50 protein-coding genes and 1 pseudogene (1 of these 51 running past the window's edge) are annotated in these 57,671 nt (G+C 48.7%); 32 read left to right on the top strand and 19 right to left on the bottom strand.

Annotation, left to right across the window (positions count from 1 at the left end; genetic code table 11):
* From KK083_RS01135 to KK083_RS01145, 3 genes are all read left to right on the top strand, one after another.
* Positions 1-232, top strand: partial view of an O-methyltransferase gene (locus tag KK083_RS01135; protein WP_254159562.1) — the 3' portion only. Its footprint begins 302 nt before the window's first position; 232 of the gene's 534 nt are visible here — the last part of the coding sequence; the start codon falls outside the window, past its left edge; its stop codon occupies positions 230-232.
* A gap of 47 nt (positions 233-279) precedes the next feature.
* Entirely contained in the window at positions 280-1,086 is an 807-nt protein-coding gene (locus tag KK083_RS01140) for a class I SAM-dependent methyltransferase (RefSeq protein ID WP_254159571.1), read from the top strand.
* Between the two features lie 206 nt (positions 1,087-1,292).
* A complete protein-coding gene (locus KK083_RS01145; protein WP_254159573.1) occupies positions 1,293-2,186 on the top strand; it encodes a ParB N-terminal domain-containing protein in 894 nt (297 codons plus the stop codon).
* 33 nt (positions 2,187-2,219) lie between these two features.
* Here KK083_RS01145 and mltG read toward each other — a convergent pair whose 3' ends face one another.
* Both mltG and KK083_RS01155 read right to left on the bottom strand, forming a co-directional pair.
* Entirely contained in the window at positions 2,220-3,266 is a 1,047-nt protein-coding gene (gene mltG, locus KK083_RS01150; RefSeq protein WP_254159594.1) for an endolytic transglycosylase MltG, read from the bottom strand.
* A gap of 89 nt (positions 3,267-3,355) precedes the next feature.
* Positions 3,356-4,327 (bottom strand): class I SAM-dependent methyltransferase, encoded by a 972-nt coding sequence (locus KK083_RS01155; RefSeq protein ID WP_254159603.1) that lies wholly within the window; start codon positions 4,325-4,327, stop codon positions 3,356-3,358.
* Between the two features lie 171 nt (positions 4,328-4,498).
* Between KK083_RS01155 and KK083_RS01160 the strand changes: the two genes are divergently transcribed.
* Positions 4,499-5,236: a galactosyltransferase-related protein gene (locus KK083_RS01160; RefSeq protein WP_254159605.1), complete on the top strand. Its 738-nt coding sequence runs from the start codon at positions 4,499-4,501 to the stop codon at positions 5,234-5,236.
* Positions 5,237-5,247: 11 nt separating this feature from the next.
* Here the strand turns inward: KK083_RS01160 and KK083_RS01165 are convergent, their stop codons facing one another.
* Together KK083_RS01165 and KK083_RS01170 are read right to left on the bottom strand one after the other, a co-directional pair.
* Positions 5,248-5,937, bottom strand: coding sequence for a PIG-L deacetylase family protein (locus tag KK083_RS01165; protein WP_254159606.1), 690 nt, complete (start codon positions 5,935-5,937; stop codon positions 5,248-5,250).
* Positions 5,930-7,615, bottom strand: a complete 1,686-nt coding sequence (locus KK083_RS01170; RefSeq protein ID WP_254159608.1) for a carbamoyltransferase C-terminal domain-containing protein — start codon at positions 7,613-7,615, stop codon at positions 5,930-5,932. The genes KK083_RS01165 and KK083_RS01170 overlap by 8 nt, the downstream gene beginning before the upstream one ends.
* Before the next feature lie 434 nt (positions 7,616-8,049).
* On the opposite strand from KK083_RS01170, the gene KK083_RS01175 reads away from it, so the two are divergent.
* Genes KK083_RS01175 through panD form a run of 14 tightly spaced genes read left to right on the top strand, consistent with a single transcriptional unit; the run spans position 8,050 to position 21,611 of the window.
* Positions 8,050-9,414 (top strand): pyridoxal-phosphate dependent enzyme, encoded by a 1,365-nt coding sequence (locus KK083_RS01175; protein ID WP_254159617.1) that lies wholly within the window; start codon positions 8,050-8,052, stop codon positions 9,412-9,414.
* 4 nt (positions 9,415-9,418) lie between these two features.
* Positions 9,419-10,312: a dimethylarginine dimethylaminohydrolase family protein gene (locus KK083_RS01180; protein ID WP_254159624.1), complete on the top strand. Its 894-nt coding sequence runs from the start codon at positions 9,419-9,421 to the stop codon at positions 10,310-10,312.
* A complete protein-coding gene (locus KK083_RS01185) occupies positions 10,309-11,649 on the top strand; it encodes a nucleotide disphospho-sugar-binding domain-containing protein (RefSeq protein ID WP_254159626.1) in 1,341 nt (446 codons plus the stop codon). Before KK083_RS01180 ends, KK083_RS01185 begins: the two co-directional genes overlap by 4 nt.
* Positions 11,646-13,115, top strand: coding sequence for an asparagine synthase-related protein (locus KK083_RS01190; RefSeq protein ID WP_254159628.1), 1,470 nt, complete (start codon positions 11,646-11,648; stop codon positions 13,113-13,115). Before KK083_RS01185 ends, KK083_RS01190 begins: the two co-directional genes overlap by 4 nt.
* Positions 13,105-14,187 carry an ATP-grasp domain-containing protein gene (locus KK083_RS01195; protein WP_254159637.1) on the top strand — a complete coding sequence of 361 codons (1,083 nt, stop codon included), beginning with the start codon at positions 13,105-13,107 and terminating at the stop codon, positions 14,185-14,187. Before KK083_RS01190 ends, KK083_RS01195 begins: the two co-directional genes overlap by 11 nt.
* 30 nt (positions 14,188-14,217) lie before the next feature.
* On the top strand, positions 14,218-15,156 hold the full coding sequence (locus KK083_RS01200) for a fatty acid desaturase (protein ID WP_254159645.1): 939 nt from the start codon (positions 14,218-14,220) through the stop codon (positions 15,154-15,156).
* Positions 15,156-15,881 (top strand): methyltransferase, encoded by a 726-nt coding sequence (locus KK083_RS01205; RefSeq protein WP_254159654.1) that lies wholly within the window; start codon positions 15,156-15,158, stop codon positions 15,879-15,881. The genes KK083_RS01200 and KK083_RS01205 overlap by 1 nt, the downstream gene beginning before the upstream one ends.
* A gap of 1 nt (position 15,882) precedes the next feature.
* A complete protein-coding gene (locus KK083_RS01210) occupies positions 15,883-16,914 on the top strand; it encodes a hypothetical protein (protein WP_254159662.1) in 1,032 nt (343 codons plus the stop codon).
* 23 nt (positions 16,915-16,937) lie between these two features.
* Positions 16,938-17,756 (top strand): transketolase, encoded by an 819-nt coding sequence (locus KK083_RS01215; protein ID WP_254159664.1) that lies wholly within the window; start codon positions 16,938-16,940, stop codon positions 17,754-17,756.
* An 11-nt stretch (positions 17,757-17,767) separates the two neighbouring features.
* Positions 17,768-18,667 (top strand): transketolase family protein, encoded by a 900-nt coding sequence (locus KK083_RS01220; RefSeq protein ID WP_254159667.1) that lies wholly within the window; start codon positions 17,768-17,770, stop codon positions 18,665-18,667.
* Between the two features lie 7 nt (positions 18,668-18,674).
* Positions 18,675-19,493, top strand: coding sequence for a galactosyltransferase-related protein (locus tag KK083_RS01225; RefSeq protein WP_254159675.1), 819 nt, complete (start codon positions 18,675-18,677; stop codon positions 19,491-19,493).
* 21 nt (positions 19,494-19,514) lie between these two features.
* Entirely contained in the window at positions 19,515-20,399 is an 885-nt protein-coding gene (locus tag KK083_RS01230; protein WP_254159677.1) for a DUF6734 family protein, read from the top strand.
* Positions 20,400-20,412: 13 nt separating this feature from the next.
* Positions 20,413-21,204: a TylF/MycF/NovP-related O-methyltransferase gene (locus KK083_RS01235; protein ID WP_254159680.1), complete on the top strand. Its 792-nt coding sequence runs from the start codon at positions 20,413-20,415 to the stop codon at positions 21,202-21,204.
* 50 nt (positions 21,205-21,254) lie between these two features.
* Positions 21,255-21,611, top strand: coding sequence for an aspartate 1-decarboxylase (gene panD / locus KK083_RS01240; protein WP_254159690.1), 357 nt, complete (start codon positions 21,255-21,257; stop codon positions 21,609-21,611).
* A 36-nt stretch (positions 21,612-21,647) separates the two neighbouring features.
* Here panD and KK083_RS01245 read toward each other — a convergent pair whose 3' ends face one another.
* Positions 21,648-23,402: an ATP-binding cassette domain-containing protein gene (locus KK083_RS01245; RefSeq protein WP_254159692.1), complete on the bottom strand. Its 1,755-nt coding sequence runs from the start codon at positions 23,400-23,402 to the stop codon at positions 21,648-21,650.
* Positions 23,403-24,222: 820 nt separating this feature from the next.
* Here KK083_RS01245 and KK083_RS01250 point away from each other — a divergent pair.
* Both KK083_RS01250 and KK083_RS01255 read left to right on the top strand, forming a co-directional pair.
* On the top strand, positions 24,223-26,793 hold the full coding sequence (locus tag KK083_RS01250) for a glycosyltransferase family 2 protein (protein ID WP_254159701.1): 2,571 nt from the start codon (positions 24,223-24,225) through the stop codon (positions 26,791-26,793).
* 92 nt (positions 26,794-26,885) lie between these two features.
* Positions 26,886-27,293: a hypothetical protein gene (locus KK083_RS01255; RefSeq protein ID WP_254159703.1), complete on the top strand. Its 408-nt coding sequence runs from the start codon at positions 26,886-26,888 to the stop codon at positions 27,291-27,293.
* A gap of 106 nt (positions 27,294-27,399) precedes the next feature.
* On the opposite strand, the gene KK083_RS01260 is transcribed toward KK083_RS01255, so the two are convergent.
* Genes KK083_RS01260 through KK083_RS01280 form a run of 5 tightly spaced genes read right to left on the bottom strand, consistent with a single transcriptional unit; the run spans position 27,400 to position 32,282 of the window.
* Positions 27,400-28,470 (bottom strand): glycosyltransferase family 61 protein, encoded by a 1,071-nt coding sequence (locus KK083_RS01260; RefSeq protein ID WP_254159705.1) that lies wholly within the window; start codon positions 28,468-28,470, stop codon positions 27,400-27,402.
* Positions 28,471-28,482: 12 nt separating this feature from the next.
* Positions 28,483-29,298 (bottom strand): sulfotransferase, encoded by an 816-nt coding sequence (locus KK083_RS01265; protein WP_254159716.1) that lies wholly within the window; start codon positions 29,296-29,298, stop codon positions 28,483-28,485.
* A 33-nt stretch (positions 29,299-29,331) separates the two neighbouring features.
* Positions 29,332-30,087: a sulfotransferase family protein gene (locus tag KK083_RS01270; RefSeq protein WP_254159718.1), complete on the bottom strand. Its 756-nt coding sequence runs from the start codon at positions 30,085-30,087 to the stop codon at positions 29,332-29,334.
* 50 nt (positions 30,088-30,137) lie between these two features.
* On the bottom strand, positions 30,138-31,277 hold the full coding sequence (locus KK083_RS01275) for a DegT/DnrJ/EryC1/StrS family aminotransferase (protein ID WP_254159731.1): 1,140 nt from the start codon (positions 31,275-31,277) through the stop codon (positions 30,138-30,140).
* A gap of 9 nt (positions 31,278-31,286) precedes the next feature.
* Positions 31,287-32,282, bottom strand: a complete 996-nt coding sequence (locus KK083_RS01280; protein ID WP_254159749.1) for an NAD-dependent epimerase/dehydratase family protein — start codon at positions 32,280-32,282, stop codon at positions 31,287-31,289.
* Positions 32,283-32,832: 550 nt separating this feature from the next.
* Between KK083_RS01280 and KK083_RS01285 the strand changes: the two genes are divergently transcribed.
* Together KK083_RS01285 and KK083_RS01290 are read left to right on the top strand one after the other, a co-directional pair.
* A complete protein-coding gene (locus tag KK083_RS01285) occupies positions 32,833-33,864 on the top strand; it encodes an SPASM domain-containing protein (protein WP_254159758.1) in 1,032 nt (343 codons plus the stop codon).
* A 58-nt stretch (positions 33,865-33,922) separates the two neighbouring features.
* On the top strand, positions 33,923-34,741 hold the full coding sequence (locus KK083_RS01290) for a DUF6492 family protein (protein ID WP_254159762.1): 819 nt from the start codon (positions 33,923-33,925) through the stop codon (positions 34,739-34,741).
* Between the two features lie 9 nt (positions 34,742-34,750).
* On the opposite strand, the gene KK083_RS01295 is transcribed toward KK083_RS01290, so the two are convergent.
* On the bottom strand, positions 34,751-35,815 hold the full coding sequence (locus KK083_RS01295; protein WP_254159764.1) for a hydroxymethylglutaryl-CoA lyase-like TIM-barrel protein: 1,065 nt from the start codon (positions 35,813-35,815) through the stop codon (positions 34,751-34,753).
* A 612-nt stretch (positions 35,816-36,427) separates the two neighbouring features.
* On the opposite strand from KK083_RS01295, the gene KK083_RS01300 reads away from it, so the two are divergent.
* The 9 genes and pseudogenes from KK083_RS01300 to KK083_RS32610 all read left to right on the top strand — a co-directional run.
* Positions 36,428-37,396 (top strand): TauD/TfdA family dioxygenase, encoded by a 969-nt coding sequence (locus tag KK083_RS01300; RefSeq protein WP_254159767.1) that lies wholly within the window; start codon positions 36,428-36,430, stop codon positions 37,394-37,396.
* A 73-nt stretch (positions 37,397-37,469) separates the two neighbouring features.
* Positions 37,470-38,288, top strand: a complete 819-nt coding sequence (locus tag KK083_RS01305) for a sulfotransferase family 2 domain-containing protein (protein WP_254159776.1) — start codon at positions 37,470-37,472, stop codon at positions 38,286-38,288.
* Positions 38,289-38,341: 53 nt separating this feature from the next.
* Positions 38,342-40,108 carry a carbamoyltransferase C-terminal domain-containing protein gene (locus KK083_RS01310; protein WP_254159778.1) on the top strand — a complete coding sequence of 589 codons (1,767 nt, stop codon included), beginning with the start codon at positions 38,342-38,344 and terminating at the stop codon, positions 40,106-40,108.
* A 177-nt stretch (positions 40,109-40,285) separates the two neighbouring features.
* Positions 40,286-41,314 (top strand): glycosyltransferase, encoded by a 1,029-nt coding sequence (locus KK083_RS01315; protein ID WP_254159794.1) that lies wholly within the window; start codon positions 40,286-40,288, stop codon positions 41,312-41,314.
* A gap of 58 nt (positions 41,315-41,372) precedes the next feature.
* Positions 41,373-42,272 (top strand): hypothetical protein, encoded by a 900-nt coding sequence (locus tag KK083_RS01320; protein WP_254159803.1) that lies wholly within the window; start codon positions 41,373-41,375, stop codon positions 42,270-42,272.
* Positions 42,269-42,964, top strand: coding sequence for an FkbM family methyltransferase (locus KK083_RS01325; RefSeq protein ID WP_254159817.1), 696 nt, complete (start codon positions 42,269-42,271; stop codon positions 42,962-42,964). The genes KK083_RS01320 and KK083_RS01325 overlap by 4 nt, the downstream gene beginning before the upstream one ends.
* A gap of 496 nt (positions 42,965-43,460) precedes the next feature.
* On the top strand, positions 43,461-43,628 hold the full coding sequence (locus tag KK083_RS01330; RefSeq protein ID WP_438834715.1) for a helix-turn-helix domain-containing protein: 168 nt from the start codon (positions 43,461-43,463) through the stop codon (positions 43,626-43,628).
* 10 nt (positions 43,629-43,638) lie between these two features.
* Positions 43,639-44,070, top strand: a complete 432-nt coding sequence (locus tag KK083_RS01335) for an LbetaH domain-containing protein (protein WP_317195201.1) — start codon at positions 43,639-43,641, stop codon at positions 44,068-44,070.
* A gap of 10 nt (positions 44,071-44,080) precedes the next feature.
* A pseudogene (locus tag KK083_RS32610) lies at positions 44,081-44,209 on the top strand (acyltransferase); the annotation flags it as partial.
* 128 nt (positions 44,210-44,337) lie between these two features.
* On the opposite strand, the gene KK083_RS01340 reads toward KK083_RS32610, so the two are convergent.
* The 8 genes from KK083_RS01340 to KK083_RS01375 all read right to left on the bottom strand — a co-directional run bounded on the left by KK083_RS01340 (position 44,338) and on the right by KK083_RS01375 (position 56,629).
* Positions 44,338-44,958 (bottom strand): histidine phosphatase family protein, encoded by a 621-nt coding sequence (locus tag KK083_RS01340; protein WP_254159826.1) that lies wholly within the window; start codon positions 44,956-44,958, stop codon positions 44,338-44,340.
* Complete coding sequence (locus tag KK083_RS01345) at positions 44,951-46,411, bottom strand: FGGY-family carbohydrate kinase (protein ID WP_254159835.1); 1,461 nt, start codon at positions 46,409-46,411, stop codon at positions 44,951-44,953. The genes KK083_RS01340 and KK083_RS01345 overlap by 8 nt, the downstream gene beginning before the upstream one ends.
* On the bottom strand, positions 46,408-47,859 hold the full coding sequence (locus KK083_RS01350; protein ID WP_254160012.1) for an FGGY-family carbohydrate kinase: 1,452 nt from the start codon (positions 47,857-47,859) through the stop codon (positions 46,408-46,410). Before KK083_RS01350 ends, KK083_RS01345 begins: the two co-directional genes overlap by 4 nt.
* A gap of 21 nt (positions 47,860-47,880) precedes the next feature.
* Positions 47,881-48,867 (bottom strand): 2-hydroxyacid dehydrogenase, encoded by a 987-nt coding sequence (locus KK083_RS01355; protein ID WP_254159845.1) that lies wholly within the window; start codon positions 48,865-48,867, stop codon positions 47,881-47,883.
* A gap of 121 nt (positions 48,868-48,988) precedes the next feature.
* Complete coding sequence (locus KK083_RS01360; protein WP_254159853.1) at positions 48,989-50,281, bottom strand: MFS transporter; 1,293 nt, start codon at positions 50,279-50,281, stop codon at positions 48,989-48,991.
* A gap of 20 nt (positions 50,282-50,301) precedes the next feature.
* Positions 50,302-51,645: an alkaline phosphatase family protein gene (locus tag KK083_RS01365; protein ID WP_254159861.1), complete on the bottom strand. Its 1,344-nt coding sequence runs from the start codon at positions 51,643-51,645 to the stop codon at positions 50,302-50,304.
* Between the two features lie 4 nt (positions 51,646-51,649).
* Positions 51,650-53,380, bottom strand: a complete 1,731-nt coding sequence (locus KK083_RS01370) for a RagB/SusD family nutrient uptake outer membrane protein (protein ID WP_254159873.1) — start codon at positions 53,378-53,380, stop codon at positions 51,650-51,652.
* Positions 53,381-53,389: 9 nt separating this feature from the next.
* Positions 53,390-56,629, bottom strand: a complete 3,240-nt coding sequence (locus KK083_RS01375; protein ID WP_254159874.1) for a SusC/RagA family TonB-linked outer membrane protein — start codon at positions 56,627-56,629, stop codon at positions 53,390-53,392.
* A gap of 245 nt (positions 56,630-56,874) precedes the next feature.
* Here KK083_RS01375 and KK083_RS01380 point away from each other — a divergent pair, with 245 nt between their 5' ends.
* Complete coding sequence (locus KK083_RS01380) at positions 56,875-57,636, top strand: DeoR/GlpR family DNA-binding transcription regulator (protein WP_254159886.1); 762 nt, start codon at positions 56,875-56,877, stop codon at positions 57,634-57,636.
* Positions 57,637-57,671: the final 35 nt, after the last annotated feature.

Raw genomic sequence — 57,671 nt, forward strand, 5'->3', positions numbered from 1 at the left:
GGTCAGGGATAAAAAATTCGATCTTGTCTTTTACGATTATGGGAACATGGAAACGAGGATCTACAATTTCCTGCCAGCCCTCAACACGTGCCGCAGGTTCTTTTATGTGGATGATGTGCACGTTCCTTTTTACAGGGAGTATGTGCACGCCAGGTGCAAGGAGTATAACATACAGTTTCTGCCGGGAACACGTGACCAGTATGGCCGGTATGGTGCTTTGATACGGATCTAGCTTGAGATTCGGGACTTATTTAAAAAACATTTTAAACAAGCAATGGAATGGTGAGAACCAGATACAGAACCTGGGAAGAAAAACCGATGCAGTTCGAAGAGACCGCTGATGTCTACAGCAAGTACTGTTCAGATTATCCGCTGGCCCTGATCGAAACGCTGATCGCTCAAACCGGGGTTAAGCCAGGCGATCACATCCTGGAGGTAGGCGCGGGAAGTGGCAAGGCTACCGGTATGTTTGCCGATAGGGGATTTCACCTTACCTGCGTCGAGCCGGGACAGCAGCTTGTCGCGATCGCCCGGAAGACATTGCACGACAAAGCCGGAATCGATTTTATCGTCTCTTCGTTCGAGGACTGGCCTTTGCAGGAAGCGTGTTTCGACCTTGCCTTCTCCGCCCAGGCATTCCACTGGGTGAAAAAAACAGTGAAATACGAAAAGTGTGCGCGCGCACTGAAGAACAACGGGTGCCTCGCACTCTTTTGGAACATCTATGTTAATGACGAGACGGCTCCCGTAAGCGAACTGTCAGCGGTTTGCAAGGCGTACGGAGTGCTGAGCTTTCTCACAGCCCCTGAAATGGAACATGAGATCCAATACAATGTGCGTGAAATTGAAGACAGCAAACTTTTTCACTCACCCATGGTCTACACGTTTTCACGCGTGGTGAGGAGCACTGCCAGCGATCTTATTAATTTTTTAAGCACGGGAGCGGGGTACCAGGACCTTACGCCGGAGTCCAGAAAAGAACTGGATGGAAAGATAACGGCCATTTTTGATAACCACTGCGGTGTCATCGATCGGCCGATCATTAGCGCACTATACCTGTCTGAGAAGATCACATCGGATCACTAGCATGCGAATTCCGGTGTGCAACAACTTGCCTTGATTCACACTCGACCTCTGTGTGATAGTCTATCCTCACGGTTACCCGTACGCTGATTTTTTTATGCTAACAAAATTGGCTCACTATTTTTTAAGTTGGAAAAACTTCATACATTACCCCTATAGTACGTGTATGTCTTGTTCTTAACACTTTTGCAACTAAATTTGTGCGATAATTGCAGATCATAGTGATGGCTACTACGGAAAAGAAACTGGTTATTTCAAAGGAATTGCAGGATTACATCATTCCATTAAATACCGAAGAATTTAAACAGCTTGAAAACAACATCATCAAGGAAGGGTGCCGTGATCCCCTGGTCGTTTGGCCAAAGGATAATGGCTCACTCGTCCTGGTGGATGGCCACAATCGATACAAGATCTGCCAGAAGCATGACATCCCATTCAACATAAAAAAAATTCCTTTTGCCAATGTTGATGAGGTGAAGTTATGGATGGTGAATAACCAGATGGGCAGAAGAAATTTGACGCCCGATCAGCTGAGCTATTATCGCGGCCTGAAATACATCGCACTGCGTAAACCTTTGGGAGGTTATACCAACGTGAAGGCGAAGGGCGCCGCCGAGATCTCTACATCGGAGGCACTCGGCGAACAATTTAACGTCAGCGAATCAACCGTGCGGCGTGATGCGAAATTCGCCGAAGGAATGAACATCATCCAGCGAAGCAACCCGGAACTGAAAACAAAGATCCTCTCGGGTGCTGTCAAAGTCAAAAAGGCCGATGTCCAGGTGCTGGCAGAAGCTAAGAACGCAGACACCATCAGCATCCGCAATGAAGCCGATCTTCATAACAAAGCGAAAAATATCAGGGAATCCCTTTTGAATGACATCGAGTCAAAGGTGAAGAAGATCGAGCAGGAACGGATCACCAGAGCTCAAAAGACCCTGCAGGATGCGGAGCCGATCTTTTTGAAAAAAGAAGACCGTGTGAAAAAAATAAAAGGTATGATCATCAGCTCCATCAACAAGGCCATTAATAAAAAGGACACCAAGGCGATCAAGGAGCTGAAGAAATTGATCGATGATCTTGCCCAGGTGATCTTTGACTAATTTCCGGTAGCGCGTAGCTTCCCCGTTACGGGATCAACCTTTTTTAGCCTTCTTTCTCAATGCAGCACCTTTGCGCATCTCAATTGTAAGCGCGGCACGGTAGCGGGCTGCGTTACGACCATGCTCATAAATGTCTGATGCAAAATTATGATAACCCGAAAAATCCTCGCGGGCACACATATACAGGTAGTCTTTGGGTGCCGGATTCAGCACGGCATCGAGATTTGATATGGTAGGCATGTTGATCGGTCCTGGCGGAAGCCCTGCAAACTTATAGGTGTTATAGGGCGAGTCGATCTCCTTGTGAACATTCAACACCCGTTTAAGCCCGAAATCACCGGAAGCAAAAACCAACGTAGGGTCTGCCTGTAATGGCATGCCGGTTTTCAACCTGTTCAGATAAAGACAGGCGATCAGGGGCGCTTCTTCAGGCTTGATGGACTCTGCCTGAACAATAGACGCAAGAATGGACACCTCGATGGGCGTCATCCCCAGCTTCGCGGCCTTGGCCTTTCTATCGTCTGTCCAGAAACGAACATATTCCTTGTGCATTCTTTCAACCAGACCAGCAGGCGACACGTTGGCATACACCTGGTAGGTATTGGGAATGAACATGCAAAGAATGTTCTCTTTGGTAAAGCCTTCCTGGTTGGTAGCAATGAACTGGTTCAGTGCCTCTTCAAACTCTTTGGGCGTTACATCGGTGCCCCGCGTTATTTTCTCATACAACTCCGGCAGCAGGCGCACATTGTTGAATGTGATATTGACGGGCTCCTGGCTTTCCATCAGCGCGCTCATCGCCGCCAGGTTTGTCATGTTCCGCCGCAGCTTATAACGGCCCGGCTGGATCTTTTTATCGAAGCCTTTCAGCCTCGCCAATAGTTGGAATGAGAGCCGGTCCTGAACTATGTTCTGCCCGGTTAATTCGCCAAGCACTGTCTGATAGGATGCGCCAGCGTTGATAACAAAAAGACTGTCTTCTTTATCAACCAATATATTGGCGCTGTAAAATGCCCTGTACGCGTAAAAGGAGACGGCTATCAAAAGGAACAATGCCGTTAAAAACACAACCCGTTTCATTTTATCATGGTTTCGTTGCCCGAAGCAAATTTAACGAAAATACTTCGTCGTTGTTGGTTAATTTTCAGAACGCCAGACGGCCTATGCCGCTATTGACGGTATAAAAAGGCCTTGACATTTCCATATACTTTGTGAATGGGGATCAAATGGTCTGAGTAGTCTTGTACAAAACGCCGCAGACTGGTGGCGAAAAAGTTTCCATACTCGCCGTACACGAGAATTGTTTTTCCATCGACAAAAAAAGGAGAATACAATTTCCAGATGTATTCGTTGAACTCGTAATCAGGTGCGATGTCCTGAATGAGATATTCGATGGGGTTGCTTGAGTTTGTAACGGCCTGTCTGGCGCTATCCTGGGTCAATGCTTCGTCGCACACGAACATATGCCGGTGCGGAATGATGTGCTCCCGGTACAGGTTTGTGTACGCATTAAAGTCGTCCAGGAAATCATCACCGGTTCTTTTATTTTTTAACGACTTGTGGTCTCCGTATAATGCAAGATCATCATCCCACCGGAATGTATCGATCACATGGATCTTTTTTTTCGGGTTGAGATTGTTTTCTGAAAGACCGTCGGCTAATTGAAAAGTAGTGGCGCCCATCCAGCATCCGATCTCAACGATGTCTCCGAAACCGGAGCTCATCCTGCCGAGCCATTTGTAATACTGGAACGACTCGCCATGCAGCATGTGCGGGATCATGTGAGCTTCCGGCCGGACTTGCTCGCCGCGCCACGATGACCGGTCGACACCCGCCTGATATCCCCTGGCCAGCACAAAGGATACGTTTTCAAAGAATTCCTTTAATCCTGGTGTGCTGTCAATTTCGCGGGCATACTTCTTTCGAAAGTCCGCCGACAATTCAGCAACCCGTGTGAAGGCCGAAGGTTGCTCGTCATTCAGCAGCAGATGCATTTCTTTGGCAAGGATCGTCAGCTCGCCCAGAAACGGATCATTTTTTGACCGCTCTTTTAAGTCTTTTATATCGGTGCCCGTATTATGGCTGGCTTCCCTCCACGCAAAGTTTTCACCCAACATGGCTCGTACAAAGTGTAGTCCCATTCGCTCAAGTGTTTGACTATTTAAATGAACTTCTTTTATATTGGACTCATGAATGGTATAGCGATATACCACGAAGTATTTTCTTTGTCATCTATTGATTATCCTTCCTCCTAAAATAAGCGATAATCCAGAGAACTATAAACAATTGATAACTTATTTCCACATCGCACTATGGACCTGAGCCTCATCGTTGCCTATCGTAATCGCCCCGAGCAATTGCGTTCTTTGCTCAACTGGTTTCCCGAAGCTGTAAGGAGGTCTGCCGCCGCCCTGGAGCTGATCGTCGTGGAATCAAGCACGGCACCCAGCCTTGACAACGCATCACTTCCGCCCGGCGTCAAATATCATTATGAGTGTGAAGACGGCCCGTTCAATAAATCACGACTCTTGAACCGTGGGCTTGCACGGGCAACCGGCGAGTTTGTTACTTCATTCGATGTCGACTTGTTTCCCTATGATCTGTCATTCAAAAGCCATTTGGCGCTGGCACGGGAATCGGAGAAAATACTGGTCGCGGGATACCGGATGACCACCACGTGGCGGTCTTTTTCAATAGAAGACCTCGCGAACGTTCAGGCCACGGCCGGGGTAGCGCGGGAAAACCTTCATGAAGGCTTTCTGCGGGACCAATTGCTGAACAAACACCGGTTCGGCCATACGCCGCTGTTTCGGAAAAAATATGTCGACGTGTTAAATGGATGGGACGAGCATTACGTAGGGTGGGGCGCGGAAGACCAGGACATGATCCACCGTTACCTCGGCACCGATCGTTTTCTGCTGACCTCTCCCGACATCGTTTATCTGCACCTCGAGCACGGCCACGTTGCAGACTGGAACGATGGCGAGCTTACCCGGAAGAATCGTGAGTACCTGTACAAAAAGCTCAACCTTGCTCCGAATATCCAGTGATGAAAAAATGCCTATCCGTACTCCTGAACCACCCATAACCTTTCGCCCCGCAGGCGGTTCAGCTGGTGAAGTATTTTTTCAAGATACCAGTCTTTCAGCTGAGACGGGTAGAGGCTGCAAAGTTGTTCCTTCCGGTGTGTGTAGTTTGTTCCCGCAATGAGGGGCATGAGTCGCAATCGGCTGTTATTTTGAATGTATTCCACACGTTCAAGGATCTCTGCTTCGGGTATCCGGCCCGCGTAGGGAAGGTCTTCGTAAAAAGCGAAGATCCTGTTTCGCACGGCTTCTGCAGCCCGGTGACAAATGATGTGATCCACATGGTTTCCTAACCCGAGTGGAGCGATGACAGGCGAATCTTTACTTTTCAAATACGCCTGGAGTGACCTTATTTGCTGTTGATCGGCTTCCGAAAAACAGTCCTGAAATCCGCATTTTTGGTAACCGCGCAAGGGTGCATCATCCAGATCGAGATAATTGAACTTCACAGAGGGGTTCAGCTGACGGCTAAAATCATGATCTTCTGCCTTTCGGATCCTGACCACTTCTTCCAGAACATTTGATCCGTTGCCGTTTGCCAGGTAATCGGAAATGCTAAAGCAGGTTGTGATTTCGATCGGGACGTTTTCGTCAGATTTCTGAAGTATAAAACAAGCCAGGGAAAATGCAGCATCATCAATGTGCGGTGACAGGATTTCAATCATAGTATATGTCGCTTATCTGCAGAATGTTTTCGGGAGGGTTTTTCTTGGTGATCAAATAAGGCGGAACGATCAGGCAATGAAAAGGTTTTTTAGAAAAAGAATCAATGGCTTCTTCCACGGTCTCAACGATCGTGTCGCCTTTCAGATTAAAGGAAGTATTTAAGACGATGCCGATCGAGGAAAGCACTTTGAAGTTTTTAATGACACGATACAAAAATGGATTCATCTGCTCATTGACGGTTTGCACACGGGCGGAGTTATCGTTGTGCCGTATCGCTTCCAGCTCCCGTTCATATTTTCTTTTGATCTGCGCTGTATAGAGCATAAACGGCGATGGATCATGCAAGTCGAAATACGTGGCGGCATCTTCCTCCAATACAACCGGGGCAATAGGCCGGTACCACTCCCGGCCCTTGATAAATTGGTTTATCCAGAACTTGGTGACGCCATATCGTGGATCTGCAATGATGCTGCGGTTCCCTAAAGCACGCGGCCCGAATTCACTTCGCTCCTGAAATAACGCGGCAACCTGTCCTTCATGGAGCAGGTGCGCGCAACGTTCCTCCAGGTTGGAAGGACGTTCGATCGTTAAGGAAGGATAACGGCTGACGGTATCTTCGATGTGCCCGATCGGTTGAGCAGGCCCGAGATAGTCATTGGCCCAAACAAAATTGGATGGTTTCTTGATGATGTGTTGCAGCCCATAGAGCGCGCATCCGATGGAGGTTCCGCCGTCACCTGGCGCCGGAGGAATGAAGACACTATTGAAGCCGGAATTTTGCCGGATAAATGAGTTGCCGATCACGTTCAAGGCACAGCCCCCTGAATAGCACAGATTCTTTTCTTGCGTTGTTTGCTGAAGCCATTGGGTTATTTTTAACAATGCCTGCTGAAATTTCATTTGGCCCGTGGCGGCGAGGTCGGCCTTTTCCTGAAAGGTTTTCTTGTTCGCTGAAAAATCGTACAGCGCAGTTTGTTTAAAAATGTCGATCCATTCCCGTCCGATATATACGTTACCGCCCTCGACGTCGAGATCGGGGAGGTCCATCATTTTGCCATGACTTGCAAGCCCCATTACCTTTCCCTCTTTACCGTCGCCCGTGTAGAAACATTTGCTGAGGAAATTGTAAAACATACCCAATCCTTCCGGGTGGTTGCGGTCACCATTCCAGATATGTTTGTGGATGCAGGTGATGTTGGATCCCAGAAAGGAATAGAACGAAGCAACTTCAAGTCCGTCCGCAGGCGAGGTTGGCGGGTAGGCCTCTGTGATGTCTTTGGTATAGCTCCCCTGAAAGTCGATGACAAGCCCTGCGCCACGGTCATACCGAGATGCTGAAAGCGTGCTGTATAAATGAGCCAGGTGGTGAGACATGTGGATCCGCTGATAGCCGTCGGCAAGCTTGAATGTATTTTCGATTTCTTCGATATACAGTTTTTCGTTTTTGATTTCTACATCGGAAGAAAAGCATTCAACGATCAGGTCGACCGGGTGATGAAGGATAGGGAAGACTTTTTTATAAAGCGATAAGTCGTTCACTTTTCCCCAATCGTGCTTGATGTGTGTAAGCCTTTCTTTTTGAATGGATCCATGATGTTCGTTGCCGTGAAAAATAGTAATGCTGGCGTCTTGTGAGCGGTTCAGGCCCACGACGATGGGAAGTTTTTTAGCGATCATAAAAATATTTTATCTGACGATAATGCAATTCAAAAACGAGTCGTTGTTGAATCACATTACGCGTTTGTAACTGTTTATTTGGCTTAGCTTATTCTATGTTAAAAATTAAAAGTAACCGATTATCCGGACTTAGTCAAACCCCGGTCCCGGGTATCTTCGAATGTGCGCTTTATTTCTCGTTGAGATGAGGTGACGGTTCTCAATAATATATAAGTGAGTGATCGAATAATTGCAATCCGGATCCGTTTGAATCGAACGGTCAAATTGACCAATCGATGCGAACGTGATTTTGAAAAACGGAATTAAGTATTAAATTGAACAAAAATCTTAGTCTTCAGCGGTTTCATCGATCGTGTAATAGCAAAGCAACGATGCGCTTGAGCGCTTAAGTTTTATTTATGGTGATGATTGCTCATGAAAGCCGGCCCCAGGCCATGGCTCATTATTTATTGCAGCAGAAGTTATATGCAATCGATACGGTTGGATATCGTACCAGTGATTTTTGTTATCACTGGGCCGGTGAAATGCGCGATTTGCTGATGGGGCAGGCCCTGCGTTATAATTTTTCATCGGCCGCGGGCATCCTTCAATACCCGTTGCTGCCGTTAAAAAATGTTCCTGCGAACGGACTGGGTATTGGTCTCACGCCCCTGGTTCCACTTTCTACCCTAGGTGAACAGTTGAATATAAATTTACTGGTGAAATGCGAGCATCAGAACCCGAGCGGATCTTTTAAAGACCGTGAGACGCTCATCGCGCACCTGGGCTCCGTTGAGCGAGGCTACCACACAACCATCGGCTTTTCTTCGGGCAACGCCTGCTGTTCAGCCGCCCATGTCGCCTCACGGTCGGGCCAGCGTTTTATTGCCGTCGTTTCAGGTGATATCTATCACGAGAAGCTGACCTACATGACCGATCGTGGCATCGACGTCATTATCATTGGCGGTCCGTCATGCTATTTTGAGAAGGCCTACCAGGTTTTTTTGCGCGCCAAGCGACACATCGAGTTTGAGCTGAATGGCATTGACGATTGGTCTGTCAATAACCCATACCGTGTGGAAGGTGACAAATCGATCGCACTGGAGATCATTCATCAGTCCGGACACATGCAAGGCACTTTCCAGGTTCCCGACTTTGTTGTGTTGCCGACCGCTAATGGAAGTTGCCTGAGTGGTATCTGGAAAGGTTTTAAAGAGCTTTTCGATCTGGGCCTGATCTCTAAAATGCCCAAGATGGTTTCCATTGGCATCGAAAATGCCTCGCCGATCTTTGAACTCAGGCAGCACGACATTCTGACGGAAAACACAAAATGTGATTTGAGGTTCCTGGACAATAAAAATTCATCCATAGGAAGTACACTGATCGCGGAGGAAAGTTTTGATCTTTTTAACGGACACCGTGCGATCAAAGAATCGAATGGTTTCGCCTACGAAGGTAACGCACGCGATATCCGTCATGAATACCGCCAGTTGTTTGCGTTGGAGATGGAGACCCTGCTGGCGCATGACCTGATGCCCGAACCCTGTTCGGTGCTTTCGTTAACGGCCGTGCGGAAGATGAAGCAGGAACGATTGCTCAGGCCTGGCGATTCAGTGGTGGTGGTCTTCACGGGGCACGCCAGAAAATCCATCCGGCTGCTGGAGGAATTCAGCAATCACGTACCGCAGTATAACTATTGGCTTTACAATCAAAAGACCCGGGATGTGCGTGATGAATCGTGCTCCGCAGAGAAAGGTGAGGTGCTGTCGGCGTCGGAGCACCCCGGTGATCTTGAGAAAATACTTTTATCGCTCCTTTAAGAAAATGACGGCCACTGAATTTTGTTGTCACAATGAGTCGGATGTCCTGCGCAGGGTCATTATCGGATCGTGGGAGGGATACCGGCAATCTGAATTCTATATTGAAAAGGTCAATGCTGTTCAGGAACAAATGGCAGCGCCGGCCAGGGACTTATTGAAAGATGAGCTGGAGGGATTTAAAAGTGTGCTTGAATCGATGGGCGTAGAGGTGCTTGTACCCAGGCCTGTTGGAAAGATCGTTTATGATCAGCTGACGCCCCGTGATATCGGTGTGGTGATCGGCGACCGGTTTGTGCTTTGCAACATGAGAAAACAAAGCAGGCGCTACGAATGTGTGGGGATCTTCGACCTGATCATGCATTATGATCTATCGGAGCCCAATATTCTCATCCCGCCGGCGGATTGTTTTATCGAGGGAGGCGATGTGATCGTTGATAAGCAGACGATCTATATTGGCATCTCCGAACGCACCAATCGTCAGGCGGTGGAGTTTATCCGGAAAAACTTTGGCGACCGGTTTCGTGTAGTGCCCATTACCCTTGCGGCGAGCACGGAAGAGAATCTTTACCTTCACCTCGACTGCGTCTTTAACCCGGTGGGCAAACGTCACGCGTTGATCCATGCGCCCGGCATTCAGGAGGTGCCCGCGCAACTGTCAGGCGACTATGAGCTCATCGAGATATCGGCTGCGGAACAGGCAGCGTTGTGTACGAATGTGCTGAGCCTGTCACATGAAGTTGTGATCAGCAGGGACCATGACGAGTGTGCCCGGGTCAATGCCGAGCTCCGGAAAATATGTTCTGTGATCGAACTGCCCTTTAACGCTGTGCCACTGACGGGTGGCTCGTTGCGTTGTTCGTCATTGCCCTTGCAGCGAAAAAAAATATTGACGGCTTGAAAGCGCGGATTATTATATTGATATTTCCCGAGCGGGGTGCCCTGAATGCCAGTTTTATGCTGGCAAGACAGCTGGCCATCGAAGGATTTGACATTACTTATTTAACCAATTCCTTTTTTGTGGAGCATGTCCGGGCGCAGGGCTTTCATTGTGAGCTGTTTGATCTGACTCCTTTTTATGACGGGCTTCGCATGCGGGTTCGCAATGGCGCAGGGAAAACTTCCCGCGTCTTCAGGATGCTGGCGATGCTGCGCATATTTTTAAAAAGGAATGACTTGTTGGAAGAATACCTTGAAAAGAACCTGCAGGTTTTTTTCACAAAGCCGGTGGACCTGGTTTTGCTGGATCCGATCCTGATGAACTGTTGTATTCCGTTCATCAAACGTCAGATCCCGGTCATACACCTGAACACCACTTTTGCGTACCGGATGAACAGCGTGTGCTATCCGGTTTTTTCGAAGCGGGTTTCGCCGGGAAACAAAAGCTTGCGTGCCTGGTTCACCATTGTCACGACGTGGGTTTTGCTGTGGATCAGGATCGTTGTCAAAGATCTGAACTGGCATCGGCAGCACGGCCTGGTTCCTACAAGAACGGTGAATACGGCGCGCCGAAAGATCAGGCGGTATGGGCACCGTTACGTTTGGGGAGAATATGGATATCGCCTGGCTTGTCCGGAACTTATTCTGGCGCCGCGGCAGATCGATTTCAGGATCGTTGCAGACGAAGACCGTCGTTGCTATGCAGGAGCCAGCATCTTAAAAAACAGAAGTGACGGCGATTGTTCGTTGAGTTTTTCGGGGCTGCCTTTGTTGTACTGCTCGCTGGGTACGTACGGACATTTTTGTAAAGCGCAGGTGCGTTTGGTGCTTGCTGTTGTTGATATGATGCGGCGCTTGCCGGAATGGGAAGCAGTGATACATATGAAGGAGGGTCTTATCGGGTCTGATTTCAAAGCACCGTCAAATGTCAGGGTGCTTTCGCATGTTCCGCAGCTGGAAGTGCTGAAGCGGGCAAGCGCTGCCATCACGCATGCAGGTTGCAGCTCGTTGAAAGAGTGCATTATCACAGGCACGCCCATGATCGTGGTGCCCTGGAATAACGACGGCTTTGGCAACAGTGCGCGGGTGTTGTATCACTCATTGGGTGTTCGGCTGGATATTGAAACCGTTTCGCCAGACGTGCTGCGTCAGGCATTGCTGCACGTTACAACGGATACCGGCATTCAATCGGCGGTCAGGGCGATGCAACAGGTCTTTCTGGATCAGGAAGACTGCAGGCATGGGGTTGATTTTATCAGTAATTTTTTTGAAAAGCGCATACTGAAGCAAACGGGATGAAAGAAGTCGAGTATACACGCACCCTGGGGCAGCCTACTGTTTTTTGGCGTGACACCCCTTCGAATGGGCTCCGGCTGAGTAGTCTGGACATGGCTATGTATTTCAGGCGCGGAACGCCACGGTTCAGCTATTCGTTCTTCGATGGTGTCCGCGTATTGCCGCCGGGCCATCGGCTTACAATAAATGATCGGTTGCAAAGTTTCGATCGCGTATGGACCCCCGTGGACGGCCAGCGCTGGTCAGGAGTGAAGCAGGAAGAAATTGCCAGGCAGATCAGAGAGACGTTGACCGCGTCAGTAACGGGTTTGGCGGCAGGGCATAAACGGATCGGCTTGTTCCTTTCCGGAGGGCTAGATTCGACCATTTTGGCTTCGTTGCTGAAACAGACCGGAGCGGAGATCATCTGTTATGTGTGCCAATTCCCTGACTTTCCGGTGACGGACGAAACACACTATGCACGAATGGCTGCCGACAGGTATGGCCTTCAGTTGAAAGTAGTGAAGATCAACCGGGAGACTTTTGCAGCATTGCTAAAAAAGATCCTGTCGGTAAAAGACAGGCCGTTGACATGCTGGAGCGCCATTCCGCAGCTGGCGGTCTCGCAGCAGGCAGCAGAAGATCAATGTGATATTCTGTTCTCAGGCGTAGGAAGTGACGAGCTGTTTACCGGTTATTCGCTGATGGGGCACAAGTACAAGGCCTTTCTGGAATATGAGCGCCACAACGGCGAGGGCAGTGCATGGGAAGTATTGCTCGGGCCCGCTTCTCCGGCGCGCAGTGAGATCCTGTTCATGGGAAATGCAACACCGTTTTCCTATGAGCTGATCCAGGAGCTGATGGAGAGTCCTCCGGAGCGATCATTTTTTGAAGAAGATGTCGTGGAATTTTACCGGTCCCTTCATCAGCGTCACCCGGAGGCAGACATAGCCTCGCTGATGTCGGCGTGGGAGGCAGAGCTCCGGACGTCGGAGATGTTGTATCCCGACTACCTTACGGCCGAACGTATTACGGGAATGAGAGTGGTGTACCCGTTTTATACAACGAAGATGGTGAGCGCTTTTAATAATATTCCGCTCGATCTCAGGTTTAAATTTTCACATGAAGGGATGCTGCGTCATTTTCCGAAGGTTTACCAGGGCATCGATAAATACATCCTTCGGCTGGCATTTGAAGACGTGCTGCCCGTTGATATTCAGGCGCGTGCGCGGATGGCCTTTTCAGCACCGTTTGCGTGGTGGCTTCAGGAGGCGGATTACCGGGGGGGTATCGAGCACGAAGTGGTACATCATCCGGTTTGGAAGCAGATCGGCGTGCGGCAGGAGACATTAAAGAAACTTTTCTCCGGGGTCGACCAACCAACCCTGCTGAACCAGTGGCAGCGCCCGTTCCAGTTGTGGTTGTTGTATATGGTTTGCCAATGGGCTGATAAGAAAGAATTTCCAATGATAAAGATTTATGGCACATAAGCTTTGTATCATTTATGGCGGACAATCGTCTGAGCATAAAGACTCCGTAGAGTCATTTGATAACCTTTACAATGTGATCCGGGAGAACCATGCCACGCTTGACTACACGCTGGCACATGTTATATACATCGGTCTTAACAACACCGCTTACCTTCATGAGGTCGATTTTCGGCGGGAGTCAACCGCGTATAGGGAGGGTGTAATAAAAGCTGATCTGTTCGATACGTTGGTGGAACTGAAGCAGGAGGGATGTTTTCTCTTCTCTACCCTTTTCAGTCAGAACGGGGAAGATGGCCGCATGCAGGGTGCAGTAAAGCTTATCGGCTTGCAAAGTAATCTCGGCGAGCCGCTGCCATCGAGCCTGTGTCTCAGCAAATATCACCTGAACCGGTATCTGATGGGTACCGCCCGGGATTTCTACATTCCCAAAACCTTGCGTATAGCATCCCGCACAGACTTCGATGCCGCCTTGCCAGTGTTTATGAACGATGTGGTTGTGGTTAAGCCAAACGCATTGGGAAGCAGCATCCTCACGGAGAAGCTCACATTAAAGGGCAACGAGGATACGGCCTGGACGATCATCGAAAAAATTCTTGTCCACGACTCCCATGCCCTCATGCAGGAGTATATTGAAGGAGAGGAGTATACCTGTGGCGTGCTCGAGCAGCAAGGCAAGGTTTCGGTGCTGGCGATCGGCAAAGTAAATACAACCCGGAAGTTTTTCGGATTCCCGGAAAAAAATGATGCTGCATTGAATTGGAAGGAGATCATTCCACACCCTTATGAGCCTGTTTTGCAACAACTGGCCACAGGCGTGGTGCAATTATTCCTTGATCTGAATTTAACCAATATTGCCCGTTTCGATTTTATCGTACGGAATGGCAGGATCTATTTCCTGGAGTGCAACCAGTTCCCTTCGTTGCATCGCTACAGCTTCTTCATGCTGATGTTGAAGGAATGGAAACTAACTATTGCGGACGTTGTTGGGATCATTATGAAAAACGAAGCGTATAGAAAAGTAGTTGATCCGGTGTTCCGGGGATATGATGTTCTCAGGGCTCCGGAGGCATAGAAATTTATCGGCTCGTTAAGCGCAATGTGAATGGACATGACAGATAAAGAAATATCGAAAATCGTTCTAACGCGGTTTGGCAGCAGAAGCAACGTCAGGGGATTTCTCGCCATCGCCACCGACTATAGTGTTATCGCGATAACGATCGTGGCCAGCGAATGGATCAGGGTATCGTGTCCCTCATGGCTATTCTATAGCGCTTATAGCGCAGCCTGTTTAATACTTGCTTCGCGGTACAGGGGCCTTGAAATTCTGGTTCATGAAGCCTCGCACAATAACGTATTCGGTACACGTAGCTTAAATCGCAAACTACAATTCCTGTTTGCCTATCCCGTTTTTTTGCATGTGCAAAGTTATGTTGGTATTCACATGGCACACCATCAGCAGATCGGTGATTTCGACAATGACCCGGATATTCTTATCTATAAAAAATGGGGCCTTGACAAGCTGCCGGAGAATAAGATCTGGGTGCTTTACGTGAGGCCGCTGATCCTGTTCTTTACCCTGGACTACTTCAGAAGCACGTTTGCAAACTACTGGCGAATAAAGGCTGACCGGCTGTCGAAAGTGATCTATTGGGCGGCAGTGCTTGCTGTTCTTTATTATCTCGACGCCTGGAGCATTGTCTTCGTATACTATGTAATTCCTTTTTTCATTTTGTTGCCTATACTGCGGTTCCACGCACGCGCCAATGAGCACACTGCCGTGGATTTCAATTTCGCCCATAAAAGCGCCCGCAACAACCTGGGTTTTTTTCAAACCTATATTCTTCACCCGCACGGCGATGGCTATCATCAGATCCATCACCTGTATCCGTCTGTGCCGTTTTACAACCTGCCGAAAGTTCATCGGTTCCTCCTGGACAACAACCGGGAGTACATCGATTCATATAATTTTATTCACTCCCTCCGGTTGATGGAGGCGGGATGTAAAGAACCTTTGATAAAGCAACCCAAAACAAGCTGGTGATGGAATACCCGATCGTTAACGGCCTTGATTTTAATGTATTCAATTCTCCGGAAGAGTCTATTTACTATTCTCATTGCCTTCGGTATCTCGTGTTCGACCGGTTGAATGCAGCGCAAAATGTGGTGGAATTCGGATCGGGCGATGGTGTCCCCGTTGTGAGCGCTATAAAAAAATCGAATTTCCAGGGGCTCGTCACGGGCTTTGAAGTGAACCCGGTGGCGAGTGAAAAAGCGCGGGACCTGATCGCCGCCTGCGGGCTACAGGACCGGTATGAGGTCATCCACGGATCTTTTTTTGATGAAGCCAGCTTTCGCAGCGAAGATATTTTGATCTCCGATCCTCCATTCCTTCCCGCAAAGACCAATCGTATCATGGACCCTCTGCTCTGGGGCGGTAACGACGGAAGCGATATTTATTTAAGGCTTATTGAACGGGGATATGATACGTTGATGCTCATGATCGCCAGCTATTCCAATCCGCTGAAGATTCTGTCGGCAGCATTTGACTCGGAATACGTGGTGCAGGATTTCCTGGTGTCGCCTATGACGATAGGGGAATATAGCAGAGAGAAACCTGTTTGGGAACGGCTGATGGAAATGAAGCATGCAGGTGAAGCATTTTATTCATCAACGCATTTCCTGCTGGCGGGTGTTGTGCTGGGCAGGAACCCTGCGCGTGCTTCCATGGCAGAAGCGCTGACGAATGTATTAACCGCTATACGCTGATATGACAAAAGCATGCGACATATTGATCCTGGGAACAGGAAGCCTTGCGCAGGAACTGGTGGAAGCACTTTCCATGACAACCCATTGTCGTTTTGGAATATGCGTTGCGGGCAGGGATGGTGAGAAGGCTTCGATGCTGGCGCTCATTGGAAACAGCCGGGCCAGAATGGCGGGCTCAGAAACTGTCTTCAGTGCTTCGTCGGTGAAATGGAATGATGAGGGGCTTGCTGCATTGCTTCTACAGCAGACGCCGAAGATCATCGTTCACCTGTCATCGCTGCAGTCGCCCTGGCAGTTGTCGGTAAAATCGGAGTGGTCGTTGTTGGTGAAGAAATTTGGTTTTGGAATTACGGCACCGCTTCAAATGCACTTGCTACTGAAGCTGGCCCGGGTTGTTAAGAAGGAATTTCCAAAAACCGTTATTCTCAATGGCTGTTATCCCGACGTCTGCAATGCCCTGTTAGCAATGACTGGTTTCGAGGTATTGAGCGGCGTGGGCAACGTGGCGATACTGGAGGCCGTGTTGCGACAGTGTTACCAACTGAATGGCGATGATTCAATAGACATTATCGGGCACCATTATCACGTTGGCCAGCTCATCTCGCGGCGCGTAAGCGATCCGTTGGCATACCCACAGGTGTTGATCAACGGGAAAAAAGTTGACGGGCTTCCTGAAAAGTTGTCCCACGTTCGGCTTCCCTCCGATGCTTCGCTCAACAGCATTACAGCCCTGACCATGGTCCCGCTGCTGCATTGCCTGGCAACCAATAAAGAAGGCAATTTCAATTTGCCAGGCCCGCTTGGCTTGCCAGGTGGGTACCCGGTGCTGATCAGGGGGGGACGCGCAGAGCTGTTGTTACCGGATGGCTGGACGTTTCAGAAAGCGCTCCGTCGCAATATTGCGCTGAGCTCGCGGGAGGGGATAGCGTGGACCAACAATTCGATTTTCCTGGATGCCCGCGTAATACGGTACCTGAAAAAAAATCACTCCAGGCTCGAGGTTTTTAATACACTGGATTTTCTGGCAGCATGATCAACAAATAAATTTTTTAGCCTATGACGACAAATGCAGAAGAAGTAGCAGAGATCCGCGATATAATTGTCGACTCCCTCGTCCGGTGCGGTGGCGGTCATTTTGGAGGCGCGCTGAGCGTGACGGATATTCTCTGGGTTTTGTATAAACGGATCCTTCGTCTTGACCGGTCAGCCTTTGATCGACATGACCGTATTATACTATCAAAGGGCCACGCATGCATCGCGCAATATGCCATTCTTGCCAAGCTGGGATATTTTGACCTGGAGGAGCTGGAACGGTACGCGCAATTCAACTCGCTGCTTGAAGGACATCCTGACATGCTGAAAACGCCGGGCATTGACTTCTCTTCCGGATCACTAGGGCAGGGGTTGTCAATCGGCCTCGGCATGGCGATGGGGTTGGCAAAAGCCAGGCGTGATGTGTGGGTGATCATGGGCGACGGAGAATGCCAGGAGGGCCAGGTGTGGGAGGCGGTGCAGCTGGCAGAACGATACAAGCGGGGAAACTTAAAAGCCGTTGTTGACTACAATAAATACCAGGAGTACGGATGGTTTTTTGATCCCGAGTGCAACAAAGAGCCCGTTGAAAAGCTGGGGCGGAAATTCGAGTCCTTTGGCTGGAAGGTATGGGATGTAGACGGTCATGATCACCTGCAGCTGCAAGATACTTTTAAGATGGTTGCCGAATATCAGGAAGGCCCGTGTGTTGTACTGGCCCACACCATCAAAGGAAAAGGATACGCATTGATAGAACGTGACCCGATCCGGTTTCATTGCGGCGAGCTGTCGGAAGAAGAACAACGTGGGATCACAGCGCAGAAAATACCGGTTAAATTATAAACATGGTTACGATGGAAAAAATGGGAATGCATTGCGGCCGAATGCTTGCCGCGCACATGAAGAACGATGAGAAGATCTATGTACTGGATGGCGACCTCGCAGACTCCAACGGTGCCATTTGTGTTCATCAACAACATCCCGAACGGTTCATCATGGCCGGTATTGCCGAACAGTCAATGGTTTCTGTGGCCGCCGGTATGGCATCGGTGCAATTGAAGCCATGGGTCTTTTCATTCGCGGCTTTTTTGTGCTACCGGGCTTACGACCAGATCAGGATCGGCCTGTCGCAGGCAAAGATGAATGTAAAACTGGTGGGCTCTCATGCAGGCGGTTTTACAGGACGCAACGGCCAGACACATGCTGCCATCAATGACATTGCCGTGATGGCGTCATTGCCCAATATTCATATCTGGTCGCCGGCTTGTAAAGGGGACCTGGCCTACGCCATGGATCGAATGCTGAAAGATGAGCATCCCACATATTTGCGACTGCCGCGGGAGCCTTTGGGTGACTTGCCTTCTGAGCCTAAGGAGTGGTATTGGTTGAAACCGGCCCGGCGCGTTACACTGGTAGCCACGGGGTTATCTGTTCACATTGCACTGCAGGTGCACAAGCTTCTTTCAAAAATGAATATGGAAGTAGGCGTGATCAATGTCAACAAGATCGTGCCCCTGCCTGAAAGTTTGCTTCATTCCATCAACGCCTTGTGCACGGAGATAATCGTGATCGAAGACCATTACCAGGTAGGAGGGCTGGCCAGCATGTTATCGATCCACCGTTTATCCTGCAGAATTCATGCAAAAGGATGGGGTATGAATTTTACAGGGCAATCGGGCGATTATGAGGAGATCCTCCATCACTATGATCTCAACCCACACCGCATTTGTCAGGAAGTATTAACGCTCAATTAAGAATACTATGCTATCGATTATCGTCACTTGGAAAAACAGAAAGGAGTTGCGTCATGCCATGGACTCATTTGAAAAAACCGCTCGATTTTTTAACGGAGAGCTGATCCTGGTCAATTTCGACGGAGATGAGGAACTGCTGGATGAGCAGATCGAAAACCATCAGGACTTTTACCGGGTCGTTAAAGTTTCGGGGCAGACCCATTTTCATAAAACCCTGGCCGCCAACCTGGGGGCGTCATTTGCAAAGAACGATATGCTCTTCTTTTGTGACTGCGATATTATTCTGAACCCCGCTGAATTGCAGGTGTTGTATGACTCGATCCGGAATAACGACAATGCGTTCGGCACATTGTCTGGTGTTACTGAAACGCAGATAAATTCGCTGGGCGGCAAGCATGTTGTTAATTTTGGATATGAGTTACGGATCCGTACCGCGAATGGAAGAATTTTGAAGATCGTAGATCAGGAAGAAGATGCGAACAACGGTTACCGGAATGCACCAGGTCTGTTGATGGTCAGGAAAGAACATTTTTATGCCGTGAATGGCTACAACTCAGAGCTGATCGGTTGGGGATGGGAAGACCAGGATATGATCGGGCGTTTGACACTCGGCGCCGGCCTTACCCGCATTACCCTGGGGCATGCCCAGCACATTTCACACGACGACGTTTCGCGCACCGGTCAGTACCCGGAAAAGAACCGCTGGCTGAGCCGTGATAAGATGTTCAGGCAGGCCTTGAGCAATTATGATGAGGGCAGGTTCGAAGGCTCGTACACAGCCGATATTCAGCGAATGAAATATTCCCTTGTATACGCGGGAGATTAAAAAAGGCTAACAGTAACGTTGATGAAGATCGTACAAAGTTTTTGGTCTAAACCTGCCCTGAAGCCTGATCATGATTGGGATGGCGCGTTGAAGCGTGGTGAGACCGGTGGTTGGCTGGATAAAAAAGCTTACTACAGGAGTTGGGCATTCAGCTGCCTGCGATTGCGGCAATATTATGACAACGTCGAGCTGGTGACAGACGCGGCAGGGAAGGAGATCTTGATTGACCGGATGGGATTGCCCTACACATCGGTCAGGATGGACCTTGACTGCCTCGCAGAGGCGCCCAATGATCTGTGGGCCCTGGGAAAGGTGTATGCATATAGCTTGCAGGATAAACCTTTCATTCATGTAGACAGCGATGTTTATATCTGGGACCGGTTGACACAGCTGGACGGGGCGCCACTGATGGTGCAGAATTTCGAGAAGCACTCGTACTTTAACGACATCCTGCGCAACTACCGGGCTGTGTTCCCGTATTTCCCTCCGTGTGTGGAAGCGTGTGTCGACTCGAAGGAGATCGTATGGTCTGTCAACGCGGGCATATTTGGCGGAAATGACTGTGCTTTTATAAAAGAATACGCGCAGATGGCCATCCGTTTCGTTCGCGAAAACCAGCGATTCTTCGCCGGGGTTGCACTGGCCGAGTTCAATATGATATTTGAGCAGATCCTGTTTTTTTACATGGCGCAGCAAAACTCCCACGCCATTACACGGTTATTTGACGAAACAATTTCCCGTTACGATCCCTGGATCGTGAATTTTCAGGATGTGCCGCACGCAACGAAGTACATACATGCCATCGGGCCGTATAAGCGCGACCCGGTGATCAACGACCTGGTGGCGCACCATCTCCGCACGGATTTTCCTGAATATTATGATCGGATTGAAGAGAACCTTACGTGATAGTGTTTAATTTATGGAGCATACAACATTCATATTAAAATACCTGAGAAAAAGAGAGCTGACCCGGGCACAACGGTTTTTTCATCCGTTGATTAAAAAGTTCAATGACCTCGATCTGAACATTCGCATCTATTACAAGAATGACGAGCTGAACCGGAAATTGTCCATCAGAAAACCTCAGTATGAAAATCTTTTGATCGGTGATTGCACCAGTATCGAAAAGATGATGAATATTTATTTCCTGCTACAGCAGACGTTGCGTTTGAATATTGAAGGAGATGTTGTCGAGTTGGGATGCTACCGGGGTACCTCTGCTGCCGTTATCCGGGAAATGCTCAATCAATTTTCCTCCAATAAACGTTTCCATGTATACGATTCCTTTCAGGGACTACCTGATGAGAGCAGCTTCGACGGGCCGTCCAGGTTATTGAAAAAGGGACAGCTCAAAACCAGTAAGGACAATTTGATCGGGTTATTCAGATCCAGGGGGCTTGAGCTTCCGGAGATCCATGAGGGCTGGTTCAACGAAACACTTCCCACGCAGCTGCCGGAAAAAATAGCGTTCGCTCACCTGGATGGTGATTTTTACGACTCCATCATGGACAGCCTGGTAAACGTCTATCCGAGGTTGTCTCCCGGCGCGGTGGCGGTGATCGATGATTTTTGCGACCCTTCGGTGCTCGATATTCACAATATTTTACCCGGTGTAAAAAAAGCCTGCGATGATTTTTTTGCGGATAAACCGGAAAAGGTCCAGGTGCTCTTATGCGGCGGACAAAGCCAGGCCTATTTTATCAAGAAGTGAAAGCAACGTAAGATCAGCAGCAAACCATTCACCAGTCAACAGTATAAATTATGGCGTTCATAGAAATCCTCAAATCTAAAATTCACCGCGCCACGGTCACACAGGCTGAATTGAATTATGTCGGCAGCATTACCATCGATGCTGACTTGCTTGAAAAAAGCAATATCATTGAACATGAAAAGGTTCACGTGGTCAACATCAATAACGGTGAACGATTTGAGACGTACACCATCAGGGGCGAACGCGGCTCGGGAGTGATTTGCCTGAATGGTGCGGCTGCCCGGAAATGTATGGTTGGCGATCTTATTATCATCATCAGTTATATCCATATGGAGCCTGAACAGGCAAAGTCATTTGTGCCCAGGGTAGTTCACGTCAATGCAAATAATGCGGCAGTAGCATTATAGACAACGATAGGCACAGTTAGCGCTGCAGGAAACAGATCAAACGATTTCCTTATAGTGCTCGTTCTCCAGCAGGTCTGAATGCGAGCCATGCATGGCCACAGTGCCGTTTTTGATCATCAGCAGCTCGTCGCATTTTTTTATCAGCGATGTATCGTGAGAGACAACAATGAGTGATTTACCCAGCCCTGTCTGGTGAAGATTGTCCGCTATAAATTTAACTGAATCAACATCCATAGACGTTGTTGGCTCGTCCAGGATCGTCAGGTAGGCGTCGCGGTAAATGGTTTTGGCAAGTGACAATTTTTGTCTTTGGCCTTTGGAAGGAGCTTGCCCATCGAAGACAAGGCCCAGCTGGGTCTCATATTTCTTTTCCCATTTTTCGATGAATTCGCTGGCCCTGCTTAAATAAGCCGATGTTGTAACTTTTGCTTTGTCCATCGGTTTTCGGATGTTGCCAACAGCGATGGCCTGGTTGGTGGGGAAGTAATAGTCGATGGAATCCTGGAACAGCGTAGCAACGTTCGACCACCAATCGTCGGTGTCTATCTCGCTGAGGTCGCGTCCGTTGATATAGATCTTGCCTTTTGTCGGCTCATAGATCTTGCATAACAATTTTATGATGGTCGACTTCCCCGAACCATTGGCTCCGACCAACGCCGTTTTCCTGTTTTTCTCAAGCTTAAATGAAACGCCTTTTAGTATCCACCTGTCTGACGACTGGTATTTGAACCAGACATTTTCAAAAACAATTTCTGGCGCGCTTTCCAGGGCGAAGCTGTCGGATCCCTGTTTCTTCGAGGCCGGGGTGGGTATATTCAGAAATTGAAGGATATCTCTCACACTAAGATGTTCTTCGTAGCTCCGGTTCATGACCCTGAAAATGTCCCTGATGGAAGCCCCGGCCGCTGTAAACGTGCCGATCGCAAACACGAGGTCGCCCAGTTTCCAGCCCTGTCCGACAAACAGTTTCAACAACAGGTAAAGGCATATCGAGCTGCCCGCAAAGAAGACCAGTTCGGCGCCGATGGCCAGCGCAACCCTTTTCCGTTCGAAGCGCGAGTGTTTCCGGTGAAATTTTTTCAGGATGTCCTGCAGCCACTCGATCAGTTTAGGGCCTGTCTGATATAGTTTGGTCTCGATAATAACATCGGCCGTTGTAAAATACCTTTTCAGGTCCAAAAACCTCCGTTGCTCCGGGGAGTCTTCGGCCCGGATGCTCCAGATGCCGTTCCCATATTTATATTGAACGATGATCTGGGGGATACAACAGACGATCAGTATAATGAACGCAACGGGGCTGACACTGCACGCCAGCGCTGCGCCAACAGCAAAGGCAACGCCCGACTGGATCATGGTGAAGTGATGCCGGGTAAGATCGATCAGCGGATGAATTCCCCGGTGAAATGCCCGTTGCATTAAATTTTGAAAGTCAGAGCTTTCGTGAAGCACAATTTCAATCTCGATCTTTTTTTGCAGGATCATGGCCTCGATCTTTTCAGATATCCGGAACAGCCAGAGCTTGTTGACGAGCTCGAAGATCACTTTTATAACTTCGGGAGTGGTTACGAGCAGTGAAAACAAGATAATGATCGGTATGGTCCGGACGGAGAACAGCTCTTCTTGTGACAGGCCCTCCAATGAATTCAGCAGCACCTTGAGGCCGTAAGAATTGAGATAGGATGTAGAGGAAAGAACGATCGACAATACGATCATGGCGATGCTGAGTCCTCCTGCATAGCGGGTAGAATAACGCAAGGATGCAATGGTGCTTGTAAAGTATTCCTTAAGCATTGTCAGATAGTTTCAGGCAAATGATATAAAGGACAAATTCAATGTTTGAAAAACATTCAGGTGCCGGGCAAAGGTATCATATCAGAAAATGGTCATAACTGAAATCAATGTGAAATTGCCATTGCGGCGAACATTTGTACGAATATAAAAAAAATCCAGGTCGGAATGGATATCAGGAGAGTAATCTCATCGGAATAACGGTCTTCAGTATTGTTTTTTCGATGGGCTGTTCATCTGCGTATTTTTCAAAACTTTCAGATGCCAGCGGCGAATCAATTATTATAGATAGCAACGGACTGCACCAATCGCCACCCGGATCGAAAGATCAAATTGACCATCCGATGATCGGTAGACGGCAGAAAGCAGGGGTGGAATCCGTTGCCTCGGAGGTAACGCATATCCTATCCGATAACCTGATGAAATTTCTGCTGAATAGATGGTGTTAAATAGGCGGGAACCTGTTATCTTCGATTCAGTGGAATCCAGCAAAGGGACGCGGGACTCAATACAGCTAAATTGGAAACAAAATTCAAATGAGTTGATAAAACTTCATTTTGATTTGCAAAGTTGATCGGTAGCCCTGTTATCTTTAACGGAAACATCACGGTGAAACTGAACCTGTAAACGGTGAGGTGTGTCACACGCAGGATCTTCTTTGTAGTTTAAACATCGATATCCGCAGCCAGTTGTTGGTATTAAAAGGAGCGTTGGTCTTGGCGCAGCAGGAGCTGTTTGTTAGCCTTTGCAGCCGGTAGGCTGAAGGATATCTGATGATGGATCGTTCGAAAATGTTCACAACGACTCAATACCAATACGGAGTATGGAAACGCTCAGATTTAAGAAATTCAGAATTGATAAACCAGTTTCATGGAATACGCACCGGGGCGGCTGGCGTTATGTAGTGGATATTTTACAATCCGAATTTCATACGCCGGATGGAACCCTTCTCCTGACGGCTGTCGAGGATGCGATCAAGGGAGGAAGGCCGATCACCGAACCCTGGACGGGATTTATCCATCAGGTGCCCCGGAATAATCTGCCCAATTTTCCGGACCTTGAACGCCTGCTGAAAGACAAAACGTGGCTCGCGAGCCTGAAGCATTGCCAGGGGCTTTTTACGATCTCCAATTACTTAAAGGAGTACCTGGACCGGCAATCGTTTCCGTTCCCGGTCAATTGTGTTCCATACGCCGTTGATTTTCAATTCAAGGAATTCGACTATGATGCTTTTCTGAACAGCCCGCGGAACCTGTTATTTGTTGGCGAGTTTATGAGAAACTTTCAGGCATTTTCTGACCTGGATGCAAAGGGCTACCGGAAATTATTATTGGTCTCCGAGACGTTCATCAGGAACAATATCAGCTTATCGCCATCGGTGACCATTATGGACCGGGTCAGTGATGAAGAATACGATGCGATGCTGGCCAGGAACATTGTATTCCTGAATTTGCTGGATGCACCTGCTAACACCACCGTTGTGGAATGCCTGGCCAGGAATACACCTATATTGATCAACAAACTTCCAGGCGTCGTCGATTATCTAGGTGAAGACTACCCGTTTTACTACAGTTCGCTCGAGGAAGCCGCCATGAAGCTGAGCGACGATCAGTTGATCGGGCAAACCGTTGCGTACCTGCGGGATTCGCCCAACAAACAAAAACTGCGAAAGGAGTATTTTATCAACGCCATTCATACGGGCTCAGTTTATCGGAGCCTTCCAATTCCCCGGAATCAGAAGCCCAGCGGATTTGAGCCATTCGATGTAACGGTTGTGATCACCTCTTATAAGCGCCTTTATAATATAGACGGATTGCTGGATGCCCTCTGCCGGCAGGAGTTCGAAGGAAGTTTTGAGGTCATCCTCTGGAATAATAACATTGACAACGCGGCGGAGCTGGACAACCTCTATCAGAAATACCGTGAGCGGCTCACCATTCGTTTGATTCATTCCACGGAGAACTACTATTGTGCCATGCGACTTGCCATGGCCCACCTGATGCAGGGCGAACATCTCCTGATCTGCGATGATGACGTTGTACCAGGCCCCAACTATATAACAACTTTTTGGAATAAATTTCACCAGTACGGACAGGATGTGGTGCTCTGCGCCCGCGGGCATCTTTTCGAGCCGCATGAGCTGGATGAGCAGCACCCTGAAAAAGTCTGGGAGACGTTGAAAGGCATCCGCTTCTATGACGAATCAGTGGCCGATACCTACCTTCATTTCTTTCATGCCGACAACTGTTTCATTCCCAAGTCCGTGTTGTTGAAGCTCAACGCATTTGAGCTGGATAATCCTGACTTTATTTTGGTGGACGATTACTGGATGTCCTACATTATATCGCACGAGCTGAGGATCCCTATCCTTAAAATTCAATTAGACGCGGAAATGGCCTTTACGCCCTGTGCGGATGATAAGGGAATTGCCCTGTTTCACAATCCGAAGGTGCGGAAGGAGCGCGTCAACTTTTACGTGTACCACATGAAGAAGGGATGGCCCAATTCCATCATGCAAACTTCCCTTCAGCAGAACGGATCCGCTGGAAGGAAAAATAACCTGTCAGATAATTTGCTGCCGGCGGCCCACCAGCCGTGGGGTGGCAAAAGTATCCATTTCAAGAGTTATGACCTGTCGGTGGTTATTTGTTCGTATTCAAGAATACATCACCTGGCCGGCCTGATCGAGCGGTTTCAGAAACAGGATTTCTCTGGAACCTTTGAGCTCATCATTTGGAATAACAACGTTGACAACGTTAAAGAGATCGACCGTTTGTATGCGGCATACAAGGATTTGATGGAGATCAAGGTAATTCACTCTGTTAAAAATTATTTCTGCATGCCCCGCATCGCGCTCACCGGCCTGTTGCGTGGAAATTGCGTGGTTTGGTGCGATGACGATATTATCATCAAGCCCAACTATTTGAGTCACTTGTATGAGAAGCACCTGCAATTCGGTCCCAATGCCCTGGTTTGTATCAGCGGTCACACTTTCTTATCGCCGGATATCGATGAAAACCTTCCGCACCTGGTGTGGGAGGGTGACGGCGTGGCATTGCATACCGTTGATCAGGACGAAATGCTGGTCAGTATATTCCATGGCAATTCATGCATTCTCAGCAAGGAGCTCATGAGAAAAGCAGCCACCTTCAGAATGCCGACACTGGAGACCGGGCTGGTGGATGATTACTGGTTGTCGTATGTCCTTTCACAGGAGCTGGGCGCCAGGCTTGTCAAGATCAAAGGCGATGCGATCATGAGCTTCGCTGACGATGCCAATGGGCAAGTAGCGATGTGGCGGAACAGGCATGTGAGATACCAGAAGATCGTATTTCATCTCTATCATCGACGAAAGAACTGGATCCCCGTGCCCGACAGCACTTTGGTATCCTAAATGGTATTGATTTTCCTTACTAAATTAAGTAACTATGGAATCGCTGAGATCTTAATTAATATTTAAAAAATTCCACTAAAAACAGACCTACAATGGAAAAAACCTTCTATTCGAGTGACCACGTACTTTTTTTGCATTTTGAAATCTCAGGTGTTCTGAACGGATATATGCAACGAAACAACAGCCCCATCAGACAGGCCCTAAAGGGAGTTTACATCGAGCAGGAATCCGGATTCAGACTGTCCTTTTTTATTGAAAAGAATTTCGGAGAAAGACTGAATATCCTGATGGCATTTTGCGGTGAGATAGCAAGTTCGAATAATAAAGAAACGATGCGTGTAAGTTTCCTGACACTCAACGAGAACTTCTCGCAAATTGAAGACCCCGTCCAGGGAGAAATGGCATTTACAACCGAAAAGCAGGAAACGTGGACTCGCGCTTATCAAAAACGGATTGTTTTACCCGACATAAAACTCTCCTTTAATTTAAAGGACGCGTAACCTTTACGTTGGATTTCAGATTTACAGTTTCAGATTTTTGTGCGTTTTTTAGATTCAAAAATTGAGATCTTAGATCTGAAATTCCTCTATTCTATTTGACCCGTGTTTAATTTGGTTCAACCAGCCTGAGGTTATCTTCCAGCGTTTTTACCGGAATGAAGATATCACCCTTTTCCTTTTCTGTGGGTGTCAGCGCATCCAGGGAAGTAGTCAGGCAATGATGTTCCAGCTTCAGCTGATCACTTAAGAACCAATAGGCTTGATCCAGTAGCTCGGGATGAAAAAATTCGAACACCTTGGTTCCCGGACGGCAGAACACCAAATTGGCGAGTCCGGCTCCGTGAGGTCCGAGCACAATCTCGGCGGCGTTAAAGAGTTTTACTTGCGCATCAAGTGGTAAGTCCTCCAGAACAACTTTGTCAAAGCCTTTCGATTGCAGGTAAGACCATACCTCCCCGGCATTGGTAATGTAGCGCCTCGCCCAATCGGTAGTGACATCTTTACGGGAGATATAGAGTCTTTTATTTTGCGGAAGGCCATTGCTGTCTCCAGGTAAAAAAACGTCGCGTAGAAACTGGATGGCCCATGGCGGGTTGGTTGCGCACTTATAATTTACCAGCGAGGGTGCAACAACACGCGCGGCCTGTATATACAATCCCTGGTAGCCTAAGATCAGATCTTTTTCGGTGAAACCGAGCTTGCCTAAAGACTCCCATTGAAAATTGAATCTCAGATACGGTACATATAGCTTATCGAACGGGACTTTACTGTCCTTTAGCATTTTGATACGTGGAATGATCTCAAGCATCCAGTGATAATAATTAGCGGGTGCCTGTGCCGCGATCACAGCTACGGTGAGATCAACGTATGTCAGCTCGGGCATTGCCTCCATCTCAAAGACTGTGTGCTTTTCGATAGGTCTTGTCCATTCAAAACCGGTTTCCTTGATTATTTTATTGTCTGGTGTAATAACCACGCCATGACGTCCGAATACCTTGCCCATCGGTATTTCCAGTACGAAGTTCTCCGGGAACCTGGCATGCTTCCATTGATGGTCGGGATCCAGCGGAAAGAGCGGCAGGGGGATGGCTTCTTCTTCCCGGATCTTGTGATAGATACATGCCTTGTTCTCTGCCAGCAGTTGCGCGACTGTAATATGTGTTTTTGGAACAGACATCGGCGCAGGTAATTACAGGTGGAAATAGCGAGCCCACTGGGTATCACGGAAGTGCTGCTTCAGCGCATGATAGTTCGTCACGATTTCGTTCATGGGATAGGCGATCTGTTTTTTTAGCGCAGCTTTCACCGGATCGGGAGGCAGGTCCAGGAATTCGAAGATCTCGTGTAAAATTAAATCCCTGTCTTCTGCGAGGCGCTCATACTCAACCTCAAGGAGCGGATGCATCCTGAACAGATCGGCGTAGAACTTTTCGTAAAAGTCAATTTGTTCAAAAAAAAGCCGGCACTCTTCCGGATGCACCTCGAGCAACGTCTTCGGAGAGCCCTGGCCACGGTACGTCAGCCATTGATCGGTGATAAAAGCTGTCTTTAATGAGACCAGTGTTTCAAATTTGTTATCCCTTTTCAGGTGGATGACCCTGATATCTTTTTCATCGCGCAGGTACTGCCATGTTTTTTCAAACCTGTCGAAAAGCGCTCCGATGTCCGATTCCTGCGTGACGCTTGCCATGAGCCCCGTGATCTTTTTATTCAGCTCATCCGGTATTTCCCCCGGGTGATCCATGCCCATAAAATATTCCATCCTGAGATGATTGTAGAATTGTTTAAACCCTACTGCCTTCACCTCTTCAGATTGCCCGGGATCAAAGTATTCAGAAACATATGATAGGGGAGCCGTGAGCGCCTTTTCCAGCTGAGGCTCCTCCAGTGCATACAGGTTAAAGATCTCTCCATGCATGACCACATTTTTGTGAGCCTTTAACAGGAACGTCAGCAGGTTTGAGCCCGTTCGTGCAGTGCTTAATATGATAAAACGTGTACTCAAGTGTTCTTCATTTTAATGTATTCAGATTCGGGGTCATTCCGATGCAAAAAAAGCAGACCATTGTGTGTCCCGGAACTTCTCCTTCAGCTCGTAATAGTTCTGCACGGCCACCGAATGTTTAACGACCGGATGTTTACGTAACCTGGATTTGATCTCACACCTGGGTACTTCTAAAAAATCCATTATTGCTTCATCCGTTTTATCGGCGGTAACTTCGTCATAGTCAAGATTCAAGACCTGGTGATGTCTGAAATATCGGTCAAACCTGCTCCATTCTTCCTCAATCTCGTTGAAGTACGCCCTGCAGTTTTCATAATCGAGCGTGACCTTGGCATCCTCGCTTACGGTGTCTTCGTGATGGGGATGATTGATCCATTTCCTGGTGAGCATTGCTTTCTTCAGGGAAACAAGGGAATCAAGTATGTTGGGCCTTTTCAGGTGCAGGATCCTGATCGACCGGTCATCGATGATCTTATTCAAGACAGAAGGATAATCTTTCGCGTGCGGGTAATGGAATTTGAACCCGACAGCTTTGATGTTCTCCGGATAGTCCCTGAAAATTATTTTCTGGAGAAATTCATCCGGTTTTTCGTTTCTCATTTTTTTTGCTTCCTGTAACGAGACCGGTAAGCCTGAGATCAGATCGCCCGCAAAGAAGTCCAGGTCTTTTTCTTTGCCATCAAACATCTCCAGGTAGCACAAAATATTGCTATGGCTGTGGAGCTTCGTTGACAGATACACCGAACCGGTTCTGGCGGTGCAAATCACTACAAACTTATTATACGACATAGTATAAGACTAAGGATGAAAACCTGGTTGCCCAGACTAAACGACTTTTTTTAACGATTCAATCCCTGCTGCGTATCCTTAATGATATTGCAGATATCTTCTATCTCCGAGTCTTTGAGCGCTACAAAGGATGGAAGATATAACCCGTGCAAATGAATAAATGTTGAATTGGGGAACTCACCTTTAATGGCAAGACCTTTTAAGAAAGGCTGCTTGTGCGCCGGTGTAAAGAAGTTCCTGGTTTCTATTCCCTGGGCGCTGAGTATCGACTGAAGGTATGCCATGGAACACCCGAATTCCTCTGTGACCAGTATACCAAAAACCCAATAGACATTTTTTGCCCAGGGTTTGTTCGGTGGAAAGACCACCCCAGGCACCCCGTTGAGATAGCGCATGTACAAATTTGCGATCTGTATTTTTTTCTCGATGGCGTGATCGACGTATTCGAGCTGCCCCAGGCCAATCGCAGCCTGGATGTTTGTCATGCGATAGTTATAGCCTACAGCGGTATGCTCAAACCGAAACTGCTCCGTTCCAAAGGCCATGTTTTTCTTTGACTTCACCAGCTCAAAGATCTTGGGATCGTTGGTGGTGATCATGCCGCCTTCACCCGTCGTGATGATCTTGTTGGCATAGAAGCTGTAACAGGATATATTTCCCCAGTTGCCTATAAATTCACCGTCCACTTCTGCTCCGATGGCTTCCGAGCAATCTTCGATCAACAGCAGGCCGTGTTTGTCGCAGATCCTTTTAATGGCAGGCATATAAGCAGGATGGCCATAATTATGGACCACCATAATAGCTTTTGTTTTTTTGGATACCTTACTTTCGATCTGATCGACGTCCATGTTCCAGGTCTCGTCGATGTCGACAAATACCGGTATACACCTGTTCTGCAGGATCGCAAAAACCGGTGCCATCATTGTAAAATCCGGAATGATTATTTCATCACCGTCACCCAGCCCCAAAACGTCAATGGCAAGATGAAGCGCATTGGTGGCGTTGCTCACCGTTACGGCGTACCGGCTTTTACAAAAGCTCGCGAACTTGTTTTCAAAGTCGTTGATGAACCGCCCCTTCGAAGAGATCCATCCCTCGTGAAGTGCCTCATTAACATACCTGATCTCATTTTCCCAGAGGTACGGCTTGCAAACAGGTATGTTTATGGTCTGTGGCTGGTATGACTGCATGCGATGAGATTATTTAAGCATTTGGTTTCCACTGACGAAACTTTCCCAGCTCCACCTGCTGTTATTCTTATAAAACCAACTTACTGTTTCTTCAAGACCATCCATCATGCTCGTTTTCGGTTTCCACCCAGTGTAGTGGAGCAGTTTTGTGTTATTGCATTGAAACTTATCGATGTCCAGTCGCCTCAGCCTTTTCGGGTCCTGCTCGATCCGCAGGTTTTTCACCTTCATTATCTTCGCGATATTTTCCGCCAGCCATTCCACAGAATAGGAATTGTTCGATCCGACATTAACGGCGTCACCATTCTTGACATCAGATTGCAACACCATGATCAGGGCGCGTGCTGTATCATGAACAAACGTAAAGTCCCTTTCGGCTTTGTAATTTCCCAGCAGCAGGGTATTGCTTCTGTTGAGCTGATAAATAATTTCGGGAACAATGTAGGGCTCTGTTTCGCGCGGGCCGTAACAGTTGAAGATCCTGGCAATGACAACCGGCGTATGGTGCTCTAAGTTGTGGGTATAACATAACCGGTCGGCAGCGAGCTTAGAAACCGCATAAGTGTTAACCGGACTTAAACAAATGTTCTCATCGAGGATGGCGACATCGGCAACGCCATAAACCTCGGTAGAGGAAACGTAAAGCATGCGTTTTACACCGCAGATATTGCAGGCTTCCAGCAAATTCAAACAGGCGGTAACGTTCACGTCAAAGAACCTTTTGGGCCATAAATAGGCGGAGGGCACATAAGTGTCGCCAATACAATTCAGGACGAATTCAACCTTGTTGTCAAGCATGCATTTAACGATGTCCATCTGATTCAGCGCATCACCCTGAATGACGGTAACCCCGTTTAGGTTGGCGACGTTTTCCGGAACACCATGAAGATAGTTGTCAAAGCAGATCACCCGGCAATTGTAGTTTAACAGCTCTCTTACAATAGCAGACCCTACAAAGCCAGCCCCGCCGGCTACCATAACGGTGGAATTTGATATGTCGATCATTAGTGAAATGTTGGTTTAAAACATTATATCAGTTACGGGAACCTTGCCACCGGGACCACCGAAGGTCACCGGGCAAAATGCTGGATATCCGTTTGGGCGAAGCGCTGCCATGCAAACGGTGCTGTCCTGACAAATACCATCAGGGCATCCATTCGCCATCTCCCGGGCTACCGGCCAAATTTTATCCGACGTATAAATGAATAATTAAAATATCCGTTAGACGGTTTTTCATCTCAGTGCGCTCTGCATATCGTCTGCTTGGATATGTTAAAAGTACTATTTTTTTAATTTCTACCAAATCAAATTGAATTAAAACGGCGTTCGTTGGAATTACGGCCCTTTATTTTTTTACTCGTGCCTGACACATCAAGGCTGACTGGCAGATCGAATGTTCATTTTGAGCGTTCGATGATTTGTCAATCTCCGGGGCTGATGCCTTGCGCCAGACCCGGACCCAGGCTTGCTATTTGAATTTTAACCACAAGTTGTTAATTTCATTGCGCCTAGGCCATTCGATGTCTTAGGCCCAACTGAAATCTAATGTAATAAGGTGAAAAAATTCTGTTCGAAACCATTTGAGAACATTGCTGTTCATGCTGACGGCAGTGTTTGGATGTGCTGTCATGACTGGCTCTCGACGCCGATCGGCAATTTGAATGATTCCAGCTTTGAAGACATCTGGAATGGCGAGGTTGCAAAATCGATACGCCGTTCAATAATAGATCAAAGCTTCAGCTATTGCGACAGCAGTCAATGTCCTGCGCTGGCATCCGACAGCTTGCCCATGGTAACGGAGGCCAGCCTGGAAAAATGGGAGAAGGCCATCGCGCCCGGCAGCGACTCGGAAAAGCACCCATCGCCTAAATCCATCAGCCTGACGTACGATGCAACATGCAATTTAAAGTGCCCGTCGTGCCGGTCAGACTATATCATTTTCGACAGAAAGCAACGGGCGCAGGTAAAGAAAATTCACGACGCGCTCTTTGAATTTTCTCTAAAGGACCTGGAACGGATCCATATGACAGGTTATGGCGATCCGTTTTCAAGTGCCGTTTTCAGGGATTTTCTCCGGACGGTGTCAAGGGAGAAGTTTCCCTCCCTGAGAATAGCCCTCATGACCAATGCCCTGCTGCTCACACCTAAAATGTGGGAGTCAATGCCTGGCGCCCATCGGCTCATCGATTCTATTCACGTCTCGGTTGACGGCTGCAGCGAAGCAACCTATTCGCTGAACAGGGGTGGCGATTTTTCGCTGCTGTTGGAGAACCTGGAGTTTGTTGCCTCCATCCGGCGATCTTTGACCATCCGCCATTTCGAAATAAGCTTTGTTGTTCAGCAAAATAACTTTCGGGAAATGCCTGATTTTGTACAGCTAGGGGAGAGGTTGAACTGCGATAAGGTGCTCTTTCAAAGGATCATCAACTGGGGTACCTATACACCTGACGATTTCAAATTGCGGGAAGTACATGAAGAGACGCATCCTGATCACCAGGAATTCAAACAACTGCTGTCTTCTGAAATTTTTGCGTCGCCGGTCGTCGACCTGACCAATTTGAGCAATTTCCGGGACGCCGGCAGCTAAGAACGCTGGAGTGTGTCAATTAATTATAGAAGCAGGCCGCCATTATTAAATTGTGTCAATGGATATCATCATTAAGTCATTTAACAGAGACCTGTACACATTTTTGCAACTGCAGCGCGATATCCTGGCAAACGCACGATTGAACGGTGCGGTCAGTGTCATTGTGCCGCAAGAAGATATGGCGTTGTTCAGGAAGCATATCACAGCTTCCTTTGATTTATTTTCTGACGAGGATATTTTAGCAGAAGCCGGGTGCCAGGCTAAATACTGCAGTACCTGGTACTCGCAACAGGTTGTAAAACTTGCAGCGTGTTCCGTTTTAAAGGCCGACCATTACCTGGTTCTGGACTCTAATACATTGATCAACGGACCGCTGACGCAAGCCGATCTTAAAATAGGTAATCAGTGGGTGTATGAGGTCAATCATTGCAACGATGAAGACCTGAAATTCGAGGAAGGATCATTCCGGTATTTGGGACTCAGCAAAAAACTGTTGAAGATCAGGAACGTCAACCAGGTGCTGATGAAGAAACATGTTCTCGGATTGCTGCACCACATCGGGGAACGGTCTTCGCGAAACCCGATCGAGGTGTTATTGGAGACCGCGAGATATCCGGTGATGTCATGGACAGAATTTCACCTGTACGGGGTCTGGCTGGATAATATCAGCGCACCGGAGTATGTTTTTGCAGAGAAGAACGCAGCAGCAACGATCAACTGGCTCAGGTACTCGGAAAACCCTTTGCTCATCCTTGAAGCGCTCGAAGCCCAAAAGCCCCTGATGGTGAAACTTTATAAGGTACGGGACAATTATCTGATGCCCGATCGTGACTACGACGAACTGGTTAGCCAGATCAAATCGTTGTTTGTTTCGTGAAGGAGCCGTTTACCCGTGTGCCAGACGCAGGGACGAAATGCTGGTGACGAGTTTCCTGACCTGCTCCTGATCTATATATTTCATTTTCATTCTATACAGGTATTCGTCTTTCAGAAAGGATAATTCCCTGGCTGAAATTGTCACGCCCGTCATCAGGGTAAATAGCCGGGTGTCTGATGTAACTCCAAAATACATTCTTTTGACCTGCGAGCTATTCCATAATTTAAAATGGGTTCCTGTAATGGCCGTCTCCTTATTATAGATCTTGTTTGCCATTGTTAACGGCTCCTCGCCAAGCAATTCGCGCAGTTCGATATAAAATTTATTCAGTTGATCCAGGTTCATTCTGTCGTGTACCAATTGCCTGGGATCTAACATGTTCATTCTTTCGCTAAACCCCAGGTAGGAGCTTCCCACGTAGGTGACGCCATAGCGGGCAGAGATCTCGCTCGTAAGCAGGGCCTTCAGGTTGTCGTTGTGCGGATGCCATTCGAAGTCATCGATGTTTGCAAAGATCTTTCGCAACCTGTCTTCGTCCCCGATACCTTTCGTGTCGCATAGTATAATGCTTCTGTAACCGAGGGATTTGAGTTTATAATACCAATCGATCACCCGCTCGTCGATGTCTTTTTCCTTGCCGGTTACATCTGTTAACGCAATATCCAGGGGGTGGGACGTTATTCTTTTCCAGTACCTGATCGCGTTCTCGGCCAGCTGAAATGCGCCATCCGTGCTTAGCCCCAGTATATTTTTTGTTGCCTGTTCACTGGACGGGATCCAAACGTTGGCAGAAACATGTTGTTTGTTCTCAAGCAATTGAGACATCAGCAGGAGATCAGCCTCCCTTGCATGACCTACCAGGCATAATTCAATATTTCTTTTTTCGTCTGCTATCTCGAGGATCCTCGCGCAGGTGTTGTATTCCTCGCTGCAAATAGAGGGATAGCCGATATTGAACCTTGTTCCCTCGGGGTAGGCTCCAACGTAGGTCGTATACAGGTCCTTGTCTACAAGAAACGAAGCCGCGAGCCCATCCCGGCGAAAATCATCTCTCACATTGATGTTCTTAACCATGGCACTTAAATTTTGTGATCCATTTATGAAAACTTCACTACGCAATGAATATACTTCAAATGCGGGAACACGCAGGCGTCACGGGCGTTGCCTTTAGAGACAGCAAACAATTGCGCCAATAAACGGTGCGTTGTTTTTTTTTGATCTTGCGGTATTGCGTCCTTGAATAAGATAAAAGTACTATTTTTTTGGAATCTGCCAAATCAATCACGGCAGAATAGCATGGCGGGAAAGTCGATAGTTCATTTTGACCGTCCGATCCTGGTTGGCTTTCCGTGTCATTATACCAGGACAAAATGCGGAATTCTTGCCAGTTATTTGAAAGAACGACTTATTTGTTTAATTTTCATTCGACGAAAGGGAATCACCAGTAGCGATACCGATGTTTTATTGAAAAATTCTCCAGTTAGCATGTTCAGTTGCTAATTCGGATGAATGACAAAAGTTCTATAACATAATTGTAATTGAATTACATAAAGGATAAAAAGCAAAGATTCCGGTGAACGGAAAGGTTTGCTGTGACAGCGCACAGAAGAGGTCGCCGTGTGGTAAAGTTTTGCCCTGGTGACGAAATGAATATTTCGAAGTCGCACATTAAAATTTCTTAAAAAGATGAAAATTTTTGAGTTTAAAAATGCTTTTTCGAGGGAAAGCAATGGATTTGAATTTCAGAACGAGGATATTAAAAATGAGCTGTTCAATGTTCTTTTTGATGGAGACGGTTATGTGCTCATCAGGGGATTTCCTATAAACGAATCTTCCATGAAGGAAAGTGAGCGGGACGTTTTGGATTTTTCATTTTTGTTAGGCGTTCCCGTGTCTCAAAATACCGATAACGAGTTTATCTGCAGGGTAGAGGATCTGAAAGGGAAAGTGGGCGCTAAACCACGGGGCTATCAACACGCGCAGGCGTTACCATATCATAGCGACAGATGTGACTTGCTGCTGTTGTGTGGCGTAAATCCAGCGCCCGTAGGCGGCGAAACAATTGTAGTGAGCGCAAAGAAAATTCATGAGCGGGTGCGAAAGGATTACCCGACAATCTACAATCTGCTTAAACGTCCGTTTCCCTTCGATATGAGAATCGCCGGATTTGGCGATCATCAATCATGGTATGATGTGCCCGTATTTTCTGAAATTGAAAATGAAAAGGCGTTGCTTTGGTATTGCAGGGGCTACATAGAGGACAGCCAGAGACATTCGGACTGTCCAAAACTGAGCGACGCACAGGCCGAAGCGTTGGACGTTATGAGCACGATCATAAACACCGGCCAATACGGCGAGCAGGTCAACCTGCAACGAGGCGATATTTTGATCATGAGCAGCACGGGTTCGCTCCATGCGCGCAACGGTTACCCTGCCGGAAGTGACAGGTTGCTGCTCCGGGTATGGATCTCCAATAACAACAGCAGGTTGCCAGCCAGTTTTAAGAGTGTGTTTGGTAATACGAGTCAGGGCTGTTATCGTGGTGGCGTATGGTCTGAACGACTCCATCTCGGCATGATCCCCCAAGAGCTGCCTGCTGCGAAAGAGTATATGAAAAAACTGGTGCTCGAGCCGGAATCTGTGAATGGTAATTAATGTTTTGGTGCGGAAAATTTTGAACGCGTGTAAATAGTGGCCGATGCATACTAGTATAAATTGCACCAAGCGATTGAAGTTTCGGAATCCTTCGGTAACATCCGAGAACTGGAGGCGCAATACCAGGCACCAGTTTGCGGCCGACTTTGCCCAGGAGATCTACGCGAGCAATAGCATATACAGTCATATTCCGAAGAATGCGAGCTCAACCATGCGGTATTCGGTGGCGTTGGCAAACCGTTTAATAACGCCCAGCACTGATATTTCGTGGGTGTACGCAAACAACATGACCTTTGTGCCCTCGCTCCGGTTTCAAACGCTGGCTGACTATACGTTTGTAATCCTGCGGTGCCCTTTCTCACGACTCGCAAGCGCTTTTCTTGACCAGATCGTTCGGCGTCCCCACATGTATGTCATGCGTCAGCGTAAAAAAGGTTTTAACAGGCATATCGTTGATAAGATCGTTGCCAGGCATATTACATTCGAACGTTTTGTTTTGAAATTACGTGATAATCCGGGCTTTCTACGATTGAATGCGCATTGGCGCCCGCAAGTAGATTTTCTTTTATATGAGGAGTATGACGATTACTTCTGCGTTGAAAATATGGGTTCCGCCACGAAGATACTGAAGGAAAAAATTGACCTGGATGTTGTTGACACGCGGCACCTTGCAAAACATGGAATAGACCGGTATAAAAAGGTTGTCGTTGAGAACGGCTTTCAGTTGACAGCACCGCAGATCCAAAAAATGAAACATGCAAATACGATCGTCGATCCTCAGTGTCTGTACTCGGCGCAATTGGTGAAAATGGTGGCGAACCTGTATGCGCAGGATATTGACCTTTATTGGGATAAGTTCGGTGGTGAAAATCTTTTGTTCAAAGTGCGATAGCTGCGATGAGTCAATTCCTGGACATGTAAAACAAAATAAGCTTTGATAACGCTATGAAAGAAAAGATAATTTTCGGTATCAATTTAAGCCATAACATGTCCTGTGCGGTTGTAATAGGAGGGAAGGTTGTTGTTGCGATAGAAGAAGAAAGATTAAATAGGGTTAAATATTGCTGGGGCGTTACGATTTACGGAAAAATAATTCCTTATCGTTCTATCAATTATTGTTGCAACTATCTGGGGATAAAGGCCAAAGATGTTGACCTGTTTGTTGTCAATTCTTGCGAGCCACACAGCGGGAGGCAGGCCTTGATCGAACAACTGATTGGTATTGATGAAGATAAAATAATAGAGGTGACGGAACCAGGACATCATTTGGCGCATGCTTTTTCCAGTTTCTATTGTTCTCCGTTTTCTGAAGCTGCCATTGTTACCATTGACGTAAACGGTAGTCATACCAAAGACGGTATTGAAAACTATTCCATTCACCATGGTTCGGCGAAGGGGATTGTGCTTAAGCAGAATGATCTAATAAAACGTGGAGAAATAGGAATTGGAGAATTGTATGTACTGTATGCGGCGCTTTTGCAACTTAGTCCGGAAAAAGGCTCCGTAAATGGTGCTGACAATGCACTGGCCAGCGGTGGAAAATTAATGGGCTACGCTTCGTATGATAAAAGGAGCTTTGAAGAGAGAACGGAGATCCTGGATCATTTGTGGAAAGGCCGGACCGGATCTAAAATGACAATAAAGCTGGCGTCATTGGTTGAATTGTTCGCATGCAGAGGGCTTGTAGAAAAAACTTCGGACGTGAATCCCGAGCGCCTGCATGCGTGGGAAGCAAAAAAGTTACTTCCCTGGAAATATAGAAAGAGCAGCTTGCACGAAGAAGATAATATGAAACTGGCCGGCGAAGCGCAGGCGGTGTTAGAGTCATCGATCCTTAAGGTAGTTGATTTTGCCTATGAAGCAACTAAGTCTGAAAATTTGTGCGTTGCCGGTGGTACTATGCTGAACGTTGTTGCCTGTACTAAAATTTTAAAGAAGACCGCCTTTAAGAATTTGTTCGTACAGCCTGCTTCGACCGATGCCGGCATTGCCATTGGCGCAGCAATGTTTGGATTTTACAATCACCTGAAGGAGACCAAAAGATACTATCTGGAAAATGACTATTCTACTTTGCTCGGCAAAACCTATTCTCAGGAAGAGATCGATGATGTATTTAAAATGAATTGGAATGGGTCTTTCAGGCATTACAAAGTTGAAGAGGAGGATCAACAAATAGCAATACTGTGTAAATTTCTCTGTGACGAGAAGGTGGTCACCCTTTTTAAAGGCCGCTCGGAATTTGGGCCCAGGGCGTTGGGAAGCAGAAGTTTTTTGGCTTCTCCGCTTTCGCCTGGAATGGTAGATCGAATGAATGTAATTAAAAGCCGCGAATGGTACCGGCCGGTAGCGCCCTTGATACTGGAAGAGGATTTTAATGAGTGGTTTGATGCACCCTTTGAAAGATCTCCCTTCATGACAATGGCGGCGGGATGTAAGGAGAAGACAAAAAAAATGGCGCCATCGATTTGTCATGTTGATGGGACCGCCAGGCCGCAAACTATATCCAAAAAGAACAATCCATTTTTACATAAGTTACTGGTTGAGTTTAAGAAAAAAACCGGGGTGCCTATACTCATCAATACTTCATTCAACTTAAGAGATCCCATCGTGGAAAGTCCAATGGAGGCTGTCAACACGATTGTTCAGAATAAGGGTATCGATCTATTGATCCTGGAAAATTACATTATAGAGCCTAACGGGAATAGCCATTAAACTGGTCTGCCGCCGATGAAAGTTGATTTGCTGTTAGTAGTTGACCATTTAGCGCGCCCTTGCGGCGTGAGGACCACGTACTTAAAGCTATTCGAATGGTGCGCATCAAACAATGTATCAATAGCGTTGATCTCCGATACCGATGAAGAGCTTCCCTTCCAATCCATAAAATGTCGTTTGAATATCCTGGTTGACGACAGCTCGAAGATCGCTGAAATAAAAAGACGGCCGTTTCTATCCCTTATAAACGATCATGAATTAGTACATCCGGATCTCGTCTACCACGGAATCAGTTATAAAGATGCTTTTTACCTGGATGCCTGGAACGGGGACAGAGAATGGTTCGGAGACGCTGAAAGAAAATGCAGGCAGTTTGTAGACAGCATTGATGCAAAGCAGATCCTTGTTGCCACCCAGTCGTTTTTGGGATTCGCCATGGCGTTCGTGCTGGGCCGGGAAAATGTATCTATTTGCCTGCACACACACTATGCTGCTTTCTATGCGATCAGGATCGCCGGCGCGGAAAACGATCTGTTTCACGTTCTTGAAAATAAGATCATGGAACGATTGAAACAGGTGATCATAAAAAGCGCGAAAAATGTTTTTCTAGTTTCGCCAGCTTCAAAAAGATTTTTCCATCTGAACGGAGAATCGAATATCCAGATCTTTACTCCGGGTGTCGATACAGTATTATTTAAGCCAATTGAAAAACCGGCCCGAAGATCTTTCAGATGCCTGTACGCAGGACGGTGGTCGAAAGATAAAGGTACAGGAACGTTTGTAGAGCTGTTCAACAGGGTTCCCGATGTCAACTGGATCGTCATAGGCAATGAAGCCGATACAAAACTGCCTCCCAACGTTCAGGGACTTGGCACGCTCGATCAGCACGCATTGGCGCGCGAGATCGGACTTTCGGATGTTGTGATTTTTTATGGCAAGTGGGATACCTTTGGCCTGGTAGCACTTGAGGCACTGAGTTGTGGCGTGCCGGTCCTTGCGCATGCAGAAAGCGAGATCAGCAGGATCATTGAAGATAAGTGTGGGTTTTCATTCAGGACGGTGGATGAGCTGATCGGCCTCGTACAAATACTGATGGCCGAAAAGCACAACCTGAAAGAAATGCGATCGGAGGCGAGGCGCACGGCGGAAAGCATGACCTGGAGCAGGTCTATCGAAACCCTGATGGAGAAAATGAATATCGGATAATTGACTGTATGGTTAAAGCGCCTATCTTGTTGACCCTGAACAGTACACTTCTTAAACTATGCAACGACTCAAGAAGCTTCGCATAGACGACCCGTTTGCGTGGGAAAGTCATCGTGGTGGCTGGAAATATATAATGGAAGTTCTTCGGTCAGAGTTTCACAACCCGCAAGGTGTGTTATTCCTGAGCTCCATTGAGGACACAATGATCGCTGGAAAACCGATTGAAGAACCGTGGGTAGGATTCGCCCACCAGGTGCCCCGGCATCATTACAAGCGATACCTGGATCTTGAAAGATTGCTGAAGGATCCGGTATGGTTAAAAAGCCTCCCTTTTTGCAAAGGTATTTTTACATTGTCGAACTATGTAAAGGACTACCTGGACTTACAAGGCCTTGATATTCCCATCAATCGTATCCCTTATGCCATCGACCGGCGATTCAAAGATTTTGATTATACAACCTTTCTGCATGGCCCGAAGAAGCTGCTTTTTATCGGAGAGTACCTGAGGAATTTTCAGGCTTTTTATGATCTGCAGGCAAAAGGCTATCAAAAAATCCTGCTGGCGAACAAAGGATCGAAGAAGGCGGACCTGATCGTGAATTCCTCGGTAGAAGTACTGGAGCGGTTGACGGACCAGGAGTATGACCAGATGCTTTCAGAAAGTTTGGTGTTCTTAAATCTGTTCGATGCGCCTTCGAACACAACGGTTGTGGAATGCGTGGGCCGGAATACACCGATCCTCATTAATAAACTTCCGGGTGTGGTCGATTATCTGGGCCACGATTATCCATTTTACTATCGCTCGCTGCCGGAAGCCTCTGAGAAATTGGCCAGCAATTCTTTGATTGAAACAACGTGGCAGTATTTGGTCAACTCAAAAACAAAGGAACAGCTGAAAATCGAATACTTCGTGGATGCATTGTTTCATAGTACGATCTATCAAAATCTGCAGGTATGAACTTTATAGGGCAAAAGAACCAGGATGAGTGGGTAATCAAGCACGTCTTCAATTACAAGAGAGGTGGATTTTTCGTGGATCTTGCCGCGGGTGATGGCAAAACAATCAGTAATACGTATCTATTGGAAACTGAGCTGAATTGGTCTGGTGTCTGCATCGAGCCGCACCCCAGGTTTATTGGAGACCTGAAAAGGAATCGCCAGTGCACCATTGTTGATAAATGTGTCGACTACAAGGTGCATACCATCGAGTTTCGCACCGATAATGGCATGGGGAGCGGTGTAATCGCCGATGATACTGATAACAATGAACGGATCAGGGCGAGCGCAATTCAAACCGCGCGACAAAACTATTGCGTGCGGAAAATGGAAACAATAACGCTGGAGCAAATTCTCGAACAAAGCAATGCCCCTAAAATAATTGACTACCTCAGCTTTGATGTCGAGGGATGTGAAACCCGCATCATGCGGAATTTTCCATTTGACAAATACACATTCTTATCGATGACCGTTGAACGCCCCACCGTGGAGTTGAATGAGAAATTGTTCAACAACGGATATGTGTTTGTAAGGAATTCCGATAGTATGCCTAACAAGTATGCTTACGACTCATTTTATGTACATGAGAGCATTTCTAATCTGGCCAGCATCGAAAAGATGCCGTTTTCTCAAATCGCTCCAAAGGATTGGTAAGACACCTGCCAGTCTTTAATATTTCTATTAGCTCGGTCATACTGATCGTTAAAGGCATCGTTTTGAGCGCAGCTGTTGCCGGATTATCAAAAAGTTGCCATGAACGCCTCGCCTCCAACTTTGATTATAAGGGTGAGGCTCATCGGATCGTATTTTCGTCAACATAGTTTTCATTACGCTGCGGGGGAATGGGAGCTGCCTGATCGCACGCAGCTCCCATTAATATCGGGAAAAGTAACAGCAATGTTGCCAGGGTGCATTTCATGGCCTTTGCTTAAGACTATTTTCCTTCGGTGAGCGCCGCCCTTTCTTTCACTGCTGACTCCAATTTCAGGTTGTCTTTGAAGAATTTTTCCAGCTAGTAGAACGGAATGATGTCAAGCCTGTCATACAGGTCCACGTGAACGGCATTGGGTATGATCACCAGCTCTTTCGGCTCGTCAATCATCTCAACAGGGCGGTTAAAGAAATAACAGGAAAGTCTACCACCACGCATATTAGTGAACGTATTGCCAGTGAAGCGAAAGCATTGCTTCTCCACACCGATTGGAATGTTGCAGATATCGCTTATGCTTTGGGATTTGAATATCCTACCTATTTCAATAACTTTTTCAAACGGGTCACCGGCACGAATCCGATGTCACTCCGGCCGGCAGAAGTTTAAGTGAATCCAAATGCGCTGTCGATGTCTCAAAGATCTGACATTTTTCAAAAAAATGCTCACCGGTGGTATCATCCGGAATGATGAAATGGGTGAAGCATGGGAAGTTGTGTTCCGGACGCAAAGATTATCACCGGTACTGAATGCTTCAACCACGATCGATAAGATGCGGGAACGCCTCAGCGAGATCATCGGTACTAAAATTGATACGAGCACAATCGTCTTTGTGCCATTCTATACAAACTTCGGAAAGCACATTGAGCTGGGAAAGAACGTGTTCATTAACCATGCCTGTACGTTTCTCGATCTCGGGGGCATCGCCATTCAGAATGATGTGCAGATCGGCCCCAAAGTAAACCTGATCACTGAGAATCACCCGGTAGATCCTGCAAAGCGAAAATATCTTGATCTAAGATCCATTTTGATCAAACGAATGCCTGGATAGGAGCAGGGCTACCATGCTCCCCGGCGTTACCATTGGTGAAAATTCAATTGTTGCTGCCGGAGCAGTAGTCACCAAAGATGTTGCTGATAACAGTATTGTCGGAGGGATCCCGGCCAGGTTTATCAAGACAATTGAATAACCGTTAGGCAATGGGAAATTCCGATCGCGAGCGATGGGAGCAGTAGGCAATGGTGAGGTGTCCTGGGACGGTAGTTATAAATTCAGGCGAAACGTTGCCTACTGCTTATTTGCCTACTGCCTGCTTCTCTACAAAGATCCGTCTTCGTTCAATCCCTTGCTGTTCAAAAGTTTCAGCATGAGCTCACCGTCAGGCTCAAGACTAAAGAGTGTCACGGATGAATTCTCCTGCACAATGCGACGGTAGTGTTTGAGGGGCATTCCGAGCTTATAAGCCAGAAAAAGTCTGTTAATGCCGTTGTGCCCCACCACAAGGATGTTTCCGGATGGGTGTCTGTTCAATATCTCCGTGAAAAAATCGTCTACGCGGCGTACCACTTCCATGCCTGTTTCACCTGTGCCTCCAGCCCTCGCGGTAGCGGGATCGTTCATCCAGTTTTTCCAGAGGGCGGCGTTCTCTTCCATGAACACTTCTTTCGTTTTCCCTTCCCAGTTTCCAAAGTCAGCTTCAATGAGCCGCTGATCCCGGATCACATCTTCACGGCCTGCGGCAATCACAGCCGTGCGGTATGCCCTTTCAAGGGGAGATGCGTAGACAGCCATGAAAGACATCTTCCCGAGCTGCTCCCGTACCAGTTGTGCCTGCCGGATCCCTTTTTCAGTAAGTGGAATGTCAGTTCTGCCGCAGTACCGGTTGCCTTCAGCATTCCATTGGGTCTGTCCGTGGCGAAGTAAATAAACGTTAAGCATGCATTCCGATTGTTTTTTTGATGTATCCCTTCTCCTGCATCAATGCGATGAATGCCTGGTAGCTGTTATTATACGCGTTGGCCAGGTGGTTGTCGGGAATTACCTGTTTTTCAATTTGTGTCATTGCCTTACCTGCTTCGATGAGGGAATTAAAATGTGTTTTGCTTGCGGCGAGGATGGCGGCACCTACAGCACCCGTTACGTGTTTCATCTTGTACAAAGGGAGATTCAGCGCATTGGCCCGGATGGTCAGCCATGCCTCGCTGTTGCTTCCGCCGCCCGCCGTGTATACGGCTCTTACCCGCTCTCCTGAGAGCGCTTCGATCATTTCGAAAGCGTAACGTTCTATGTACGCCACACCTTCCATGTTGACGGTAAAGAGCGTTGCTTCGGGCAAACCCTCGGGCGCAAAGCCCCGGGCCTGTGGCGCAATAAACGGAAACCGCTCGCCTCGCTGGCGCAACGGATAGGCCAGTTGCCCTGTCGGGATCAGGTGCTTCGCCTGTTCGTTCAACGCGGCAAGGTCTTTGAACTCATTCGTGACCCAGTCGGCGCCGGTATTGCTCGCGCCGCCAGGCATCCAAAATCCCTCCGGGTGACGATGACAGTACAGGCCCCCGTCCGGATCCCTGATCTCTTCTTTCGTGACACCCTTGATCACCAGTGTTGTACCGATGGTCGTATTCCAGTCGCCCAGCTTGATGGCACCGGAAGCGATCTGCGACGCGCATCCGTCGGTCATGCCCGCCACCACCTGCACCTTTTGACTCAGGCCCAACGCGGAAGCTACCGCCAGCGAGAGTGTTCCTATCGGGGTGCCGGAAGGTACTACGGCAGGCAACCACTGCCTTTTCAGCGAAAGCTGCTCATGCAGGTACGCAGGCCAGAAGCCGTGCCTCACGTCAAAGCCAGATTTCAACGCATTGGTATAATCAGTGACACCCCAGCTACCGGATAATTTACCGGTGATGTAATCAGAAGCGTGGATCCATTGGGCGATCTGCTGCGCTTTTTCAGGATAATGGCGGGCGAACCAAACCATTTTTGATAAACCGCTGGAAGCGTTGAACCCCGTGTATCCGTCAGGATGATGGGTCAGCGCCATCTCCCTGCACCACTTGCCTTCTTCGGCAGAGCGGTTGTCGCTATACATGATGGCGGAGTGAAGCGGACGGTGGTCCTTGTCCAACGGAATCACCGTTCCAGAGGTTGATGTGACGGCGATGGCCCGGACTTCGTGAAGCGGGATCATGCTGCCTGCTTCTTTGAACAGCAGTGTCAGGCAACGCAGGCAGGTGTCCCACCACAGCTCGGGAGACTGTTCTTCACGCGACTGGTCGTTCAGCGGAAAGACATCCTCGTGGGTAGCCACCACGTTGCCAGCGGCGTCGGTGAGCACTACCCGGGCACCCTGCGTTCCAACATCGATCCCTGTAAAGTATGGTCCTGTCATGTCAAGAAGATCTGTTTCAAACCTGCACGCACTTTTTTCCACTCCACGTAAAGCGCCTGGTAGTCATGCTGCTTTTCCGGAAGGATCACTTCCACAGCATCGCGGTGCTGCTCGTTTATTTTCAGCGCATCGCTGCACACCAGCGCGCCGCCTGCAACCGAAGCCTGCCGGAACCCTTCACGCACTTTTACTTTTTTATTGATCAGGTTGGCGATGCATTGCCGTAGCATGGCGCTTTGAAAACCACCACCACAGGCCCACACATAATCCGAAGTGTGATCGGTCACATCGGTAAGGCAATCATAATTCTCCTTGATACAGCAGGCGATGTCCCAGAGTGTGGCCCACACAAAGCTTGCCCGCGTCAATTGGTGTGTGACCGGCGTCGTAAAAATGAAACCACCTCTCGTCATCGGTGCTTTCTCATCGGCCACCAAAGATCCCAGCGAAGCCATGCAAAGCGCGGGAGGTTGGGCAGCCAGCTCTTTTTCGATCACGTCGTAGCCTTCATTCGGGTAAAAGATCTCTTTCAGCCGCTGATAGTTGAGACCGGTTACGCCTGCATTCGCTTCGAGGATGAAACTATCCTGGTCGATGTGACGGTTGGTCCAGGTACGCTCGTCCGCATCGATGGTGTACCGGCCGATGATCTTGACAATGGGCGTTGTTGTTCCTGAAACAATGACAATATCGTCCACCGCGGGTTGTGTGCTCCTGATGGCGAGCTGTGTATCGGCTCCTCCCACCACAACCACTGCATCGGGTGAGATGTTCAGCTGCGTGGCATATGTTGGTAATACTTTTCCCAACACGGTGCCCGAAGCCAGCAGGGGAGGCAGTAAACTTTCCGGTAGTCCGAACAACGTGCACAGCTCTTTTGACCAGGTTTTCGTCGCTACGTTGTACAACTGTGTTTCCGACGCCTGCGAATGCTCATACCCGGCAACACCACTTAATCGGTACTGTGCCCAGTCGCTGATGCTCACAATGGTGTGGAGCTTCTGAAAGATCGCAGGCCTTTTATGTTTGATGCCAAGCACTTTAAAAGCCGAGAACAGCGAGCTGGGGTAACGGCCCGTCAACGCGTAGACCTTGCTCTTTCCGGTGATGGTGTCTTCCCACTCCCGCCCGCGGTGATCGTGGTTGGGCAATCCGATCAGGGCTTTGCCATTACCATCCAGCAGCACGATGCCTTCGCGCTGGCTGCTGGCGGTGATCGCCTTTACGGTAACTGCGGGAGCCCGAAGCAGCGCCTTGCGACTCAGCTCCATGATCTGAAGCCACAACTGGTCTGGATCAAAGTGAAGTGCATCCGGATACCGGTCATCTTTTTCATAGTGAACATCATCTCTTTCCACACTTAAAATCTCGCCATTGGTTTTGGTCACCGCCACCCGTACATTTCCGGTGCCAATATCAATGATGATGTATGCCTGCTGGTCAGCCATTGCCACGTTGGAGTTGTTTAGTTAAAGAATGAAGTTAAAAAATTTCTTCTTCCCGGTACTTTCCACGGCAAAATTGTTGAGCAGCGCCTCGTTCATGATGGTGGCGTGGTGATCTTCCACTTCAAAGGTGGCACCGGCGATGTGCGGTGTGGCCAGCACATTGGGCAGGTGAATGATCTTATTGTCGATGTCGTCCGGAGGCTCATGGTCAAATACATCGAGCACAGCGCCGCGGATCAGGTTCTTCTCCAGTACTTCCAGCAGGTCGTAACGGTTCACCACAATCGCCCTCGCCGTGTTCACGAAGATCGCCTCTTTTTTCATTTTTGACAGAAGCCGCCTATCGATCATACCTTTGGTCTGGTCATTCACCGGTAAGTGGATGGATACAATATCGCTGGTCTCGAACAGCTCCTCGAGCTCAATTTTTTTATAGTCCTGGTCGAAGGTGTGAACAAAGGGATCGAAGAATTGCACCTGGCAGGGAAATATTTTTACGAGCCTGGCAATGCGTTGTCCCACAGCGCCGAACCCGACCATGCCGATGGTTTTCCCTTCGAGCTCGTTGCCTTTGAACTGGAGATACGAGGTGTGCGCTCCTTTTTCCCACTTTCCGGCCTGTAGCCACTGCCATCCCGCGATGGTGTTCCGCATCAACGTGATCACGTTGGCAATGAACATCTCGGCAACCGCCTGCGCGTTTCGTGCGGGTGTATGGAACACCGGTATGCCCAGCCGTTTTGCAGTCTCCACCGATACATTCGAGGGTGTGCCTCTGCATACACCAATGAACTGCAGCGCCGGATTGCGCTCGATGACGGTCTGCGTCACCTGGTCGTGCTCCGTGATCAGTGCCTCTGCCTTCGTTTCTTTCAACAGCGCCAGCAGCTCGGCTTCATTGTAGGCGCGGCCATGAGGCTTCCAGGGCCTGTATATGATCTCACCGAATACCTGTTCCAATACGCTTCTAGCCTTGTCGTTGTACGGTGCCGTAATTAATATTCTCATAGTCTTCGCTTAAAGTTTAGTACCGGTGTTGGTGTTCTTCACCAAACACCCCGTTTTTTAATATCTGATAAATTCCGTCATGGGCCCCAGTTTTGTAACCGGACCCTATCCCTGTCAATACTTATGATTTCGAAGTGCTCAACAATACATCCTCCCCGGAAGTAGCGGCGGCATTTGCTTCCGAGGGCAGCGTGATATACTTCGTCAGTATCGCGCTGATGAAGTAAAGGCCTCCCAGGATCCAGACCACACCTTCGTCTCCCACCATGCCGATGAAAATGCCGACGATGGCCGGACCGATGAAAACGGGAAGGCCGGCCCCCAGATTCAGAATGGCCATGGCTGCACCCTTGTCTTTTTTCACCAGCGATGGAACCAGCGCAGAAAGTGGCACATAACCCGCGAGGAATGCTCCCCATAATACGCCGGGTATCAGCACCATCCAGAAATTTCCTTCGGCGAATTGCGGCGTATAGAAAAAAAGGAGTGTTGTGATGCCGCAGCCCACGCCGCCGAACCACATCACGGTGTTGCGCCAGCCAAGCTTATCGCCTACGAAACCAAAGATCAGGTTGAACACAATGTTGCTGGTGAAAATGGTGCCCCAGATCTGCAGCCATTCTGTGGTTGAAAATCCGTAACGCGCCATGTACGTTGGCAAAAACACCGGGAACGCAAACTGGGCAGTGGTGTTGATGATGCGGACAATTCCTCCCAACAGCACCTTGGGCTCCTCTTTGAGGATCGTCAGCCCCTTCATCAGCTCACGCGCCTTCGAGCTGGCGGCATTCCTGTTCTCAGCGCTGAACTTGTCACGGGTCAGGCCCAGGGCGAGTACCGCTCCCAACACCACCCAGAAGATCGAGCTCCACAAGGTATCCAGGTAGCCCAGGTGGATGATCGCCCAGCTGGAATAATAGGCACCAAAAACGTTCAGCCCTCCGGTGAACACAAACCAGAACCATCCCACCGCGGCGCCAAGCTTTTGCTGCGGGCTCCTGTAAGTGATCCAAACCAGGAACGAATACGCAAACAACGGGTAACCGAAGCCACGTATGGCATAGGTGATCAGCATCACCCCGAAATGAAGGTCGGGCATTCCATATCCCACAAAGCCGATGGTTCCCAGGATGTACAACGCCACGCCTATGAGCATGGTCCGCTTCGGGCCAAAACCTTCTGCCAGCACGCCGGAGAACCAGGAAGAGATGGCGATGGTAATCCCGTACACGGTGAAGAGTGATGCCGATTGTTGTATGCTCATGCCCCGCTCCAGCAGGTACGGGCTTAGCCACCCTTGCTCCACACCATCACCCATCATGAAGATCAAAATGCCGAGGTAGCCCCAGGCCAGCGGACCGGGTATGCCGATTTTATCAAATAAAGACTGCTCACGATCGATCATTGCATTCATCTGTTTAAAAGTTGTGTATGCTACTTTGACAACAGCCTGTAATCACGGTTGCCGTCCACCCCGCTTAAATCAATACCCAGGAGCCTGGCAACAAGGGGCGCTATGTCTGTCATCTCCATTACGGGTATCACAGTGCCTGCCTTGAATCCCGGCCCCGTGGCGATTAACCCTGTTTGAATTTCAGCGAAGTCTGGAAAATGCCCATGTGTTCCGCCATGAGAAGCTTCTACAGCCTCGCCCTTCAGTGCATTGCCGATGGCGGACCCAGGTGTGGCTGTCAGCGCCAGCGTTGCGTTGGGATCAGCGCCGGAATTTTTCAGCTGGCTTTCTTCAATCACCGTGAACAGTTTCTTTTGCTCAGCTGGTAAAGCGCCCAGGATCTTTTTCACCTCAGCCAGTGTCTTTTGATCGCCCTTGTCTTTCAGGTGCAGGAAAGCCGAACCCCCCGCGCTATAGAAACGTGCTTTCCAGTTCCCGCTGTTGATGTCGGTGATCAGTCCTGCTTTTGCCAGCAGCACATTGGGGTTGAAGTTCGTGTTCCGGTTTACAAAACCGTGGTCGCCGGTAATGATCACGGCGGTGATCTCACTGATGCCCGCTTTATCGATGGCTTCCATGATGGTGCGCACAGAACGGTCGGCACCTGCCACTGCACGCCTTACCCCATCGCCGTCGCGGCCTTCGTCATGTTCTGCATGATCTACAGCGGGCAGGTGTACCGTTGTAAAGGCCGGCTTGTACTTCCGGATGAGATAACCGGCGATCCGTGCTACGTTGTCATCCATTGACAGGTAATCTTTGTCAAGGTTGAAGTCATTCGCTTCCATCGTGCCGGTGGCATACTGCTCAACTTCCTTCCACAGTCCTGGTGGTGTTGCGTATCGGGCTGTGACCTCGCGACGGTCGCGCTCCCCGGCGTTCCATATATCGGGAATGTTGTAATCGATCGGAGCGCCCGCGGATACAGGCCATAATACGGACGCTGTAGTCATGCCGGCCTTCCTCGCGGCTTCCCACAAGGTGGGGGCCTTCATGGCGCTGAAATGCCAGTACCAGTCTTTGGAAGGTCCGTTGGCTTCGAAGGGTGCGTTGTAATAAATGCCATGCGTTGCCGGTAGTACACCCGTGACCAGCGTTGTATGCGAAGGATACGTCACCGTGGGAAAGATGCCATTCACACCCTTGACGCACGCACCTTTGGCCATCAGCTGGCGAAGGTTCACAGCGCCCCAGGTGGGATCGAGATAGAAGTCGGGCCTGAACCCATCGATGGTGATCAGCACAACATGCTTGGCTGTCTGGCCGGAAGCCTGATGATAAAAAAGCGCAGCCAGGAAAAAAACGGTTAAAAAAAGTCTCTTCATAATTCTACCAGTCGGGGTTCTGTTGCAGGTTGGGGTTGAGCACGACCTCGTTGAACGGGATCGGATAGAGGTATTTTTTGTCTTCGAAGCTTCGTTCAAGATTATCCATCAGGATCAGGTTTCCACTGGTGCCGGCAGATAATTTAAACTGCTTGTCGTCGATGAGGAAGTAGTATACACCCGGCACTTTGGTGGCAGGAACCTTCTTGACAAAGGCAACGTCTTTGGTGCCGTCTTCATTCAGATCGTAAGTGGCATCCAGCGCGGGAACGTACATGCCCACGTATTGCATCTCCAGCAGCTTCCCGGCCTTCCAACGCATCAGGTCGCCATAGCGAAATCCTTCCAGGGCCAGCTCGATGCCGCGCTCTCTTCTGATCTCCAGCAGCACCGCATCAGAGAGATCCGGAAAGTAATTCGCGATCAGGTAAGCATCGGCAGCGGCAGGCATTGCCGTATTCGTGATGCCCGCTCTTGCACGCAACACTTTGATGGTCTTGTCCCAGTCTTCAGGTGCAAAGGTTTTCAATTCCGCCTTTGCTTCCGCGAAGTTCAGCAGCACCTCGGCATAGCGGATGATAGGCAGTGAGTTGTAATTCTCCGCCCGGCCATCGGTGTCTTTTGAATCGACCGCGAGCTTGATGGGCTGATAACCGGTATAGGTGTAAGTAAAATCAGGAGGGGCGGCCACACCATTGCGGCTGTAGTTGCCCAGCCGGATCGTTTGTGCCAGGCGCAGATCGCGGTTTTTTACTTCGTCCGTAAAGGGAACGTTCATGTATCCCGCGGCATCGGTGTAGCGACTCCCGTCTTTGTTCAGGTATGTATTGATGAACGTCTTTGTAAAGCTGTAACGTCCGCCATAGGTGGCGCTGGTCCAATACCAGTTTGCATCGTTGAAGACCCGCAGTGTTAAACTGTTCACGGCGGCAAGCATCACTTCCTGCGCGTTCGGTGTTTCGTTGATGAACAGCTTGCGATAGCTCAGGTCACTGGGCAGGTCTGTGCTGATCTTGTACTGGTTGCCATTCATCACCTCTGCCGCTGCCGTCGCGGCTTCCGTCAGCCAGAAGTTAGCCGTTTCGGTGAGCTCGAGCTCGGGATGATATTTCCGCATCGTTCCTTCATAAAGACACACCCGCGACTTGAAAGCCAGTGCGACCCAGCGTGTGATCTGCGAAGACGAATTGTCTTTTGCCGAACGGATGTGCGCGCAGGCGAAGTCCAGGTCTTCCAGCACTTTGTCCATGACCAACGTACGGGGATCACGCGCCTTATAGAGGTCGGGATCGTTTACGTCCATGGTCTTGTCATACCACGGTACATCACCGAACTGCTTTACCTTGCTGAAATAGAACCACGCCCGGAAGAACCGCGCAAGACCGGCATAGTGGTCTTTTGCCTCCTGTGTGATCCTGGCATTGTTGTAATGCTCCAAAAAATAATTGATGTTTCTCAGGTCGCCCCAGCTCCATCCAGTAGCCTCGGCTGACGTGAAGGAGGGAGAAACATAAGTAGAAAGGCTTCTGCCCACCAGGTAGTCGCTCAGGGCATCGCCGCGCACGATGTCATTTCCCGTAGGCAGAATAAGGTAAAAGGAATTGGAATACAGCTGCAGATCCTTTTCCGTATTGAAAGCTGTTGCAGGCGACAATTTATCGACAGGCTGCTGATCAAGGTCATCGGTGCAAGCCAGCAATCCTCCGAACAATATTATAAGCAATATCTTTTTCATGGCTGTTAATTAGAATGTGACATTGATTCCCAGTGTGTATGTTTTCAGCATCGGGTACGACATGCCGTTTCCGGCGCCGGCGTTCATCTCCGGATCCGAGCCTTCTATCACTTCCGGATCCAGGTTCCTGGTGACCTTGAACATAGGAGAGTAGGTCCAGAGATTCTGGCCACTGAGGAAAACCTTCGCGTTGGAGACACCGATCCTCGAGATCAGCGATGCCGGCAGCGAGTATCCGATGGTCAGACTCTTCAGGCGTACGTAAGCAACGTTCTGCAGGTATTTGGATTGCGGCTCGGTAAGCTCAGCACGTGCGTTCAGTGCTGTGTATCCTCTTAACCTCGGGAAATAAGCATTGGGATTTTCTTCAGACCACATGTTGTTCACCACATCTTCAGGATGCCAGCTGTACGGCCTGTTGTAAGGTCCCCAGAAAAGTGCGTCATCCGCTCCCGGCCAGAAGTCTCTCTTGCCTACACCCTGGAAAAATGCCGAGATGAAGAAGCTGTTCCAGTCGGCATTGGCGTTGAAGCTGAACAGGTAACGCGGCGTGGTGTTGCCGATCACCTGACGGTCGCCGGGATCATCCAGCGTGCCCTTGCCCATGTTGATGAAGCCATCGCCATTCAGGTCTTTGAATTTGATGTCGCCGGGCATCGGTGTGTTGGCGGCAGATACGCGAATATAGCTTTGGTCGATTCCGCGGCTGGCGATATCCGCGTCGTCGATATAGTAGCCTTCGTTCACCAATCCCCAGACATCGCCGAGGCGCATGCCTTTGTAGTAGGTGTTATCGATGATGCCGAGCGGGTTGTTGAATTTGGTGATGTACGAGACATTGTCTGAGATGATAAAGCGCAGGTCGTAACCGAACGGTTTGGTTCCCTGGATCTGGTCGCGCCATGCCAGCGAGAGCTCCCAACCTTTGGTCTTCATATCGGCGTAATTTCCCTTGGGCACGGAGGCCCCGAATACGGAGGGCAACGGCAAGCCTACGGTGAACATATCGGTGGTGTATCGCGTGTAAACGTCGAACGACGCGGTCAGGTGGTTGTCAAAAAAGCCAATGTCCGCACCGATGTTCCGTGTAGTCGCTTTTTCCCAGGTGAGGCCCGCGGGAACCACACCCGGTTTCTGCGTATAGTCGGCACGTATACCGTTGATCACCATCGGCAGCTGATTCACCGCCATGGTTTCGGCATACTGGTAAGGGGAGATGTTTCCGTTGCCCAGGCTTCCGTATGACGCCCTGATCTTCAGCTCGGGCACCACATTCTTGGCGAATGACCAGAACGACTCGTCAGACACACGCCATCCCGCGGAAGCGGAAGGGAAGAAGCCGAACTGCTGATCCTGCGGAAACTTGGATGATCCATCGTATCTGCCGTTGATCTCCAGCAGGTACTTTTCGGCATAGTTGTAGTTCAGGCGGAAGAATCCACCCAGCACGGTCCACTGGTTTCCACCGCCCCGCATGATGTAGTTCACACCGTTCATCAGCGAGAAGTCGGGTAATTGCGGGTTCAGTAAACCGTCGCGCTGAATGAAACGGCTCGACAGCTGTGAATTCTCATAGTTGTAACCCACCAGGGCCTTCGCATTGTGCTTGCCGAACTTTTCTTCGTACTCGGCAAAAATGTTGGTGGCGAGGTACTGGGTTTTGTCGTCCTGCTCGTTCATCTTGTTTTCGCCACGCTCAAGCATCACGCCGGGCACCTTGCTGTAGGGAACAGGCGTGTACAAACGGGTCTCGGTATCCGTCAGCTTCCTGAATGTATAGTCGCCGGAGATCCGGAGCTTCTTGTCGAAGAACGTGGCGTTGAAGCGTGATGTGTTCCTGATCTGAAGCCTGATCAGGTCTGAATGGTTGTTGCCGGAAATGAAACTTCCGAAAACGATCGCCGCATTCTCCGTCAGGGTGCCATCGGGATTCCTGAGCATGGCAATGGGAAATGCTTCGTCCGAGATCCTTCTCCACACCGGAGTGTTGGAAGGGTGGTTCAGCATCGGGAAAAAGTAAGACATCTGTGAGAACGTAAGATCGTTTTCGATCTTCAGCCATGATGTGGCCTGCACGGAGCCATTAGCCCTGAGGTTATACATCTTATAGTTGTCAGGGTTGTAACGGAAGATGCCTTTCTGAGACATATACCGGCCCGAGATCAGGTAATTGACCTTGTTGCTGCTGCCTGAAATGCTCAGTGCGTGCTCCATGGTAGGGTTGCGGTCGGCATACAGTTCCTTCAGCCAGTCTGTGTTTCCATAATAAACATATTCACCGGTAGCGGGATTGATATCCGTGAGGGGGAGCGAAGGGTCTTGCTGCCTTCTTTGAAGCTCGTCCAGGTACTCGAGTGAAAAAGGGAACACACTGTTGGCCTTCTGAGGATGGGCCTTGTAGTCGTTCCAGGAATAGTAAGCGTCATCGAACATCTTAGCCCAGGCGTATCCGTCGGTGACGAGCTTGGGCTTGACGGTTCTGTCGTTCATGGAATAGCTGGCCGAATAGTTGATCTGTGTCCGGTCCTGCTGCGGCCTCTTGGTGGTGATGAGCACTACACCAAAGCTGCCCCGGGCGCCATAGATCGCGGCTGACGCGGCGTCTTTTAATACCGAGACACTCTCCACATCATTCGGGTTCACCAGGTTGGGATCACCCGGAACACCGTCGATCAGCACCAATGCGCTTCCTCCCGCGCCGATCGAGGTTGCACCCCGCACGTTGTATTCAGCGCTGCGGGTAGGCTTACCGTCGGTCATGCGGATGTTCAGGTTCGGGATCACACCTTGCAATCCGCGCGTGAGGTTTGTCAGGGGACGATTTTCCAGAACCTCTGAGCCTACCTGGTCAACGGCACCCGTAAGGTTGATCTTCTTCTGTGTACCGTAGCCAACCACTACCACTTCTTCGAGCGTGGTAATATCCGGCTGAAGCACCACACTCATTTCTCCGGCATCAGGAACAGCAGCCTCTTTCGTGGCCATACCTATAAAGGAGAAGATGAGTGTAGATCCGTGAGGGACCGTTAACGCGAACCGGCCATCGGCATCGGTAGTGGTGCCTTGGCTGGCATTTCCTTGCTTAAGGAGTACGCTGACCCCGGGAAGGGACTGACCGGTGTCATCCAGGACAACGCCTGTAACTGTTCTTTCGCCGGCCTGCTGGGAAAAAGCCAGCTGACAGGATAGGAGCATTGTTAAAATGAGGTAGGAGAGCTTACCTCCGAAAACGACGTAGAGTTTTTGCATAGTGTTTCTTTTAGTTCAAACCATTGGACTAAACGGGCTAGGGTGTTTAATTTCCTTTCTATTAGTAAAGAATATTAAACATTTTGAAAGTATATTTAAATGTAATTAAACATTTTGAAACTCAAAACTAAATCGTTTGAAATTGATTGGATACGTGATAAAACCACAGAAAACGCATTTTTCTTTAAAATAAGGTTACAAATACTTTCAAATTATTTAATTTAGGCCACCTTAATATTGTCAAAATGAATATTACTGAAAGGCACGAGCTGATCTTAAAGAAATTAAAAGAAGACGGGCACGTCAGCATTCCGGAGCTAAGCGACCTTATTAAGGTATCAGGCGTTACGATAAGAAAAGACCTGAAGCTGCTGGAGGACAAAAATTTGCTCTTCCGGACACGCGGCGGTGGCTCTATTAATAATCCTTATGCGAATGAGCGGTCCATCAATGAAAAGGAGCTGATCAACGCCGGTGAAAAGCAAAGGATCGCAAAAGCCGCCCTGTCGATCATCGATCATAACGACTCTATTATGATAGGCTCCGGCACAACCGTATTTGAGCTGGCGCGATGTCTTTATCCGACCAGCCACCTTACCGTGATCACACCTGCCACCAAAGTAACGCTGGAGCTTTGTAACAGGCCCAACGTGGAAGTGCTGCAGCTCGGCGGGATCGTGCGCCAGAATTCCTCATCAGTAGCAGGTTCTTATGCAGAGCGTATCCTCGAGGAAATCTCCTGCGGCATTTTGTTCCTGGGGGTAGACGGCATCGACCTCGATTTCGGATTTTCCATCACCAACCTCGCCGAAGCCAGCCTCAACCAGAAAATGATCAACTCTGCCCGGGCAGTAGCGGTACTGGCCGATAGCACCAAGCTGGGCAGGAGAGGCCTCGGTAAAGTATGCGACTTCGACCAGGTTCAGTACCTCGTCACCGACGACAAAGTTCCTGCTGCCACGGTGGAGATACTCGAAGAAAAAGGGCTGAAGGTGATCATTGCTTAAGCGTTCCTGTAAACATTTGCATTGTATCAGATTCA

Origin of the sequence: Chryseosolibacter histidinae, assembly GCF_018598225.1 — a bacterium.
GTDB classification, from domain to species: domain Bacteria; phylum Bacteroidota; class Bacteroidia; order Cytophagales; family Cyclobacteriaceae; genus Chryseosolibacter; species Chryseosolibacter histidini.

Excerpts from the sequence above, each read along its gene's own strand:
- KK083_RS01140 (WP_254159571.1), top strand. The coding sequence starts at position 280 with ATGGTGAGAACCAGATACAGAACCTGGGAAGAAAAACCGATGCAGTTC.
- mltG (WP_254159594.1), bottom strand. The coding sequence starts at position 3,266 with ATGAAACGGGTTGTGTTTTTAACGGCATTGTTCCTTTTGATAGCCGTC.
- KK083_RS01155 (WP_254159603.1), bottom strand. The coding sequence starts at position 4,327 with ATGGGACTACACTTTGTACGAGCCATGTTGGGTGAAAACTTTGCGTGG.
- KK083_RS01160 (WP_254159605.1), top strand. The coding sequence starts at position 4,499 with ATGGACCTGAGCCTCATCGTTGCCTATCGTAATCGCCCCGAGCAATTG.
- KK083_RS01165 (WP_254159606.1), bottom strand. The coding sequence starts at position 5,937 with ATGATTGAAATCCTGTCACCGCACATTGATGATGCTGCATTTTCCCTG.
- KK083_RS01170 (WP_254159608.1), bottom strand. The coding sequence starts at position 7,615 with ATGATCGCTAAAAAACTTCCCATCGTCGTGGGCCTGAACCGCTCACAA.
- KK083_RS01175 (WP_254159617.1), top strand. The coding sequence starts at position 8,050 with ATGGCTCATTATTTATTGCAGCAGAAGTTATATGCAATCGATACGGTT.
- KK083_RS01180 (WP_254159624.1), top strand. The coding sequence starts at position 9,419 with ATGACGGCCACTGAATTTTGTTGTCACAATGAGTCGGATGTCCTGCGC.
- KK083_RS01190 (WP_254159628.1), top strand. The coding sequence starts at position 11,646 with ATGAAAGAAGTCGAGTATACACGCACCCTGGGGCAGCCTACTGTTTTT.
- KK083_RS01195 (WP_254159637.1), top strand. The coding sequence starts at position 13,105 with ATGGCACATAAGCTTTGTATCATTTATGGCGGACAATCGTCTGAGCAT.
- KK083_RS01200 (WP_254159645.1), top strand. The coding sequence starts at position 14,218 with ATGGACATGACAGATAAAGAAATATCGAAAATCGTTCTAACGCGGTTT.
- KK083_RS01205 (WP_254159654.1), top strand. The coding sequence starts at position 15,156 with ATGGAATACCCGATCGTTAACGGCCTTGATTTTAATGTATTCAATTCT.
- KK083_RS01210 (WP_254159662.1), top strand. The coding sequence starts at position 15,883 with ATGACAAAAGCATGCGACATATTGATCCTGGGAACAGGAAGCCTTGCG.
- KK083_RS01215 (WP_254159664.1), top strand. The coding sequence starts at position 16,938 with ATGACGACAAATGCAGAAGAAGTAGCAGAGATCCGCGATATAATTGTC.
- KK083_RS01220 (WP_254159667.1), top strand. The coding sequence starts at position 17,768 with ATGGAAAAAATGGGAATGCATTGCGGCCGAATGCTTGCCGCGCACATG.
- KK083_RS01225 (WP_254159675.1), top strand. The coding sequence starts at position 18,675 with ATGCTATCGATTATCGTCACTTGGAAAAACAGAAAGGAGTTGCGTCAT.
- KK083_RS01230 (WP_254159677.1), top strand. The coding sequence starts at position 19,515 with ATGAAGATCGTACAAAGTTTTTGGTCTAAACCTGCCCTGAAGCCTGAT.
- KK083_RS01235 (WP_254159680.1), top strand. The coding sequence starts at position 20,413 with ATGGAGCATACAACATTCATATTAAAATACCTGAGAAAAAGAGAGCTG.
- panD (WP_254159690.1), top strand. The coding sequence starts at position 21,255 with ATGGCGTTCATAGAAATCCTCAAATCTAAAATTCACCGCGCCACGGTC.
- KK083_RS01245 (WP_254159692.1), bottom strand. The coding sequence starts at position 23,402 with ATGCTTAAGGAATACTTTACAAGCACCATTGCATCCTTGCGTTATTCT.
- KK083_RS01250 (WP_254159701.1), top strand. The coding sequence starts at position 24,223 with ATGGAAACGCTCAGATTTAAGAAATTCAGAATTGATAAACCAGTTTCA.
- KK083_RS01255 (WP_254159703.1), top strand. The coding sequence starts at position 26,886 with ATGGAAAAAACCTTCTATTCGAGTGACCACGTACTTTTTTTGCATTTT.
- KK083_RS01260 (WP_254159705.1), bottom strand. The coding sequence starts at position 28,470 with ATGTCTGTTCCAAAAACACATATTACAGTCGCGCAACTGCTGGCAGAG.
- KK083_RS01270 (WP_254159718.1), bottom strand. The coding sequence starts at position 30,087 with ATGTCGTATAATAAGTTTGTAGTGATTTGCACCGCCAGAACCGGTTCG.
- KK083_RS01275 (WP_254159731.1), bottom strand. The coding sequence starts at position 31,277 with ATGCAGTCATACCAGCCACAGACCATAAACATACCTGTTTGCAAGCCG.
- KK083_RS01280 (WP_254159749.1), bottom strand. The coding sequence starts at position 32,282 with ATGATCGACATATCAAATTCCACCGTTATGGTAGCCGGCGGGGCTGGC.
- KK083_RS01290 (WP_254159762.1), top strand. The coding sequence starts at position 33,923 with ATGGATATCATCATTAAGTCATTTAACAGAGACCTGTACACATTTTTG.
- KK083_RS01295 (WP_254159764.1), bottom strand. The coding sequence starts at position 35,815 with ATGGTTAAGAACATCAATGTGAGAGATGATTTTCGCCGGGATGGGCTC.
- KK083_RS01300 (WP_254159767.1), top strand. The coding sequence starts at position 36,428 with ATGAAAATTTTTGAGTTTAAAAATGCTTTTTCGAGGGAAAGCAATGGA.
- KK083_RS01310 (WP_254159778.1), top strand. The coding sequence starts at position 38,342 with ATGAAAGAAAAGATAATTTTCGGTATCAATTTAAGCCATAACATGTCC.
- KK083_RS01320 (WP_254159803.1), top strand. The coding sequence starts at position 41,373 with ATGCAACGACTCAAGAAGCTTCGCATAGACGACCCGTTTGCGTGGGAA.
- KK083_RS01325 (WP_254159817.1), top strand. The coding sequence starts at position 42,269 with ATGAACTTTATAGGGCAAAAGAACCAGGATGAGTGGGTAATCAAGCAC.
- KK083_RS01335 (WP_317195201.1), top strand. The coding sequence starts at position 43,639 with ATGCGCTGTCGATGTCTCAAAGATCTGACATTTTTCAAAAAAATGCTC.
- KK083_RS01340 (WP_254159826.1), bottom strand. The coding sequence starts at position 44,958 with ATGCTTAACGTTTATTTACTTCGCCACGGACAGACCCAATGGAATGCT.
- KK083_RS01345 (WP_254159835.1), bottom strand. The coding sequence starts at position 46,411 with ATGACAGGACCATACTTTACAGGGATCGATGTTGGAACGCAGGGTGCC.
- KK083_RS01350 (WP_254160012.1), bottom strand. The coding sequence starts at position 47,859 with ATGGCTGACCAGCAGGCATACATCATCATTGATATTGGCACCGGAAAT.
- KK083_RS01355 (WP_254159845.1), bottom strand. The coding sequence starts at position 48,867 with ATGAGAATATTAATTACGGCACCGTACAACGACAAGGCTAGAAGCGTA.
- KK083_RS01360 (WP_254159853.1), bottom strand. The coding sequence starts at position 50,281 with ATGAATGCAATGATCGATCGTGAGCAGTCTTTATTTGATAAAATCGGC.
- KK083_RS01365 (WP_254159861.1), bottom strand. The coding sequence starts at position 51,645 with ATGAAGAGACTTTTTTTAACCGTTTTTTTCCTGGCTGCGCTTTTTTAT.
- KK083_RS01370 (WP_254159873.1), bottom strand. The coding sequence starts at position 53,380 with ATGAAAAAGATATTGCTTATAATATTGTTCGGAGGATTGCTGGCTTGC.
- KK083_RS01375 (WP_254159874.1), bottom strand. The coding sequence starts at position 56,629 with ATGCAAAAACTCTACGTCGTTTTCGGAGGTAAGCTCTCCTACCTCATT.
- KK083_RS01380 (WP_254159886.1), top strand. The coding sequence starts at position 56,875 with ATGAATATTACTGAAAGGCACGAGCTGATCTTAAAGAAATTAAAAGAA.